Origin of the sequence: Gordonia spumicola (assembly GCF_009932475.1) — a bacterium.
Lineage (GTDB): Bacteria > Actinomycetota > Actinomycetes > Mycobacteriales > Mycobacteriaceae > Gordonia > Gordonia spumicola.
Genome location: NZ_BJOV01000005.1, coordinates 1,150,545 through 1,206,899 on the forward strand (window position 1 = coordinate 1,150,545; position 56,355 = coordinate 1,206,899).

General features: G+C 66.8%; 55 protein-coding genes and 2 pseudogenes (1 of these 57 cut by a window edge). 33 read left to right on the plus strand and 24 right to left on the minus strand.

Annotated features, from left to right (window positions below):
- Both GYB83_RS16645 and GYB83_RS16650 read right to left on the minus strand, forming a co-directional pair.
- A protein-coding gene (locus tag GYB83_RS16645) for a Fur family transcriptional regulator (RefSeq protein ID WP_161896521.1) crosses the window boundary here: on the minus strand, positions 1-447 show its 5' portion. Its footprint begins 12 nt before the window's first position; 447 of the gene's 459 nt are visible here — the first part of the coding sequence; it begins with the start codon at positions 445-447; the stop codon falls past the left edge of the window.
- Positions 448-454: 7 nt separating this feature from the next.
- Positions 455-1,480 carry a phosphotriesterase family protein gene (locus GYB83_RS16650; protein WP_161896522.1) on the minus strand — a complete coding sequence of 342 codons (1,026 nt, stop codon included), beginning with the start codon at positions 1,478-1,480 and terminating at the stop codon, positions 455-457.
- Positions 1,481-1,621: 141 nt separating this feature from the next.
- Between GYB83_RS16650 and GYB83_RS16655 the strand changes: the two genes are divergently transcribed.
- From GYB83_RS16655 to GYB83_RS16665, 3 genes are all read left to right on the plus strand, one after another.
- Entirely contained in the window at positions 1,622-2,314 is a 693-nt protein-coding gene (locus GYB83_RS16655; RefSeq protein WP_161896523.1) for a phosphatase PAP2 family protein, read from the plus strand.
- Positions 2,315-2,348: 34 nt separating this feature from the next.
- The gene (locus GYB83_RS16660) at positions 2,349-4,202 is read left to right on the plus strand and encodes a protein kinase domain-containing protein (RefSeq protein ID WP_161896524.1); all 1,854 of its coding nucleotides are present in this window, start codon (positions 2,349-2,351) and stop codon (positions 4,200-4,202) included.
- A gap of 62 nt (positions 4,203-4,264) precedes the next feature.
- Positions 4,265-6,625, plus strand: a complete 2,361-nt coding sequence (locus GYB83_RS16665) for an ATP-binding cassette domain-containing protein (RefSeq protein ID WP_161896525.1) — start codon at positions 4,265-4,267, stop codon at positions 6,623-6,625.
- A 54-nt stretch (positions 6,626-6,679) separates the two neighbouring features.
- On the opposite strand, the gene GYB83_RS16670 is transcribed toward GYB83_RS16665, so the two are convergent.
- The 3 genes from GYB83_RS16670 to GYB83_RS16680 all read right to left on the minus strand — a co-directional run bounded on the left by GYB83_RS16670 (position 6,680) and on the right by GYB83_RS16680 (position 10,230).
- Positions 6,680-8,452 carry an MFS transporter gene (locus GYB83_RS16670; protein WP_161896526.1) on the minus strand — a complete coding sequence of 591 codons (1,773 nt, stop codon included), beginning with the start codon at positions 8,450-8,452 and terminating at the stop codon, positions 6,680-6,682.
- Positions 8,449-8,901 (minus strand): MarR family winged helix-turn-helix transcriptional regulator, encoded by a 453-nt coding sequence (locus GYB83_RS16675; protein ID WP_228461546.1) that lies wholly within the window; start codon positions 8,899-8,901, stop codon positions 8,449-8,451. Before GYB83_RS16675 ends, GYB83_RS16670 begins: the two co-directional genes overlap by 4 nt.
- Before the next feature lie 108 nt (positions 8,902-9,009).
- Positions 9,010-10,230, minus strand: a complete 1,221-nt coding sequence (locus tag GYB83_RS16680) for an oxygenase MpaB family protein (protein ID WP_161896527.1) — start codon at positions 10,228-10,230, stop codon at positions 9,010-9,012.
- Positions 10,231-10,327: 97 nt separating this feature from the next.
- Between GYB83_RS16680 and GYB83_RS16685 the strand changes: the two genes are divergently transcribed.
- On the plus strand, positions 10,328-10,957 hold the full coding sequence (locus GYB83_RS16685) for a TetR/AcrR family transcriptional regulator (RefSeq protein ID WP_161896528.1): 630 nt from the start codon (positions 10,328-10,330) through the stop codon (positions 10,955-10,957).
- Between the two features lie 5 nt (positions 10,958-10,962).
- Here the strand turns inward: GYB83_RS16685 and GYB83_RS16690 are convergent, their stop codons facing one another.
- Positions 10,963-11,745, minus strand: a complete 783-nt coding sequence (locus tag GYB83_RS16690; protein WP_161896529.1) for an ABC transporter ATP-binding protein — start codon at positions 11,743-11,745, stop codon at positions 10,963-10,965.
- Between the two features lie 8 nt (positions 11,746-11,753).
- Positions 11,754-12,692, minus strand: a complete 939-nt coding sequence (locus tag GYB83_RS16695) for an ABC transporter substrate-binding protein (RefSeq protein ID WP_161896530.1) — start codon at positions 12,690-12,692, stop codon at positions 11,754-11,756.
- Between the two features lie 51 nt (positions 12,693-12,743).
- On the opposite strand from GYB83_RS16695, the gene GYB83_RS16700 reads away from it, so the two are divergent.
- The 7 genes from GYB83_RS16700 (at position 12,744) to GYB83_RS16730 (ending at position 19,411) form a co-directional block, all read left to right on the plus strand.
- Positions 12,744-13,769 carry a FecCD family ABC transporter permease gene (locus GYB83_RS16700; RefSeq protein ID WP_228461548.1) on the plus strand — a complete coding sequence of 342 codons (1,026 nt, stop codon included), beginning with the start codon at positions 12,744-12,746 and terminating at the stop codon, positions 13,767-13,769.
- Positions 13,766-14,836, plus strand: a complete 1,071-nt coding sequence (locus GYB83_RS16705) for a FecCD family ABC transporter permease (RefSeq protein ID WP_161896531.1) — start codon at positions 13,766-13,768, stop codon at positions 14,834-14,836. Before GYB83_RS16700 ends, GYB83_RS16705 begins: the two co-directional genes overlap by 4 nt.
- Positions 14,829-15,578, plus strand: coding sequence for a siderophore-interacting protein (locus GYB83_RS16710; protein WP_161896532.1), 750 nt, complete (start codon positions 14,829-14,831; stop codon positions 15,576-15,578). Before GYB83_RS16705 ends, GYB83_RS16710 begins: the two co-directional genes overlap by 8 nt.
- A 263-nt stretch (positions 15,579-15,841) precedes the next feature.
- Entirely contained in the window at positions 15,842-16,444 is a 603-nt protein-coding gene (locus GYB83_RS16715) for an ABC transporter permease (protein WP_161897557.1), read from the plus strand.
- A complete protein-coding gene (locus GYB83_RS16720; protein WP_161896533.1) occupies positions 16,441-17,670 on the plus strand; it encodes an ABC transporter ATP-binding protein in 1,230 nt (409 codons plus the stop codon). Before GYB83_RS16715 ends, GYB83_RS16720 begins: the two co-directional genes overlap by 4 nt.
- The gene (locus tag GYB83_RS16725) at positions 17,667-18,431 is read left to right on the plus strand and encodes an ABC transporter permease (protein ID WP_161896534.1); all 765 of its coding nucleotides are present in this window, start codon (positions 17,667-17,669) and stop codon (positions 18,429-18,431) included. The genes GYB83_RS16720 and GYB83_RS16725 overlap by 4 nt, the downstream gene beginning before the upstream one ends.
- Complete coding sequence (locus tag GYB83_RS16730; RefSeq protein ID WP_161896535.1) at positions 18,428-19,411, plus strand: glycine betaine ABC transporter substrate-binding protein; 984 nt, start codon at positions 18,428-18,430, stop codon at positions 19,409-19,411. Before GYB83_RS16725 ends, GYB83_RS16730 begins: the two co-directional genes overlap by 4 nt.
- On the opposite strand, the gene GYB83_RS16735 is transcribed toward GYB83_RS16730, so the two are convergent.
- The 4 genes from GYB83_RS16735 to GYB83_RS16750 all read right to left on the minus strand — a co-directional run bounded on the left by GYB83_RS16735 (position 19,401) and on the right by GYB83_RS16750 (position 23,795).
- Positions 19,401-20,708 (minus strand): flavin monoamine oxidase family protein, encoded by a 1,308-nt coding sequence (locus tag GYB83_RS16735; RefSeq protein WP_161896536.1) that lies wholly within the window; start codon positions 20,706-20,708, stop codon positions 19,401-19,403. The genes GYB83_RS16730 and GYB83_RS16735 overlap by 11 nt on opposite strands.
- Entirely contained in the window at positions 20,705-22,054 is a 1,350-nt protein-coding gene (locus tag GYB83_RS16740) for a flavin monoamine oxidase family protein (protein ID WP_161896537.1), read from the minus strand. Before GYB83_RS16740 ends, GYB83_RS16735 begins: the two co-directional genes overlap by 4 nt.
- A 99-nt stretch (positions 22,055-22,153) precedes the next feature.
- On the minus strand, positions 22,154-22,756 hold the full coding sequence (locus tag GYB83_RS16745; protein ID WP_161896538.1) for a TetR/AcrR family transcriptional regulator: 603 nt from the start codon (positions 22,754-22,756) through the stop codon (positions 22,154-22,156).
- Positions 22,757-22,799: 43 nt separating this feature from the next.
- Complete coding sequence (locus GYB83_RS16750) at positions 22,800-23,795, minus strand: AraC family transcriptional regulator (protein ID WP_161896539.1); 996 nt, start codon at positions 23,793-23,795, stop codon at positions 22,800-22,802.
- A 156-nt stretch (positions 23,796-23,951) separates the two neighbouring features.
- Here GYB83_RS16750 and GYB83_RS16755 point away from each other — a divergent pair, with 156 nt between their 5' ends.
- The 5 genes from GYB83_RS16755 to GYB83_RS16775 are packed head-to-tail and all read left to right on the plus strand — an operon-like array spanning position 23,952 to position 28,899.
- Complete coding sequence (locus tag GYB83_RS16755) at positions 23,952-24,932, plus strand: quinone oxidoreductase family protein (protein ID WP_161896540.1); 981 nt, start codon at positions 23,952-23,954, stop codon at positions 24,930-24,932.
- Between the two features lie 31 nt (positions 24,933-24,963).
- A complete protein-coding gene (locus tag GYB83_RS16760; RefSeq protein ID WP_161896541.1) occupies positions 24,964-25,845 on the plus strand; it encodes a TauD/TfdA dioxygenase family protein in 882 nt (293 codons plus the stop codon).
- 50 nt (positions 25,846-25,895) lie between these two features.
- Positions 25,896-26,948, plus strand: coding sequence for a beta-keto acid cleavage family enzyme (locus tag GYB83_RS16765; protein ID WP_161896542.1), 1,053 nt, complete (start codon positions 25,896-25,898; stop codon positions 26,946-26,948).
- Between the two features lie 14 nt (positions 26,949-26,962).
- Positions 26,963-28,324: an MFS transporter gene (locus GYB83_RS16770; RefSeq protein WP_161896543.1), complete on the plus strand. Its 1,362-nt coding sequence runs from the start codon at positions 26,963-26,965 to the stop codon at positions 28,322-28,324.
- Positions 28,321-28,899 (plus strand): RBBP9/YdeN family alpha/beta hydrolase, encoded by a 579-nt coding sequence (locus GYB83_RS16775; protein WP_161896544.1) that lies wholly within the window; start codon positions 28,321-28,323, stop codon positions 28,897-28,899. Before GYB83_RS16770 ends, GYB83_RS16775 begins: the two co-directional genes overlap by 4 nt.
- Here the strand turns inward: GYB83_RS16775 and bluB are convergent.
- The 3 genes from bluB to GYB83_RS16790 are packed head-to-tail and all read right to left on the minus strand — an operon-like array spanning position 28,884 to position 30,853.
- Positions 28,884-29,531 (minus strand): 5,6-dimethylbenzimidazole synthase, encoded by a 648-nt coding sequence (bluB, locus tag GYB83_RS16780; RefSeq protein ID WP_161896545.1) that lies wholly within the window; start codon positions 29,529-29,531, stop codon positions 28,884-28,886. The two genes, GYB83_RS16775 and bluB, sit on opposite strands and share 16 nt — an antisense overlap.
- Before the next feature lie 26 nt (positions 29,532-29,557).
- A complete protein-coding gene (locus GYB83_RS16785; RefSeq protein ID WP_161896546.1) occupies positions 29,558-30,025 on the minus strand; it encodes a nuclear transport factor 2 family protein in 468 nt (155 codons plus the stop codon).
- 42 nt (positions 30,026-30,067) lie between these two features.
- Entirely contained in the window at positions 30,068-30,853 is a 786-nt protein-coding gene (locus GYB83_RS16790) for an SDR family oxidoreductase (protein ID WP_161896547.1), read from the minus strand.
- Between the two features lie 129 nt (positions 30,854-30,982).
- On the opposite strand from GYB83_RS16790, the gene GYB83_RS16795 reads away from it, so the two are divergent.
- From GYB83_RS16795 to GYB83_RS16810, 4 genes are read left to right on the plus strand one after another with little or no spacing between them, the layout of a single operon-like run.
- Positions 30,983-31,825, plus strand: a complete 843-nt coding sequence (locus GYB83_RS16795) for a MarR family transcriptional regulator (protein ID WP_267130332.1) — start codon at positions 30,983-30,985, stop codon at positions 31,823-31,825.
- The gene (locus GYB83_RS16800; protein ID WP_161896549.1) at positions 31,822-31,983 is read left to right on the plus strand and encodes a hypothetical protein; all 162 of its coding nucleotides are present in this window, start codon (positions 31,822-31,824) and stop codon (positions 31,981-31,983) included. The genes GYB83_RS16795 and GYB83_RS16800 overlap by 4 nt, the downstream gene beginning before the upstream one ends.
- A gap of 49 nt (positions 31,984-32,032) precedes the next feature.
- Positions 32,033-33,241: a lipid-transfer protein gene (locus GYB83_RS16805; protein ID WP_161896550.1), complete on the plus strand. Its 1,209-nt coding sequence runs from the start codon at positions 32,033-32,035 to the stop codon at positions 33,239-33,241.
- A 50-nt stretch (positions 33,242-33,291) separates the two neighbouring features.
- A complete protein-coding gene (locus GYB83_RS16810) occupies positions 33,292-34,077 on the plus strand; it encodes an acyl-CoA thioesterase domain-containing protein (protein WP_161896551.1) in 786 nt (261 codons plus the stop codon).
- A gap of 100 nt (positions 34,078-34,177) precedes the next feature.
- On the opposite strand, the gene GYB83_RS16815 is transcribed toward GYB83_RS16810, so the two are convergent.
- Positions 34,178-35,959: an acyl-CoA dehydrogenase gene (locus GYB83_RS16815; RefSeq protein ID WP_161896552.1), complete on the minus strand. Its 1,782-nt coding sequence runs from the start codon at positions 35,957-35,959 to the stop codon at positions 34,178-34,180.
- 115 nt (positions 35,960-36,074) lie between these two features.
- Between GYB83_RS16815 and GYB83_RS16820 the strand changes: the two genes are divergently transcribed.
- Positions 36,075-36,692 carry a TetR/AcrR family transcriptional regulator gene (locus GYB83_RS16820; protein ID WP_228461550.1) on the plus strand — a complete coding sequence of 206 codons (618 nt, stop codon included), beginning with the start codon at positions 36,075-36,077 and terminating at the stop codon, positions 36,690-36,692.
- Between the two features lie 56 nt (positions 36,693-36,748).
- On the opposite strand, the gene GYB83_RS16825 is transcribed toward GYB83_RS16820, so the two are convergent.
- Both GYB83_RS16825 and GYB83_RS16830 read right to left on the minus strand, forming a co-directional pair.
- On the minus strand, positions 36,749-37,432 hold the full coding sequence (locus tag GYB83_RS16825) for a type 1 glutamine amidotransferase domain-containing protein (protein ID WP_161896554.1): 684 nt from the start codon (positions 37,430-37,432) through the stop codon (positions 36,749-36,751).
- Positions 37,433-37,451: 19 nt separating this feature from the next.
- Positions 37,452-38,024, minus strand: coding sequence for a TetR/AcrR family transcriptional regulator (locus tag GYB83_RS16830; protein ID WP_161896555.1), 573 nt, complete (start codon positions 38,022-38,024; stop codon positions 37,452-37,454).
- 60 nt (positions 38,025-38,084) lie between these two features.
- On the opposite strand from GYB83_RS16830, the gene GYB83_RS16835 reads away from it, so the two are divergent.
- Together GYB83_RS16835 and GYB83_RS16840 are read left to right on the plus strand one after the other, a co-directional pair.
- Positions 38,085-39,326, plus strand: coding sequence for an NADH:flavin oxidoreductase/NADH oxidase family protein (locus tag GYB83_RS16835; RefSeq protein WP_161896556.1), 1,242 nt, complete (start codon positions 38,085-38,087; stop codon positions 39,324-39,326).
- A gap of 9 nt (positions 39,327-39,335) precedes the next feature.
- Positions 39,336-39,857 carry a hypothetical protein gene (locus GYB83_RS16840; protein WP_161896557.1) on the plus strand — a complete coding sequence of 174 codons (522 nt, stop codon included), beginning with the start codon at positions 39,336-39,338 and terminating at the stop codon, positions 39,855-39,857.
- A 119-nt stretch (positions 39,858-39,976) separates the two neighbouring features.
- On the opposite strand, the gene GYB83_RS16845 is transcribed toward GYB83_RS16840, so the two are convergent.
- Positions 39,977-40,816 (minus strand): alpha/beta hydrolase, encoded by an 840-nt coding sequence (locus GYB83_RS16845; protein ID WP_228461552.1) that lies wholly within the window; start codon positions 40,814-40,816, stop codon positions 39,977-39,979.
- A gap of 63 nt (positions 40,817-40,879) precedes the next feature.
- Between GYB83_RS16845 and GYB83_RS16850 the strand changes: the two genes are divergently transcribed.
- The 4 genes from GYB83_RS16850 (at position 40,880) to GYB83_RS16865 (ending at position 44,180) form a co-directional block, all read left to right on the plus strand.
- A complete protein-coding gene (locus tag GYB83_RS16850) occupies positions 40,880-41,077 on the plus strand; it encodes a hypothetical protein (RefSeq protein ID WP_161896559.1) in 198 nt (65 codons plus the stop codon).
- 479 nt (positions 41,078-41,556) lie between these two features.
- Complete coding sequence (locus GYB83_RS16855) at positions 41,557-42,018, plus strand: Het-E N-terminal domain-containing protein (protein WP_161896560.1); 462 nt, start codon at positions 41,557-41,559, stop codon at positions 42,016-42,018.
- Between the two features lie 100 nt (positions 42,019-42,118).
- The gene (locus GYB83_RS16860; protein ID WP_161894958.1) at positions 42,119-43,417 is read left to right on the plus strand and encodes an IS256 family transposase; all 1,299 of its coding nucleotides are present in this window, start codon (positions 42,119-42,121) and stop codon (positions 43,415-43,417) included.
- 280 nt (positions 43,418-43,697) lie between these two features.
- Positions 43,698-44,180, plus strand: coding sequence for a hypothetical protein (locus GYB83_RS16865; protein ID WP_228461554.1), 483 nt, complete (start codon positions 43,698-43,700; stop codon positions 44,178-44,180).
- A 517-nt stretch (positions 44,181-44,697) separates the two neighbouring features.
- Here GYB83_RS16865 and GYB83_RS16875 read toward each other — a convergent pair.
- Positions 44,698-45,123: pseudogene (locus tag GYB83_RS16875) on the minus strand (PaaI family thioesterase); the annotation flags it as partial.
- Positions 45,120-46,721, minus strand: coding sequence for an MFS transporter (locus GYB83_RS16880; RefSeq protein WP_007323082.1), 1,602 nt, complete (start codon positions 46,719-46,721; stop codon positions 45,120-45,122). The gene GYB83_RS16880 and the pseudogene GYB83_RS16875, both read right to left, overlap by 4 nt.
- Positions 46,722-46,842: 121 nt before the next feature.
- Here GYB83_RS16880 and GYB83_RS16885 point away from each other — a divergent pair.
- The 3 genes and pseudogenes from GYB83_RS16885 to GYB83_RS16895 form a co-directional block, all read left to right on the plus strand.
- Positions 46,843-47,499: pseudogene (locus tag GYB83_RS16885) on the plus strand (TetR/AcrR family transcriptional regulator); the annotation flags it as partial.
- A 121-nt stretch (positions 47,500-47,620) separates the two neighbouring features.
- Positions 47,621-47,860: a transposase gene (locus tag GYB83_RS16890; RefSeq protein WP_267130333.1), complete on the plus strand. Its 240-nt coding sequence runs from the start codon at positions 47,621-47,623 to the stop codon at positions 47,858-47,860.
- Between the two features lie 2 nt (positions 47,861-47,862).
- Complete coding sequence (locus GYB83_RS16895) at positions 47,863-48,750, plus strand: IS3 family transposase (protein ID WP_161895215.1); 888 nt, start codon at positions 47,863-47,865, stop codon at positions 48,748-48,750.
- Between the two features lie 415 nt (positions 48,751-49,165).
- Here GYB83_RS16895 and GYB83_RS16900 read toward each other — a convergent pair whose 3' ends face one another.
- The 4 genes from GYB83_RS16900 to GYB83_RS16915 all read right to left on the minus strand — a co-directional run bounded on the left by GYB83_RS16900 (position 49,166) and on the right by GYB83_RS16915 (position 52,908).
- Entirely contained in the window at positions 49,166-49,909 is a 744-nt protein-coding gene (locus GYB83_RS16900; RefSeq protein WP_161896561.1) for a hypothetical protein, read from the minus strand.
- Between the two features lie 56 nt (positions 49,910-49,965).
- Positions 49,966-51,111 carry a Fis family transcriptional regulator gene (locus GYB83_RS16905; protein ID WP_228461556.1) on the minus strand — a complete coding sequence of 382 codons (1,146 nt, stop codon included), beginning with the start codon at positions 51,109-51,111 and terminating at the stop codon, positions 49,966-49,968.
- A gap of 301 nt (positions 51,112-51,412) precedes the next feature.
- Positions 51,413-51,778, minus strand: a complete 366-nt coding sequence (locus tag GYB83_RS16910; RefSeq protein ID WP_007323086.1) for a helix-turn-helix domain-containing protein — start codon at positions 51,776-51,778, stop codon at positions 51,413-51,415.
- Positions 51,775-52,908 (minus strand): tyrosine-type recombinase/integrase, encoded by a 1,134-nt coding sequence (locus GYB83_RS16915; RefSeq protein ID WP_040523478.1) that lies wholly within the window; start codon positions 52,906-52,908, stop codon positions 51,775-51,777. Before GYB83_RS16915 ends, GYB83_RS16910 begins: the two co-directional genes overlap by 4 nt.
- 457 nt (positions 52,909-53,365) lie before the next feature.
- Here GYB83_RS16915 and GYB83_RS16920 point away from each other — a divergent pair, with 457 nt between their 5' ends.
- From GYB83_RS16920 to GYB83_RS16930, 3 genes are all read left to right on the plus strand, one after another.
- Positions 53,366-54,472: a tyrosine-type recombinase/integrase gene (locus GYB83_RS16920; RefSeq protein WP_161897558.1), complete on the plus strand. Its 1,107-nt coding sequence runs from the start codon at positions 53,366-53,368 to the stop codon at positions 54,470-54,472.
- Complete coding sequence (locus GYB83_RS16925; protein ID WP_005203177.1) at positions 54,469-54,801, plus strand: helix-turn-helix domain-containing protein; 333 nt, start codon at positions 54,469-54,471, stop codon at positions 54,799-54,801. The genes GYB83_RS16920 and GYB83_RS16925 overlap by 4 nt, the downstream gene beginning before the upstream one ends.
- 382 nt (positions 54,802-55,183) lie before the next feature.
- The gene (locus tag GYB83_RS16930) at positions 55,184-56,311 is read left to right on the plus strand and encodes a site-specific integrase (protein ID WP_040517705.1); all 1,128 of its coding nucleotides are present in this window, start codon (positions 55,184-55,186) and stop codon (positions 56,309-56,311) included.
- Positions 56,312-56,355 lie beyond the last annotated feature (44 nt).

Here is a 56,355-nt window from a genome sequence, read left to right on the forward strand (position 1 = left end):
AGCGGGATCCGCCTTCGCGGGCGGATCGGAGGCGTCCGCGCACGCTGCGCAGACGCCCCAGTAGATGACCTCGGCTTCGTCGATGTGGAAGCCGTGTTCGTCCGACGCGGCGAGGCACGGAGCCTCCCCGACTGCGCAGTCGACGTCGTGCACGCTGCCGCAGACGCGGCAGACGAGGTGATGGTGATTGTCGGCGATCCGGGTCTCATACAGGGACACGTGACCGGACGGTTGGATGCGGCGGAGGAGACCCGCGTCGGTGAGCGCACGCAGGACGTCGTAGACGGCTTGGCGCGAGACCCCGTCGAGCGTTCGACGGACGCCGGACAGGATGCCTTCGGTGTCCGAGTGGGGATGCGCGTCGACGACCGACATGACGGCCAGCCGCGGTTTGGTCACACGGAGACCGGCAGCCCGGATGGCTGCTGCGTGCTCGTCTGTGACCATGATCTCATCATGCCCCAGTTTTTGGACTGAGTCCAGTCTTATCTGGATGAAGATCGACCAGATCCGCGTGAACACCCGGTGACAAGAGCCTCGCCGGAACGCTGACCAGCATCGACTCGATCGCCGACTCCGCGACGCCGTTCGCTCGGAGATCGGGCACCACCCGGCCGGTCACCTGGAAGTAGTCCCAGTCGCCGAGGTGCGGGTCCGCGGTGCGGTCGAACCAGTCGCTGAAGCAGAACGCGTCCTGGGACAGCACCATCCGATCCGCGTAGCCGTGCTCGATCATCGTCAGCAGCGTCGTCAGGCGGTCGGCGTAGGGGAGGAGCAGGTCGAGGCCGAACCGGTCCATGCCGATGATCGAGCCCGCATCGGCTATGCGCATCAGGTAGTCGACGTCGGTCGAGTCGCCGCTGTGGGCCAGCATCACCCTGGTCAGGTCGACGCCCTCCTCGGCGAGCACCCGCTGCGCGACGAGGCCCGACTGCGTGTGGGGATTGGTGTGGACCACCACTCCGATCCCGGTCGCGGCGGCGACGCGCCCGACCGAGCGCATGACGCGCTCGACGCCGTCGGTCAGTCCCTCCGACTCGAGCACGCACACGAGGAAACCGGCCTTGACGTCCGTCGAGCCGATGCCGACGGTGATGTCGCGCAGAAACATCTCGTCCAACGGGTCGTCGACGTCGAAGCCGAGGCCCGGACCCGTGTAGTGGAACTGGAAGGGCAGGTCGTTGTAGGTGAACAGGCCGGTGGCCGCGACGATGTTGAGATCGACCTGGGCGGCGACCTTCGCGACCCGCTCGATGTTCCGACCGATGCCGAGCACCGACACGTCCATGATCGTGTCGATGCCCGACGCCTTCACCTTCGTCAACGTCTGCACCGCACGGTCGATCTCGGCGTCCTCGTCCCACTCGCGCAGATAGTTCAGCCGGAAATCCTCCTGTACGACGAAGACGTGCTCATGGGCGAGCACCCTCCCCAGCTGATCGACGCCGACCGAGCCGGCGACGGTGTTGATGCGGTCCATGTGACCTCTCGTCGGGCGGACCCCGACGGCCCGTAGTAGTACCGACCACGCTAACGGCTGAGGTGATCGCGTGAGGGCGGTTCGCACCGACCGGCGACGGACCACAGGAGTCTCTAAGGCTCGATGGTGAAAGGTGGTCTCATGCGTTCGACTGACACAGCCGGTACCCCGTCCCTGACCCGGTGGGCCGTCGCCGCCGTCGCGGCGCTCGCGGTGCTGTTGGCCGCGGTCGCGACGATCGGCGGACCCCTGCACAACGACCGCCTCGTCACCCGGGCAGTCGTCGGTCATCGATCGGAGTGGATGACCTCGTTCGCCAAGGCGTACTCGACGGTGTTCAGCCCGGCGACGACGGTCGTCCTCGCCGCGCTCGTCGCCGGACTCTTCGTGTTCCGCGATCGTTCGGTCCGTCGCGGCGCGGCTCTCATCATCGGCGTCGGAGGCGCGGCGGCCGCGGCCGAAGTCCTGAAACTGCTGGTGGACAGGCGTCGTCCGCCGTTCGCGGTCCAACTCGAGGCGCACGAGGCAGCGCACTCGTTCCCCTCCGGACACGTCACCGGAACCACCGCGCTCGTCGCCGGGATCGCGCTGCTCGCCGTGCCCGCGGCGTCCCGGGCCGAACGCGCCGTGTTCGGTGTCGTGGCGTCCCTTCTCGTGCTCGTGTCGGCCGGCTCGCGCGTGTATCTGGGCATGCACTGGACGTCCGACACTGTCGCGGGCATGCTCGTCGGGGCCGTCGGCGCCTGGGCGGGCGTGCTCGTCGTCGCCCGTTTCGCCGATGTCGTGGACGGCCTCGACGGCAGGCTGTTCGGTCGACGCGCGGCCGTGCACTGAGAGATTCCGGACGCGGCGCACTACGCTTGACCGCATGTTGAGTCCTGGTCAGCTGTTCGCCGGATACCGCGTGGTCCGCGCGCTCGGAGCCGGAGGCATGGGCGAGGTGTACCTCGTCCAGCATCCGCGCCTACCGAGGCAGGACGCCCTCAAGCTCCTGCCGAGCGAGTTGACGTCAGACGGCACGTATCGGGCGCGGTTCATCCGAGAGGCCGATCTCGCATCCGGACTCGACCATCCCAGCATCGTCAGCGTGTACGACCGCGGGGAGGACCGCGGCCAGCTGTGGATCACCATGAAGTACGTCCCCGGCGCGGACGCGAACGAGATCCTCAAGGAGTCCGGGCCGTTCAGTCCAGCCGACACCGTCGACGTCGTGACGGCGGTCGCCGATGCGCTCGACTACGCGCACGGCAAGGGCCTCCTGCATCGGGACGTCAAACCGGCCAACATCCTGATCGACCCGACCACGGCGACGCGGCGGAAGGTGTACCTGACCGACTTCGGCATCGCGCGCACCGTCGGCAACGACACCGCGTTGACCGCCGCGAACCTGACCGTAGGGTCGATTCAGTACACGTCGCCGGAACAGCTCCGCGGCGCCGACCTCAACGGCCGGTCGGACCAGTACTCGCTGGCGTGCACCGCCTTCCGCCTGCTCACCGGGCGCGCGCCGTATCCAGAACGGCTGCCGGCCGAGATCATCAACGCTCACCTGAACAACCCGATCCCGCACACGCGATCGCTTCGTCCGGAACTTCCCGCGACGGTCGACGCGGTCCTCGCTCGGGCGATGGACAAGCAGGCCGTCAACAGGTACCCGACGTGCATGGACTTCGCGCGAGACCTGAAGGCCGCCCTCAATTCGGCCGGGCCGTCCGCCGCGAGCGGCTACCAGCCGACCATGATCAACCCGGGGTCGGTCGGCGTCCCCGCCCAGCCGCCCGCCGCCCCGATCCCGATGGCGAAGCAGCCCGATCCGGCCCCGTACACGAAGCCGTACACCCAGCACGGCGCCCCGGCCGCGCCCGGATACCCGCAGCCGACCCCGCAGGCGTACGGGCAGCAGCAGCCCTACGGTCAGGCGCAGTATCCGCAGCAGTTCGGTCAGCCGCCGCAGTACCCCGGCGGGCGCCCCGGCCAGACGTCGGGCGGAGGCGGCAAGCCGACGGCGGTGATCGTCGGCGCCATCGTGGTGGTCGTCGCACTCGTCGCGGGCCTCGTCATCTGGCTCGTGACGCGCGGGGGAGACGATTCGTCGACCACTGCGGCGTCGTCGTCGGCGAGCAGTTCGACGACCAGCAGCACGACTTCCAGCACGGCGGTCGACCCGGCCGTCGTCGCGGGCGTGCCGACGCAGTGCTCGACGGGTCAGACGACCCACAACACCGTCACGACTCGCCTGACGTCCGGCAAGATCGAGATCCCGACCACCGCCATGCCGTCCGGATGGTCGAGCGACCGCGGATCGCAGTTCCCGTTCGTCACCGATGCCGACGGCGTCTACAAGTCGGTGGACGCCAATTGGGTCGCGCAGATCGCGGTCGGCACCCTCCCGAGCGCGTTCGCCACCGACACCGAGGCCATCGCGCGCAAGTTCCTCGAATGCCTCACCGTCAGCTCCGGATATCGCTCGGTCACCGTCTCGACCCCGACCGGCACCGTCGTCGAGCCCCATGAGCTGGAGAAGAGCAACACCAAGGTCAGCCTGCTGACCAGCGACATCCCGGTCACGGGCGCACCGGCCGGGATCCGCGGCGACTCCATAATCCTCGCCGTCGTCAACAGCTCGCCGATGACGATCGCCATCGGCATCAGCCCGATCGGGGACACCGCGACCCAGACCACCGTCCGCGACGCCGTGCAGGGACTGCTCGCCAGCCGATAGGAGACACGCCCCGGGGACGGCAACCGACCCGCGGCGGCGCGGCGTCGGTCACAATGGTCGGCATGGCTGACACCTCCCATCCCGCAGACTCGCACGACCGGATCCGGGTACGCGGTTCCCGCGTCAACAACCTCAAAGACGTGTCGGTGGACCTGCCGAAGCGTCGCCTCACGGTGTTCACCGGCGTGTCCGGTTCCGGGAAGAGCTCGCTGGTGTTCGGCACCGTAGCCGCGGAGTCGCAACGGCTGATCAACGAGACGTACAGCGCGTTCGTCCAGGGCTTCATGCCGAGCCTCGCGCGGCCCGACGTCGACCTGCTCGACGGCATCACCACGGCGATCATCGTCGACCAGGAGCGGATCGGCGGCAACCCCCGCTCCACCGTGGGCACCATCACCGACGCGAACGCCATGCTCCGGATCCTGTTCAGCAGGCTGGGGGAGCCGCGCGTCGGCTCGGCGAACGCGTTCTCGTTCAACACGCCGACGGTCAGCGGCAGCGGTGCGATCAAGGTCGGTGACAAGAAGGCGTCGAAGGCGACGTTCGAGCGCCTCGGCGGCATGTGCCCGCGGTGCGAGGGCATGGGCACGGTGTCCGACATCGATCTGACACAGATCTACGACGCCGAGCGGTCGCTCAACGAGGGCGCGATCACGATTCCGGGCTTCAGCGCGGACGGCTGGTACGGCCGCGTGTACGGCGGGTCGGGATTCTTCGACGCCGACAAGCCGATCAAGGACTTCAGCACACGCGAGCTCGACGACCTCCTGTACAAGGAGGCGGTCAAGATCAAGGTCGACGGCATCAACATCACCTACGAGGGACTGATCCCGCGCATCACCAAGTCGATGCTGTCGAAGGACATCGACTCGGTGCAGCCGCACGTCAGGGCCTTCATCGAGCGTGCGGTGACGGCCGACACCTGTCCCGACTGCGACGGCACGCGGCTGGCCGAGCACGCCCGGAACTCGCGGATCGACGGTGTGAGCATCGCCGATGCGTGCCGCATGCAGATCTCCGATCTCGCCGCATGGGTCGGAGCCCTCGACGAACCGTCCGTCGCGCCCCTGCTCGAGAAACTGCGTGGGACGCTCGACTCGTTCGTGGAGATCGGGCTCGGGTACCTGGCGCTGGAACGCCCGACGGGCACGTTGTCCGGCGGCGAGGCGCAGCGCACCAAGATGATCCGACACCTCGGATCGGCGCTCACCGACGTCACCTACGTGTTCGACGAGCCGACGATCGGGCTGCACCCGCACGACATCGCGCGGATGAACGACCTGTTGGTGCGACTGCGGGACAAGGGGAACACCGTCCTCGTCGTCGAGCACAAGCCGGAGACCATCGCGATCGCCGACCATGTCGTCGACATCGGCCCTCGCGCCGGATCGCACGGCGGCGAGATCTGCTTCGAGGGGACCGTGGAGGCTCTCACCGCCAGCGACACGCTCACCGGCAGGCACCTCGGGTACCGCAGCTCGCTGAAGTCGGAGTTCCGACGACCGACCGGGCGGATCGAGATCCGGGGAGCGTCGACGAACAACCTCAGGGACGTCGACGTCGATGTCCCACTCGGCGTGCTGGTGGTGGTGACCGGTGTCGCAGGCTCGGGCAAGAGCTCCCTGATCCACGGGTCGATGCCGTCGGACGCCGGTGTCGTCACCATCGATCAGACCGCGATCAAGGGGTCGCGCCGCAGCAATCCCGCCACCTACACCGGGCTGCTCGAGCCGGTGCGCAAGGCGTTCGCGAAGGCGAACGGAGTGAAGCCGGCCCTTTTCAGCGCCAATTCCGAGGGTGCGTGTCCGGCGTGCAAGGGCGCGGGCGTCATCTACACCGATCTCGCGACGATGGCTGGTGTCGCGACCCCGTGCGACGAGTGCGAGGGCCGCCGATTCAGCTCCGACGTCCTCGAGTACCGTCTCGGCGGTCGCGACATCAGCGAGGTCCTCGCGATGTCCGTGGACGAGGCGCTCGACTACTTCGCCGACGGCGAGGCCCGGACTCCGGCGGCGCACAAGATCCTGCTGCGCCTGGCGGACGTCGGCCTCGGGTATCTCACGCTCGGACAGCCGTTGACGACCCTCTCCGGAGGAGAGCGTCAGCGGATCAAGCTCGCGACCGCGATAGCCGAGAAGGCCACCACGTACGTGCTCGACGAGCCGACGACGGGCCTGCACCTCGCCGACGTCGACCAGTTGCTCGGACTCCTCGACCGGCTGGTGGACGCGGGCAAGTCGGTGGTGGTGATCGAGCATCACCAGGCCGTCATGGCGCACGCCGACTGGATCATCGACATCGGGCCGGGAGCCGGACAGGACGGCGGCTCCGTCGTCTTCGAGGGGACGCCTGCCGATCTCGTCGCCGGTGCATCGACCCTGACAGGCGAACACCTCGCCGCCTACGTCTCCCAGGGCGCCTGACCCGACTCAACCCTGCGCAACCACCATCATGGTTGCGCAGGGTAAGTCGGGTGGTCAGTCGACGAGTTCGGACGGAGCCTCACCGGAGGCCGCCGCGGCGGTCGCGGCGAGCTCGTCGCCGACGGATTCGCGGTGCGGTTCGGAGTCGACGGCGTTCTCCGTCAGAGCCGCGGGCTTCGAGTCCGTGAACAGGGAGAACACCGCGCCGAGGACGCAGCACACCAGCGCGAACGTGAACGCGGCGCTCAGACCGTCGGCGAACGGGTCGGAGATCAGATGCGGGAAGAAGTCCAGGCCGGTCAGGTGATTCACGTCGACGCCCGGCCCGCCGCCGGTGCCCGCGAGCAGTTCCTTGATCGGGTTGTAGCCGAGGAAGGCAGCGAAGAGCACGCCGACCGTCGGCAGGTTCGAGATGTGCGACGCCTGGTCCGCGGGCAGACCGTTCGCGGTGAGTCCGGAGTACATCGCGTCGGGAAGATGCTCGCTCAGACCCGCGATCATCAGCGAGAAGAACACGCCGATCGACAGGACCATCGCCGCGTTCTGGAAGGTCGTCATCATGCCTGCACCGGACCCGCGGGCGTGGGCGGGGAGCGAGTTCATCACCTCGGCGCGGTTGGGCGATGCGAACAGTCCCATGCCGACACCGTTGATCAGGAGGATGACCGCGAACCACGGGTAGGAGAAGTCGACGGGCAGTGCGATGAGCGCGACGAAGGTGCCCGCGGTGATCAGCATGCCGAGCGTGGTGAACCACTTGGTGCCGAGGCGATCGGACAGGGCGCCGGAGACGGGGGCCGTGAGGAGGAACCCGACGGTCATCGGGACCATGTAGATGCCCGCCCAGAGAGGAGTCTGCGAGTAGTCGTAGCCGTGTTGCGGCAACCAGATGCCCTGCAGCCAGATGATCAGGATGAACTGGAGGCCGCCGCGTCCGATGGACGCCATCAGGTTGGCGGCGTTGCCCGCGCTGAACGAGCGGCTCTTGAACAGGCTCAGGTCGAAGAGCGGGCTGTCGATGCGGGTCTCGATGACCATGAAGACAGCGAGGACGGCGACGCCGCCGATCAGGCCCGCGAGGACCCACGGGTTGGCCCAGCCCATGTCGGAGTCGCCGTACGGCTGGATTCCGTAGGTGAGCGCGATGAGGATCGCGATGAGGCCGACGGCGAACGTCAGATTGCCCCACCAGTCCATCTTCGCCTTCGTGCGGACGCCGGTGTCACGCAGCTTGAGGTACGCCCACACCGTCCCGATGACGCCGAACGGCACGGAGACGAGGAAGATGAAGTGCCACTGGATCGGTGCGAGGACGCCGCCGATGAGCAGGCCGAGGAACGAGCCCGCGATAGCCGCCACGCCGTTGATGCCCATGGCGAGGCCGCGCTGGCGGGCCGGGAAGGCGTCGGTGAGGATCGCCGACGAGTTCGCCATCAGGAAGGCTCCGCCGACGCCCTGGATGACGCGCCACACGATGAGCCAGATGGCGGCCGCGGGGCCGTCGAACCAGGTGATCGCCAGGAAGATCGATGACACGGTGAACACGGCGAAGCCCATGTTGTACATCCGGGCGCGGCCGTACATGTCCCCGAGTCGACCGAAGCTCACGACGAGGACCGCGGTGACGACAAGGAAGCCCATCATCATCCACAGCAGGTAGCTGGTGTTGGACGGGGTGAGCGGGTTCAGGTTGATGCCCTTGAAGATGTCGGGCAGCGCGATCAGCACGATCGAGCTGTTGATCGTGGCGATCAACATGCCGAGCGTGGTGTTGGAGAGCGCGATCCACTTGTAGTGCGGATCGTCCTCGACGGCGGCAGCGGTCATTCGCTCACGTCCTTCGATTCGGGATGGGTGGTGATCGCATCGGAGAGCAGGCGCAGGCCCGACTCGACGGTGGCTCGGTCGTCGTCCGACAAGAGGGCGAGCGCATCGGCGAGCGCCCGGGTGCGGACGAAGCGCATCCCGGTGATCACCTCACGTCCGGTGTCGGTCGGTTCCAGCAGGATGACGCGGGCGTCGTCGGGGTCGCGCACCTTGGCGACGTATCCGCGGTCGACGAGCGACGCGACGATCTTCGACATCGTCGGGACCGCGACGGATTCGTGGTCGGCGAGGTCGGTGACGCGGATCGGCGCGTTGCTGTAGACGGTCCACAGACTGCTCGCGGTGCCCGCGGACAGTCCCGCACTGGCTCCGTGCGCGCGGAGCGCCCGGCTGATGCGCACGAAGTGCTGGTACATCGCCGCGACGTCGTGACTGGTGAGGTCGGCCAACTGCGAGTCTCCTGACGTGATCGGAACACGTCGACTCTATTAGTTTCCAACAGCTAACTAAAATACAGGCGGTGTGATCTGGCCCGCAGTGCCGTGTGACCAGCGGAGTCAGGCTGTGTGCGACGCCAAGTGCGTGGTGTCGCCGATCGTGACAGGCCGCGATTCCATCACGCGCATGATGCGCAGCTGCGATCGACGACCCCGTGTCGATGCTCTGGCGCGGCCGCCGGGCAGCAGCGCGAGTGCCGATCGAGCCGCGTTGATCGGAAAGCGCAGTGGCGGATACCAGGGGAGCGTGTCGGTCGGCAGGCCGAGTCGGGACATGGCGCTCCGGCCGAGGAAGTACGTGCTGATCGACAGGTGCTGCGATCGGGCGATGCGCCTGCGGATCGCGGGAAGCCGCGAATAGCTCCAGGTCAGCGGATCGTTGATCATCGGCCGCGCAAGGATCGGCGAGGTCTCGTCCGGGGTCGACAGGGCCGCGGACGTGTGGTGGAGGAGTCGCACGGCGTCGACGAAACCGGTCGGCAGGAACTCGTCGTCCACGCCCATCAGCCAGCCGACGTACCGCGTCAGCTGCCCGATCGCGCCGTATTCGGCGGGCGTGTGGACGATCCCGATCCCGATTCCGCCCAGCGACGGTGCGACGAGAGAGCCGACGAGGGTCGCGGCCATGTCGGTCTGGTTGATCGGCAGGCCCAGTTCGGCCACGTCCCAGTCGTCGGCGGCGAGCAGGTGCCTGCGGACCAGGGAGTGGATGAACCGCACGCGCAGGGTGGATCGATAGCCGACGCCGAACAGTTCCAGCCCGCCGTCGCTGATGACGTCGAGCGCCCATTGCGACGTCTCCGCGAAGCGGGTGTTCGACCCCTTTTCGAGCGCGCCGGTCCGCAGGAGGGTCTGATTGAACCCGCTGAACGCGTAGCCGCCGATCAGCGAGACGTCTCGCGCGACGAAGAGGCCGTCCGCGCCGCTGGCGTTCATCGCCTGCGCCGCGTGCGCGATCCGTGCGTGATCGACCCACTCCGGCGTGGCCTCGACGACCTCGAAGAACGAGACGAGGTAGTCCGGTGCGTCCGGTGTGTTCGCGATCCCGTGAGCGAGCGCGTGCTCGAACACCGGCCTCATCGTCGCGATCCCGTCCGCCGACATCGCCTCGACGACCTCGTCCATCGGCGGATCGCCCTCGCACAGCGCCTCGCCGAGACGGTCGAACTCGGCCGAGGTCGGCGGCTCGATCCGGAGCAGGCGCGCGAAGGTCGCGACGCCGGCGGGCACTCGCCTGGGCGTGTCGGGATGCCTGCGGGGGATGAGGGCAGTCGTCGTCATGTGTCGGCACGCCTTCCGTCGTCTCGGACCGGACCCGATCGATCCATAACTGCGAACGGGTGTGTGCCAAATCTAAGACGGTTAGACTGCGGAGTCAATGACCAGGCAGGCTGCGGTACGCGACTACGGCGGCGTCAGCGCCGAAGAGAGGCGCGGCGACCGTCGACGTCGGCTGCTCGCAGCGGGCAGGCACACATGGGGATCGTCCGGCGTCGCGGACATCGGCGTGCGCGGCGTCTGCCGCGACGCGGAACTAGCACACCGGTACTTCTACGAGAGCTTCGACAACCGCGATGCGTTCATCGTCGCCATCGCCGATCAGGTGCGATCCGAGCTGATGACGACGCTTGTCGACGCCAGCACCGCGGACGGCGGCACGATCGAGGAACGACTCCGCGCCGCGCTGACAGCGTTCCTCCTCGCGGTCTCCGACGACCCGTCCATGTTGTCGATTATGACCGCCGACGTGTCGAGCGTCGCCGGACTCGAGAACCGGCGACGGGAGACGCTGGACCTCGTCGCCGAGGTCGTCCTGGCCCACCTAGCGGCATTGCCGGGGTCGACGATCACCGGCGACGCGGTGCCCGAGCTGCACAAGGCCGCGCAGTTCGTCGTCGGCGGCGTCAACCGGCTCGTCGAGAACTGGCTGATCGACCGCGACGTCACCGTCGAGCGCCTCGCGGACACCTGCACCCGCCTGTGCATGGCCGCCGCGGCCGGTGTCTGAGGTCGTCAGCGACGGACGACCATCGGGGTGCCGGTCACCGGATCGTCGATCACCACCGAGTCGAGGCCGAACACCTGGCGGACGCGCTCCGCGGTGATCATCTCCGCGGGGGTCCCCGTGCCGACCACCTCGCCGTCCTTCATCAGGATCAGGTTGTCGGCGTACCTCGCGGCCTGGTTGAGATCGTGCAGCACCGCGACGACGGTCTTGCCTCCGGCGTTGAGCTCGCCGAGCAGGTCGAGGACGTCGTACTGGAACGCGATGTCCAAGAACGTCGTCGGCTCGTCGAGCAGCATCACGTCGGTCTGCTGTGCCAGCAGCAGCGCCACCCAGACGCGTTGGCGCTGGCCGCCGGAGAGTTGATCGACGAACCGCTGCGCGAGGTCGAGGGTGCCCGTCGCCTCCATCGCGGCGCGGGTCGCGTCGTCGTCCGCGGTGGTCCACCGCGCGAACGCGGAATGGTACGGATGCCTGCCACGGGAGACGAGATCGGCCACCCGCATGCCCTCCGGAGCCACCGCGTCCTGGGGGAGCAGACCGAGTCGTCGGGCGAGTTCCTTCGATCCGTAGTCGGCCAGGTCGCGACCGTCGAAGACGATCCGGCCCGATTCGCGAGGAAGGACGCGCGCCATGCCCTTGAGGACCGTCGACTTGCCGGACGCGTTCGGCCCGAGGATCACGGTGAACGCTCCCTCGGGGATGTCGACGTCGACGCCGTGCACGACGCGCCGCCCGTCGTAGGAGATGGACAGGTCGGTCGCGGCGAGCACGGCGTCGGGGTTGGTCATCTCGCGGTTCAGGCGAGCAGCTTCTCGGTCTGGTCGATCACCAGTCCGGCGCCGATGACGCCGATCCCCACCATCCAGGTGTCGTCGTCGACGCTGAACGCCTTGTTCGCCTTGACCGCGGGCAGCTGCGTCCACAGCTTGGTGATCTGGTTCTGGGTTGTCGCGCTGGGGTCGCCGCCGGGACTCGTGTAGAAGACGACGTCACCGTTGATCTGCTCGTACAGCTCGGGGCTCAGCTCGTCCATCGAGTACTCGTTCCACGTGCGGTCGCCGAAGCCGAATCCCATCGCCGAGAGCAGCGAGCCGGAGAACGTCCCCGGCCCGTAGAGGCGGAAGTTGTCCGTGCGGAAGCGCACGATCGAGACCGTCTTGCCGTGCGCTCCGACCTTGGTCCCGACCTCGGCGGCGCGTGCGTCGACGCCTGCGAGGAGTTCCTTCATCTTCGCGGACTGGTTCACCGCCGCCGCGGTCAGCTCCGCCTGCTCGTGCCAGTTGGTGCCGGTGTCGGCCGAGAACACGGTGGGGGCGATCGCCGAGAGCTCCTTGTACAGGGCCTCGTGACGCACCTTCGAGCCGATGATCAGGTCGGGGGCGAGATTGGCGATCGCGTCGACGTTCGGCTCGGCGATGTAGCCGACGGGTGCGACGTCGTGCATCTTGTCCGCCAGGTACGACGGGAATCCGCGGCCCTTGCCGATCTCGGGAGCTCCGACCGGGGTGATGCCGAGCGCGATGAGCGCATCGAGATGCGGGGAGTCGAGGACGACGATCCGCTTCGGCACGCCCGAGAGCTCCGTCGTGCCCATCGCGTGCGTGACCGTGTACGGGTCGTCGCCGCCCGCTTCGTCCGAATCGGACGCGCCGCAGGCCGTGGCCGCGAACGCGAAGACCATGACGAGGAATGCGACGAGGGGACCGCGCAGTGCGCGACGCGAATGTGGTTGCATGAACAAGTACCGTAGTTGGAAAGGTAAGACTAACCAAACATGCTGGAACCCGTGACGACCGAGAACGCCCCCGCGAAGGTCCGCGCGCGACGGTGGATCGCCGTGCCCGTGTGCCTGGCGATCCTCGCTGCGGCCGTCGTGCTCAGTCTCGCGATCGGCGCACGGTTCACGCCGATCGGCGACGTGATCGCCGCGCTCATCGGATCGGGGGATCAGGACGTCATCAACATCGTCGGCACCCTGCGGGTCGACCGGACGATCAACGCGCTGATCTGCGGTGTCGCACTCGGCCTTTCGGGGGTGCTCATGCAGGCGGTCACCCGGAACCCGCTCGCCGACCCCGGCGTTCTCGGAGTCAACGCGGGTGCCGCGTTCGGCGTCGTCGCGGGTATGAGCGTGTTCGGCGTCGTCGGTTCCGTCGGGACGGTGTGGCTCGCGTTGGCGGGCGCCGCGGCCGCGTCGGCGGTGATCCTCGCGTTCTCCTCCAGCCGGGTCGTCGCTGGCTCGCCGGTCCGATTCACCCTCGCGGGAGTGGCGTTCGCGGCGATCCTCAGCGGCGTCACCCAGACGCTCGTGATCACCGACGAGTCGGTTCTCGACACGTACCGGTTCTGGCGTGTCGGGTCGCTCACCGCGCGTCCGGTGGCCGACGTGGCGCCCGTCGTCGCGATCGTGGCGGTCGGTGCGGTGCTGGCCTTGTCCCTCTCGTCGTCGCTGAACGCACTCGCCCTCGGGGACGACAGCGCCCGGTCGCTCGGCGCCCGGCCCGTCCGGGTCAGGGTCCTGTCGCTTGTCGCCGTGGCCCTCCTGGCCGGGTCGGCGACAGCGCTCGCCGGGCCGATCGCGTTCGTCGGCCTGGTCGTTCCGCATCTGCTGCGTCCCGTCGTCGGCCCGGACCATCGACTCCTGCTGCCGTTGTCGCTGATCTGTTCGCCCGCACTGCTCTTGGTCGCCGACATCATCGGACGCGTCATCGGCCGAGGCGGCGAGGTGCAGGCGGGCGTCGTGACCGCCTTGATCGGCGGGCCACTGCTGATCTTCTTCGTCAACGGCCGTCAGACGGTCGGGCTGTCATGACCGACAGGCGTGTCTCGTTCGCCGACCACGTCCTCACCGACGACGATCGGGTGCTCCGGTCCCGAACGGGTCGGTTGTCGGTCCGATTCAGCAAGCGGGCGGCGCTCACGGCCGTAGCCCTGACCGTTCTGGTGATCGCACTGCTCGTCGCATCCTTGTTGATGGGGGAGTATCGGGTGTCGCCCGGCGCCCTCGTCCACACTCTGCTCGGGGATCCACCGAACCGGCTGACGGACTTCTTCGTGATGACCCGACGGCTTCCCCGCGCGCTCGTCGCCGTCTCCGTCGGCGCCGCGCTGGCGGTGGCGGGCGGCGTCTTCCAGTCGTCGACCCGCAATCCGCTCGCCAGTCCCGACATGCTCGGCATCAGCCACGGCGCGTCGGTCGGGGCGGTCGTCGTGATCCTTCTGCTCGACGGATCGCTGGGGCAGGCTGCGATCGGAGCGGTCGTCGGCTCCATCGTCGCCGCGGCCGTGATCCTGCTGATCAGCGCGCGGTCCGGGCTGCAGGGCGTGCAATTGGTCCTCTCCGGCGTGGCGCTCGCGGCGATAGCGTCGGCCATCGTCGACTACCTGCTCACGCAGGTGTTCGTGGCGAGTGCCACGACGGCGCAGACCTGGCTGATCGGATCCCTGCAGGGGCGCAGCTGGGAGCACCTGTGGCCGATGCTCATCGCCCTCGTCGCGGCCGGGGCGGTGCTCACCGCAACCGCCCCCGCGGCCCGCCTGTCCGCCCTCGGGGACAGTCTGCCCGTGACGCTCGGCGTCCGCGCCGTCCGCCTGCGATGGATCCAGATCACCGTCGCGACGCTTCTGGTGGCGATCGCCGTCGCGACGGCAGGCCCGATCGCGTTCATCGCGCTCGTCGCGCCGCACATCGCGTTCTCGCTCGCCGGATCGCGATCGCTGATCGTCACGGCGTTGACCGGCGCGTTCCTCCTCGGAGCGTCCGATCTGATCGCCCAGTACGCGCTGTCGGGTCCGATCCCGGTCGGCGCGGTCACCGTCGTCCTCGGCGGTGTGTTCTTCCTGTGGCTCGTCTTCCGACAGGGGCGTCGCCGTGCCTGAGCATCGCGTGTTCCCCGCGGTCGTGACATCGGTCGCCGACCTCGGCGCATCGCTGCGGCGGATCACGGTGGCCGCGCCCGAACTCGCATCGCATCGGCCCATCGGACCGGACGAGTACATCGGCCTGCTGATGCCGCGTGACGGGCGGCCGCTCGTCGTCCCGCCTCCCGGCGAGCCGAACATCCGGGCCGCGATCTCGACGATGTCCGACGATGATCGACCGGACCTGCGGTGGTACACGATCCGCCGCGCCCGTCCCGAGGCGTGCGAGATCGACATCGACATCGTCGTCCACGGGGACCACGGGCCCGGTACACGTTTCGCGAGACGCGCCCGGATCGGGTCGACCGTCGGCGTGCGGGAGAGCTCGGCGCTCTACACCTACGACTCATGCGTCTCGTCGCGCCTGCTCGTCGGTGACGAGACGGCGATCCCGGCGATCGCCCGGATTCTCGAGAGCACCACCTGCTCCGGACCGACGACGGCGATCATCGAGACCGCCGACCCGGCGGACCGACTCGTCGACGGCGTCCAGTGGGTCGACCGCACCGACGTGCCCGGTGAGGGCCTCGAACGCGCCGTCCGGGCGACGCCTCTGGGACCGGCGCTCGACCTGGCCTGGGTGTGCGGCGAGCGCGACGCGGTCAAGCGGATTCGCCGTCATCTGGTCGACGAACGCTCCGTGGACCGCACGGCCGTCACGTTCTCCGGATACTGGCGGCTCGGGCAGGCGCGCGGCTGAATCGGGCCGGCGATCCCCGCCCGAGACACGGGCGTCCGATCGGTCGTCGCATCGGCGGTGACACCCGCCGACCCGCTCGACACGCCACGAATCTCCGAATCGGTGTCACTGCAGGCCAGCCCGTGAAAATGCGGCCTATACGCGTCTCCTGTGCGTTCAAACCCGCGATTGTCCCGAATTTTTCCGCTACCGTCGATGACGATTAGAGGAGAAATCCACTGAACGATATCTGGAGTTTCATAAGTCATCGCCGGTCGCAGTTGCTGGTCGATTCCTACTTGCACGTCAGCGCCGTCATCCAATGCCTTCTGCTGGCGACGGTCATCGGCGTTCTCGTGGGCATCGCGGTCTACCGGAGTCCCGCGGGATCGGCCATTGCCACCGCATTGTCCAGCACCATTCTCACCATTCCGTCCTTCGCACTGCTCGGTCTGCTGATACCCGTCCTCGGGCTCGGCGTTCCGCCGACGGTCATCGCTCTGACGATGTATTCGCTGCTCCCGATCGTGCGGAACACGATCGTCGGACTCGGAGCCGTCGACCCCGCCGTCACCGACGCGGCGCGCGGCATCGGCATGAGCCGACTGCGCGTCCTCACTCGCGTGGAGCTGGTCCTCGCCTGGCCGTCGATCCTCACCGGGATGCGGGTCAGCACGCAGATGGCGATGGGCATCCTGGCGATCGCCGCGTACGCGAAAGGCCCGGGCCTGGGCAATCTCATCTTCTCCGGCCTGTCGCGAGTCGGAAGTCCGACGGCGATCCCACAAGCACTCACCGGCACGGTTCTGATCGTCATCCTCGCGTTGATCCTCGACGGGATCTACGTGCTGATCGGCCGGTACACCACGTCGAAGGGAATCCGATGACCGAGAATGCACAATCGAGCGCGGGAGCGGTCTCCGGTGTGGAAATCGTTCTCGACCACGTGTCCAAGACATATCCGGGTCAGAAGACGCCCGCGGTCGCAGACGTATCGATGACAATTCCGGCGGGCGAGATCGTGGTGTTCGTCGGCCCGTCCGGCAGCGGTAAGACGACGACCATGCGCATGATCAACCGTCTCATCGAACCGACGACGGGAAAGATCACCATCGGCGGCAAGGACGCGTTGTCACTCGACGCCAACAAGCTGCGCCAGAGCATCGGCTACGCGATCCAGCAGGGCGGCCTGTTCCCGCACATGACCGTCGCGCAGAACATCGCCGTGGTGCCGAAACTGCTGAAATGGGATAGGTCGAGGATCACCGCCCGAGTGACCGAACTGCTCGATCTCGTCGGCCTCGACCCCGACCAGTTCGCCGACCGCTATCCGCGTCAACTCTCGGGTGGACAGCAGCAGCGCGTCGGCGTGGCGCGCGCTCTCGCCGCCGATCCGCCGGTCCTGCTGATGGACGAGCCGTTCGGCGCCGTCGACCCGATCACTCGAGGCCTGCTGCAGGACGAGCTGATGCAGTTGCAGGCCGAGATGCGCAAGACGATCGTGTTCGTGACCCACGATTTCGGCGAAGCGGTCAAGCTCGGCGACCGCATCGCCGTGCTCGGCGAGCAGTCCCGGATCCTCCAGTACGACACCCCGGAGGCGATTCTCGCGAACCCCGCGAACGACACGGTCGCAGGGTTCGTCGGGCAGGGCGCGTCGCTCCAGCAGCTCAACCTGATGCGGGTGCGCGACGTCGACATCGAAGATCGTCCCACCGCGCACGAGGGCGACTCGCCCGCCGAGTTCGCGGCACGCATCGACGACTGGGGCGTGATCCTCGACGCGCGCGACCGACCGATCCGCTGGACCGACCGCGCACACCTCGACGGCGCCGCGTCGTTGAAGAACGTTGGCCTTCCACTCGGCGAACTGGTGACCACCGCGTCGACGCTGCAGGACGCGCTCGAGGCCATCCTGGCCGAACGGAACGCATCGACCGTCGTGACCGGACCCCGCGGCCGCTACGCGGGCGTGGTGACGATCGAGACGCTGATCGACGCCATCCGGGCCATGCGCGACCAGCATCGAGGTGATCCGCCGATCGCCGAAGCCGGCCTCGTCGTGAACTCCACCGTCGAACCGGTCGCCGACGTCGACAGCCCGAGCCGATGAGTTCGACCGACGCCGCCGCCGCGAAGGCCACACGGTCGACGTCCATCCAGCTGTGGACGCAGCCAATCGTCGTGCTCATCGTCGCCGCGGGCGTGTTGACGTGGGCGTTGAACCGCGACCTGACCGACACGCAGAAGGCGACCGTCAACACCGAGTACATCGCCCAGCTCATCGGCGAACATCTGTGGCTGACCGTCGCGATCACGTCGATCGTCCTGCTCGTCTCGGTTCCGCTCGCGGTGCTCGTGACGAGACCCCGATTCCGCTGGCTCGCCCCCGTCTTCATCGGCATCGCGAACATCGGGCAGGCCGCGCCCGCGATCGGTCTGCTGGTCCTGTTCTTCCTCTGGACCGCGACCACCGGCTTCTGGATCGGGGTGCTGCCCGTCGCGTTCTACTCGCTGCTGCCGGTCCTGCGGAACAGCATCCTCGGACTCAACGAGGTCGACCGTGCGCTGATCGACGCGGCCCGCGGGCAGGGCATGTCCGAGATCCGCATCCTCCTGCAGGTCGAACTGCCGCTCGCCGTGCCGTTCATCCTCGCCGGACTCCGCACATCGCTCGTGCTCGCCGTCGGCACCGCGACGCTGTGCTTCCTCGTGGACGCGGGCGGACTCGGCATCCTCATCGACACCGGCTACAAGCTGCGGGACAACGTGACACTGGTCCTCGGCGCGGTCCTCGCCGTGTGCCTGGCACTGCTCGTCGACTGGTGCGGCGCGCTCGCCGAGCGCTACCTCGGACCGAAGGGACTCCGATGAGAAAGCACATTCTGCGCGCCGCGATCACCGCGGTCGTCGCCTCCGTCGTCGTCGCCGCGAGTGGAGCCTGCGGGCTCGAATCCGGCGGGGCCCTGCCGCTGCCCGTCAAACCGGGGTCGATCACCGAGCAGGCCGACCTCAAGGGCGCCAAGATCACCGTCGGCTCGAAGGACTTCACCGAACAGGTGACCCTCGGCTACATCCTCGAGTTCGCGCTCGCCGCTGCCGGAGCCGATGTGCGCGACCTGACCAACATCCAGGGGTCGAACTCGGCGCGCGACGCGCTGCTCGGCGGACAGATCGACGTGACGATCGAATACACCGGCACCGGCTGGATCAACTACCTGGGCAACGAGAAGCCGATCCCCGACCCGGCCGAGCAGTTCGCCGCGGTCCGCGACGAGGACCTCGAACGCAACGATGTGGTGTGGGTGAACCCGGCGCCGTTGAACAACACCTACGCGCTCGTCGTCAATCGGCCGAACCAGGCGAAGCTTGGCGTCCACAACCTGTCGCAGTACGCCGAGCTGGTGAAACGCGACCCCGGTGCGGCGACCACGTGCATGGAGACAGAGTTCCGGAGCCGTCAGGACGGCTTTCCCGGCATGGCGAAGGCGTACGGCTTCTCGCCGGGCGCGGCCAAGACCCAGATCCTGCAGACGGGGATCATCTATCAGGCGACGGCCAACGGGAACTGCGCGTTCGGTGAGGCGTTCACCACCGACGGTCGTATCAAGGCCCTCGACCTCGCGGTCCTCGACGACGACCGGCGTTTCTTCCCGAACTACAACGCCGCCGTCACGATGCTCAGTTCCACGGCCAAGGACCATCCGTCGATCGCGAAGGTCACCAAACCCGTCATGGACGTACTGACGTCGGAGGAGATGACCGAGCTCAACCGTCAGGTCGACGTCGACGGACGCGAGCCCGCCGACGTCGCCCGCGACTGGATGGTCAAGAAGGGGTTCGTCACCGTCTGAGGTCGATGATCTCCGACGCCGCGCGTCGGCCCGCGCAGATCGCGCCCTCGAGATAGCCGGGGTGATCGTCGGACGTCTCGGTGCCCGCCCAGTGCACGCGACCGCACGGCGTGCTGTCCGCGGGGAGAGCGGCACCCGCCGCGCCGGGCAGGGGGAGTGCGAGGTAGCCGCCGCCGACGTGCTCGTCGTTCTGCCACACCTTGTCGTGGAAGTCGGCGGGTGCGCGGGCCTCGTCGCCGAACAGGCCGCCGAGTGCGTCGAGCACCCGTGCACGCCGCTGATCGACGGTCAGATCGTCGAACACGCGGGCGTCGGTTCCGCCGACGAGGACGGTCAGATGGCCGGGTCCGGCGGGCGATGTCGAGTCGAACACGCCGATGCCCGTCTCGCCGAGGACCACGGTCTCGGCCGGGCCGCCGGAACGCCAGAACGGCGTCGGGTACACCACGACGGCCTTGTACACCGACCCCATACGCATGCCGTCCTGGCAGTCGACGCGGGCGTGCGGCAATCCCGGCTGATGTTCGATCCGGGCCGCGACGGGAGGCGGCACGGCGATCACCGCGTGGCCTGCCCGGACCACCGCTCCGGAGCGCGTGCGTACGGTGACGCCGTCGTCGTCGCGCGACACGTGTACCGCCGGGTCGCCGAGGCGCACACCGTCGCCGAGGTCCGCGGCGATGAGCTCCGCGAGCCGTCCAGCACCCTCGACGATCAGCGACTCCTGTGCTCCGCCTTTCGACGACAGCATGCCGGCCGCGCCGCCCATCCGGCGGACCGTCGACGCCATCGCGCCGACCGTGAACTTGTCGAGCTCGGCCGTCGACGACACGCCCGCGAGCGTCGTGAGGAGCCGTCGCGTCCTGGCGCCCGGGATCCCGGCGATCGCCTCGCCGAGCGTGCGATCACGCCACCGCGCGGGCACCCCGGTCCTGGACATGACCTCCACGGCCGCCACCGCGGCGAGTGCGCCCAGTACGCTCACCGACCACGGTCGGACGCGGACTGTCCGGTCGACGATCGCCGGCATCGACGGCGACTCCATCGGGTACACGGTGCAGCCGAGTTCGGCCGCGAGGGCCAGCAGGCGGTCGTGTCCCGCGCCCACCCACTGTCCACCGAGGTCGAGCCGCGAGCCGAGGTTCGAGGTGACCGCGTACGCCCGTCCGCCGACGCGATCCGCGGCCTCGATCACGTGGACGTCGAGTCCGGCCCTGTGCAGGTCGCGGGCGGCGACGAGACCGGACAGACCCGCGCCGATCACGACGACGTCGGCGCGGTCGGGGAGTCCGGTCACGCGTCGCCGCCGAGGATCTCGGCCGCCGCCCGCCTGCCCGAGCGGATCGCGCCGTCCATGTAGCCGTTCCACACGTCCGACGTCTCCGCTCCGGCCCAGTGGATCCGGCCGACCGGCGCGGCGAGCGCCCGGCCGTACTGCGTCCAGACGCCCGCGCCGAGGCGACCGCCGTAGCAGCCTCGGGTGAACTCCTCGGCCATCCAGTCCTGTTCGACGACGTCGAACGGTTCGGCGGCCTTCGGCCCGAAGTACTCGACGAGCTGTGCGATCACGAGCGCCCGGCGTTCCGCCGCGGTCTGCTCGGCCGCGGTACGCGCATGAGCGCCCTCGATGAACCCGACGAGCACGCCGCACGACGCGTCGGCGGGCGAGTTGTCCAGGACGACGCCGAACGCGCTGTCGAGACCGAGGACGAAGCCGTTGAGCCCGTCCTCGCGCCAGAACGGCGTGTCGTAGGCGACGTGGTACTTGATCACCGAGCCCGCGGGCATCTGCTGGGTGAGGGCGTCGCGGGCCGACGGCAGCGGCGGCGAGTACCGCAAGCGCACGGCCAGCGTCGTCGGAACCGCGACGACGACGTGCGACGCCGAGATCTGTCCGCCTTCGAAGGTGACCACTGCACCGTCGTCGTTCTGGGCGATGTCGCGGACCACGGTGTTCAACCGTACGCGGTCGCCGAGAGCGTCGGCCATCCGCTCGGAGATCAGATGCGTCCCGCCGACGACGCGACGCTCCTGCGCGCCGCCGGTCGTCGCCGCGAGGACTTCCAGACTCGTCCCCGACTTCACATAGAAGAGGAAGTGGAGCAGCGAGAGTTCCGGAGTCTCGGCGGAGAAGATCGCGGGCACGAGCGTGCGGAACATCCGGATGGCGACGGTGTCGTCCGACACGCCGACGAGCCACTGTTCGAGTGTCTGGCGGTCCAGGTCGGCAGCGTCGTCGGTGGCCCACGGCGCGGCCAGGTCGACGGAGGACGCGAGGATCTCGATCTGCTCCCAGATGCGTCCGACCTCGGCGGCGACCTCGTCCGGAAGTCCGAAGGTCTCGTCGCTGTACCGGAGACGTTCGCCGTCCACGAAGGTGATCGCCTCGCCGTCGTCGTACGTCGGGTAGGTCTCGAGTCCGAGTTCGTCGATGAGTTCTCCGATCGCGTCTTGGGTCGCGCCGATCCACTGACCACCGAGTTCCACCGGGACGCCGTTGGACAGATGTCCGCCGTGGTTGCGGCCCGCGACGCGATCGCGCGCCTCCAGCACCGCGACGGTCTTGCCCTCGGCGACGAGCGAGCGCGCCGCGCTCAATCCCGCCAGACCCGCTCCGACCACGATCACATCGACGTTCTCCATGTCGCTCTCCTCAGCGTTCGATCCAGACTCAGTCAGTCGTATGACTGTCGATAGAGTAAGCCGGATCACACCGAAGATCAAGAGCGTCCCCGAGTCAGGTCAGGAGGAGATGCCTGCGACGGCCACGACCATGTCGATGACGCGTTCGAGGTCGGCGGCGGAACGATCGGCGTCGGGCGCGACGACGCTCTGCAGGAGCAGTCCGTCGATCCCGCCGACCAGCAGTCGCGCGAGCTGGTCGTACTCGACGGCGGCGGTCTCGCCGGAGCGCTCCGCGGCAGCGGTGAACCAGCGCGTCACGGTGTCGACGTACAAGTCGTACTGTCGACGCGGAAGATCCTGCAGCCCAGGCGTTCTCAGTGCGTGCGTCACCAGTTCGTACTGCAGCAGCTGCAGATCGGAGTGGTCGACGACGAGCCTCGACCAGAAGGTCCGCACGCCGTCCCTGATCGACGTCTCGAGTCCGCCGTCGACGGTGGCAGACGCACTCAGGACCCGACCGATCTCCGCGACGAGGTCGTCGATGACGGCCTCGAGGAGGCCGAGCTTGGTCGGGAACACGTACTGCAACGTGCCGAGCGGGATGCCGGCCTCCGCGGCGACGACGCGCATCGACACGCGGCCGACGCCCTCACGCATGAGGGCCGTACGGGCGGCGTCGATCGCCTGGCGGCGACGCTCGGCCGATTCGATGTAGACCACGTGGCTCCTCTCGCGTCGGAACGGCTCGAGACGAGTATGTCAGTCAGCGTCCCGCGGACCGCCATTCCCGCGGCGTGCAGTCGAACCGCCCCCGGAACCAGCGAGAGAAGTTCGACGGGCTGGAGAATCCGAGGATCACGGCGATCTCGGTCATCGAGTAGCGGCGCCCCGCCACGAGATGGCGAGCGAGGCCCGCCCTGGTGTCGTCGACGACCCGAGTGAACGTCGTGCCCTCCGCTTCGAGGCGGCGATGCACCGTCCGACGGTCGACGCCGAGACTGCGCGCGACCTGGTCGACCGAGCACCGCCCGGTGGGGAGCAGCATCTCGACGAGTTGACGGGTCCGACGCGCGACGCTCGCCTCGTTCCCCGCGGCGTCGGCCAACATTCGCTGTGTGTAGGCCAGCATCTGCGGGTCGCCCGCGCTCAGCGGAGTATCGAGATCGGTCTCGGCGAACGTGACGCCGTCGAAGTCCCTGTCGTACCGGACGAGCCCGCCGAACATGCGACCCGAGAGTGTCGCGTCCACGTGCGGCGCGTGCGAGAACGACACCGACAGCGGACGCCAGGTCGGGGGAGCGAGTTCGCGCATGAGCGAATGCAGCACGCCGACGCCCAGGTCGACCGCCTGCCTGTCGGGTGCCGCGACGCCGAGATCGATCTCGATGCGGACCGTCGCGACACCGTCGGCCACCTGCAGGCTGGTGTGGAGCGCCTCGTTGTACATGCGCTCGTGCCGGATCAGCTGCGCGAGGGCATTGCGCATGCTCGACTCCTCCCGCAGGACGAGGCTCAGCGGCCCCAGGTGCGAGAGCCTGCGAAGTTCCGCGAGACGGAGCCCGATGTCGTCTCGACCCGACCGCGCGGCCGTCTCCTCCAACAGAGAGACGACCGCCTCGGCGGGAATCCACCTGTCCTGCAACCGAATCCCCCCGGGATCGAGCCCCGCGGATCGCAGCATCCCGATCGGGTCGAGACCGAGTGAACGGGCGAGTTCGACGTAGTTCGCGAGCGACGCGTAGCGCGCGAGTGGCTTCACCGGAACCACCTCCATTCGTGATCGGAATCACTGAGATGTCCCGATATGAACACCAATCCGTCCCGTGAGGAGCAGTTTCGCCGAATCGGCCCTCATAGTGTCGTTCACATCACAACGGACGAGGGCCGCACAGCCCACGAGAGGACGACGATTCACATGGCACAGGCGATCCGCTTCCACAAGGTCGGCGGCCCCGACGTACTGCGGCTCGAGGACGTCGTGGTGCGCGAGCCCGCGGCGGGGGAAGTGCGCGTGCGCCACCACGCGATCGGGCTCAACTTCGCCGACACCTACTACCGCACCGGTCTCTACCCAGTCCCGTTGCCCAACGGCATGGGCGTCGAAGCGTCCGGCGTGATCGAAGCCGTCGGCGAAGGCGTCGCCGACTTCCGCGTCGGCGACCGGGTCACCTACACCTACACCGGCAGCCCACTCGGCGCGTACAGCACCCACTTCGTGCTCCCGGCGCGCCACCTGATCGCCCTGCCCGACGAGATCTCCTTCCAGACGGCGGCAGCCTGCACGATGCGCGGACTCACCGCCGCCTACCTGATGCGCCGCATCACCACCTACCGCGACGGCGACACGATCCTCCTCCACGCGGCCGCGGGCGGCGTCGGATCGATCGTCGCCCAGTGGGCGAAACTCCTCGGACTCACGGTCATCGGCACCGTGTCGACCCCGGAGAAGGCGGCCGTCGCCGTCGGGGCCGGTGTCGACCACATCGTCTACTACCGCGACGAGGACACCGCCGCGCGAGTCCGGGAGATCACCGGCGGCGAGGGCGTCCCGGTGGTCCTCGACAGCATCGGCAAGGCCACCTACGAGACCTCGCTCGACTGCCTGGCCCGACGTGGGCTGCTCGTCTGCTTCGGCACCTCGTCGGGCCCGATCCCGCCGATCGACCCGATGCAGCTCGCGATCAAAGGGTCCCTGTTCGTCACGCGGCCCGGCCTCGCCGACTACATCGCGGACCCTGCCGAACGCGCCGAACTCGCCGGTGAGCTGTTCGGCCACATCGCGGCGGGACGTATCAACGTACAGGTCAACCAGACCTACCCGCTCGCCGAGGCCGCGCGGGCTCACACCCAACTCGAGTCCGGCGCCCTGACCGGCTCGTCCATCCTCACCGTCTGACCGACACCGACCGCAAGGAGGAGACACCGCCATGACACTCATGCACGACGCAGCGCGTACCGCGATCCGGGCCGAGCGGCTCACCGCTCATCTCGGCGCCGAACTCTTCGACGTCGACCTGGCCGCCGTCGCGCACGACGACGAACTGTTCGCTCAACTGGGCAGCCTGCTCATCGAGCACAAGGTGCTCTTCGTTCGCGACCAGCCGATCAGCCGCGCCGACCACGTCGCACTCGCCCGCCGGTTCGGCGAGCTCGAAGACCATCCCGTCGCCTCGTCCGATCCCGAACATCCCGGCCTCGTCCGGATCTACAAGGATCTCGACAGCCCCGCCGAGCACTACGAGAACGCCTTCCACTGCGACGCCACCTGGCGCGAGTGCCCGCCGTTCGGTTCAGTCCTGCGCTGCGTGGAGGGTCCCTCCGTCGGCGGCGACACCATCTGGGTCGACATGGTCGCCGCGTACAACGCTCTGCCCGGGGACGTGAAGCGCCGTATCGACGGACTCACCGCCAGACACTCGATCGAGGCGAGCTTCGGCGCCGCGATGCCCGCGGACAAACGAGCGAATCTGCACGCGATGTACCCCGACGCCGAGCACCCGGTCGTCCGGACCCATCCGGACACCGGCGAGAAGATCCTGTTCGTGAACGCGTTCGCCACCCACCTGACGAATTTCCACACCCCAGAGAACGTCCGCTTCGGCTACGACTACGCGCCCGGCGCGTCCGAACTGCTGCACTACCTGATCCGGCAGGCGTCCGTCCCCGAGTTCCAGGTCCGGTGGCGCTGGACTCCCGACAGCTTCGCCATCTGGGACAACCGCTGCACGCAGCACTACGCCGTTCAGGACTACTGGCCCGCCGTCCGCCGCATGGAACGCGCGGGCATCATCGGCGACCGCCCCTTCTGACCACCCCTCGACTCCGCTCGGGGATCCATCAATCACACAAGGAGATCACCATGCACTTCCACGACGACTCGTTCTTCCCGGAGACCCAAGAGAAGCAGGTCATCACGGTCGCACCGTACGGCCCGGAGTGGGAAGTCGACGACTTCCCGGAGGACCTGCCGCTGAGCATCGAGCAGCATGTCCAACAGGCCGTCGACTGCTACGAGGCGGGGGCGACCGTCCTGCACATCCACGTCCGCGAGCTCGACGGCAAGGGCAGCAAGCGGCTCTCCAAGTTCAACGAGCTCCTTGTCGGCCTGCGCGAGGCCGTGCCGGACATGATCCTGCAGGTCGGCGGTTCGATCTCCTTCGCTCCCGAAGGCGAGGGCGCCGACGCCAAGTGGCTGTCCGACGATACCCGCCACATGCTGGCCGAGCTCGCCCCGAAGCCCGACCAGGTCACCATCGCCATCAACACCAGCCAGATGAACATCATGGAGCTGATGACCGACGACGACATCGCGGGCACCTCGATGCGGCGTCCCGAGCTGTACGACACGTACCGCGAGATGACCGTCCCGGCCGGCCCCGCGTGGGTCGAGGAGCACCTGCGTCGGCTCACCGTCAACGGCATCCAGCCGCACTTCCAGCTCTCGAGCATCCCGCAGCTGGAGACCGTCGAGCGCCTGATCCGGCGCGGCAAGTACATGGGCCCGCTCAATGTCACCTGGGTCGGAATCGGCGGCGGCTTCGACGGCCCGAACCCGTACAACATCGCCAACTTCATGCAGCGCGTCCCGGACGGCGCGATCCTCACCCTGGAGACGCTGATGCGTTCGGTGCTCCCGGTCAACACCCTCGCGATCGCGATGGGTCTGCACACCCGCTGCGGCAACGAGGACACCATCTGGCGCCGCAAGGGCGAGAAGATCAGCTCGGTGGAGCAGGTCCGCCAGCTGGTCCGCATCAGCAACGAGCTGGGCCGCGAGGTCGCCACCGGCAAGGAGGCCCGCGACATCTACCGGATCGGTGAGCAGTACACGTCGGTCGACGAGACGCTCGCCAAGCTCGGCTACGCGCCGAACCGTCAGCCCGGCCAACTCGGTTTCACCCAGCACGCGTGAAGGATCGACCGACAATGGCCCTCATGACGCCCCGCACGGGCACGGAAGCAGCGGCCGCGGTCGCACCGATCACGGTGGATCTGCCGGTGGGACGAGTCTCGTCCCGCCGGCGGTTCTATCCGTGGGTGGTGTTCGGGCTCGCTTTTGCACTGCTCCTGTCGGACTACATGTCCCGCCAGGTGCTCGCCGCGGTCTTCGTGCCGCTCGGCCAGGAACTCGACCTGGACAAGGGACAGCTCGGTTCGCTGATCTCGGTCGTCGCCCTGATGGTCGGACTGCTCACCCTGCCGATCTCCATCCTCGCCGACCGGTGGGGACGTGTCCGCAGCCTTGTCGTGATGGCGATCCTGTGGTCGCTCGCAACGCTCGCCTGCGCGTTCGCGCAGAGCTACGAGCAGTTGCTCATCGCCCGATTCTTCGTCGGCGTCGGTGAAGCAGCCTACGGCAGCGTAGGCATCGCCCTGGTCCTGAGCCTGTTCGCCCCGCGAGTGCACGCCGCGCTGTCGGCGTCGTTCATGGCGGGCGGCTCGTTCGGCACCATGATCGGGACCGCACTCGGCGGCGTCGTCGCCGTCCACTTCGGGTGGCGCTGGTCGATCGGTGCGATGGCGGTCCTCGGACTGCTGCTCGTCGCCGCGTTCAAGATCATCGTCACCGAAGGCCGGGTACGCAGGCATCAGGCCCTGGTCGACACCCCCGACGAGAAGCAGGCGGCGCCCGCGACCGGGTCGGCCCGGGCGCCGCTGTCGAGCCTGTTCACCAATCCGGCCGTGCTCTGCGCTTACATCGGCAGCGGCCTGCAGATGTTCATGGCCGCGGTGATGCTCACCTGGCTGCCGACGTTCTTCAAAGAGGAATACTCGATGACCGTCGACACGGCCGGCGGAGCGGCGGCGTTCTTCGTCCTTCTGGTCGGCAGCGGGATGATCGTGTGCGGCGTCATCGCCGACCGTGTCAGCCGTCGGGACGCGACCCGCAAATGGACGGTCGGCATCGGATTCTGCTCGATCGCATTCGTCTCCCTGATGATCGCGTTCGCGCTTCCGACGGGCGGACTCCAGCTCGCCTTGATGGCCGTCGGCGCGTTCTTCTCCGCGGGCTGCTCGGGGACCACGGCCGCGATGGTCGCCTCGCTGACCCACAAGTCGGTGCAGGCCTCCGCGATGGGCACGTTGACCCTGGCGAACAATCTCCTCGGTCTCGCGGCGGCGCCGTTCATCATCGGCATCCTCGCCGACCACATGTCGCTCGCCGACGCCCTGAAGGTCGCGCCGCTGGTCTACATCCCGGCCGCGCTCGCCATGGTCGTCGGACGTCGGATGCATCCGCGTGGCGTCGCCGCGCTGGCCGCCCTGTCGACAGCCGTCGAGAAATGACCGCGCCGACAGTGGTGGTCGTCCCCGGGCTCCGGGGCGACGCGCCGACCCACTGGCAAGAGGTGTACGCCGCCCGCACGCCCGGGACGGTCACCGTGCCGTTCCCCGCCGTCGACCACTGGCACGACCTGCCTGCACGCACGGACCTGATCGAAGGGACCGTCGCCGCGGTCGACGGTCCGGTGATCCTGCTCGCGCACAGTGCAGGCGTCCTTGCGGCCGTCCACTGGGCGCGGAGCCCGCGATCGTCGGTCGGAGCCGTCGTCGGCGCTGTGTTCGCGACCCCGCCCGATTTCGACGTGGACTGGCCCGAGCCGCATCCGCGGCCCGCCGAATTGGCGGCACAGGGCTGGTCGCCGATCCCGCGGGCCCGGCTGCCGTTCCCGTCGGTCCTGGCCGCGAGCCGCAACGATCCGCTCGCCCGGTACCGCACCACCGCGGGCCTTGCCGAAGTGTGGGGGAGCAGGCTGGTCGACCTCGGCGAGGTCGGTCACCTGAACCCGGCATCGGGTTTCGGCGAGTGGCCGCTCGCCGCCGAGCTAATCGCCGAGATGACCCTTCAGCGCACCTCGTAACGGACGCCCGGAGGCGTGCGGGCCTGCCAGCCGAGCCGTTCCAGCTCGGGTGTGGAGTCCACCGCCTCCGGGTATCCGACGCACAGGTATCCGACGAGGACCCAGTCGCCCGGGACGTCCAACGCCCGGGCGACGTCGTGTGGGTCCACGATCGACACCCACCCGACCCCGACGCCGCGGGCCCGCGCTGCGAGCCACAACGTCGAGATCGCGGTGACGACCGAGTATTCGAGGGTCTGCGGCATCGTCCGTCTGCCGAGTCCCGAACCCTGATCCGGGTCGGGCACGCAGAACACGGCGAGGTGGACGGGCGCATCGTCCAGACCTGCGAGTTTCATCCCGGCGTACGACTTCGCCCGCTCGCCCCGATAACCGCGCAGGGCGTCGTCGTTGCACCTGGTGAACGTGTCGGCCACCGCTCGCCTGCGTTCGGGGGAGACGACGTTCACCCACCGCCACGGCTGACTGTTGCCGACCGACGGAGCGAGTTCGGCCGACGCCAGGATCTCGTCGAGAAGGCCGTCGGCGAGCGGTTCCGTGCGGAATCGGCGCACATCGCGTCGCCACCGCAGCAAGTCGTCGAACTCCTCGACGAAAGCCTCGCTGAACACGCCGTCGCTGCTGGTTCCCATCGGCCGACCGTACCCCGCCGGAACCGTCAGTTGACGGCGGGACCGGGGGTGATGTGCCAGCCTCCCGCAGAGAGCACCCCGACCGCCTCGAAGGTGCGGTCATAGCCGGTGGCGGAGATCTTCCAGCCGTCGTCGGTGAGCCGGTACTCGTCGCGGTAGAACGCGGCGCCGATGATCATCCGGTCGTAGTCGGGGACGATCACCCGGTCCTGCAGGTACCAGCTGCCGGTGGCGGTGTCACCGTCGACGCGGATGATCGGGTGATCGACGCGGTGCTCGGTGAGCATGGTGCCCGTCATCGCGCCGCGGAAGTACTCGATCACCTCGGCTCGGCTGGCGAACGCGAGCTTCTTGCCGCCCATCTGTGTGCCGTAGTCGGTGACGACGTCCTCGGTGAGCGTTGCGGCGAGGCCGTCCCAGTCCCGGGTGTCGACCGCGCGCAGGTAGCGGTACTTGAGTTCTTCGATGTCGCGGATCGTGTCGGCGGTGCTCATGTCAGGCGCCTTTCGGTGGTGGTGGGGTGGCGGATCGGCTTGTCACAGGTCGGGGATGGGAAGCGCGAAGTTCGGTGCGCCGATGCCGCCGTCGACTTCGAGGATCTTGCCGGTCATGTAGCCGCCGGCGGCGCTCGCGAGGTAGACGGCCGTCGCGGCGATCTCCTCGGGTTCGCCGATCCGGCGCATCGGCGTCTTCGCCTCGATCGCGGTCCGCATGTCGTCGTTCTGCGCGACGTAGTCGAGGGCGGGCGTCAGGATCGAACCGGGCGCGATCGCGTTCACGCGGATCCGTGGTGCGAGGTCTTCCGCGGCGAGCCGGGTGTAGTGGGCGACTGCGGCCTTCGCGGTGCCGTAGGCGGCGTACCCGCGGCCGGCGAACCGGCCGATCGACGATGACACGTTGATGACCGAACCGCCGTCGTCGTTCTTCAGCATCTCCGGGACCGCGGCCAGGGTGAGGGCGTGTGTGGTGCCGACGTTGAAGGAGAAGGCGCCGACGAGTTCTTTGACCGACGTCTGCAGGAACGGCTTCGGCATCGCGCCGCCGACGTTGTTGACGACAACGTCGAGCCTGCCGAAGTTCTCGACGGCGGCGGTCACCAGTGCCGCGGGATCGTCGGAGGCGAGATCGAGCGGCACCGCCACGGCACGCCGTCCGAGCGCTGCGACCTTCGCGGCCACCTCGTCGAGGTCGGACGCGGTCCGCGCCGAGATCACCACGTCCGCGCCGGCCTCGGCGAAGCCGACGGCGATCGCCGCGCCGATCCCACGTCCGGCACCGGTCACGATCGCGACGCGATCGGTCAGTTGAAACTTCTCGAGCATCCTGCTCAACCCCTTGCTAATCGAATATTCGATCAATACGGTGTGAATATCCGGCACACCGTAGTCCTCCCGGGACCGTGACACAAGAGGGATTCCCACCGCATGGCAGGTTCGCCTCCCACTCGTCGAGTGATCGACACTCTGGAACTGCTCAGCGACGCGACCGAACCGCGCACAATCGCCCAGATCGCGGACGCTCTCGGCATCTCTCGGCCGACGATGTCGGCGATCCTGGCCGAACTCGACGACGCGGGCTGGATCGTCCGTGACGCCTCCCGCGGATACCGCCTCGGCGCGGCCGCCGCCGGGCTGTCCCGCGGCGGCCCGGCCGATCTGTCGGCCGTCACGTCCGACGTCCTCGCGGTGATCGAAGAGCTCGCCGACGCCACCGGATGCGGGGCCACCCTGAGTCGGTTCAGCACCGGCCGGATGACTGTCGTGGCCAAGGTGCACTCGCGGTCGCGGCCGGTGCCCGGCCTCGGGCTCGGGCAGTCGTTGGCGACCGGGTACCCGGCAGGCGCCGCCGTGATGGCCGGCCGCGACCTCGCCGAGCAGACAGCGTGGACCCAAGCCACCGGGGTCGCGGCCGCCAAGCGACGTCGTGTGCTCGACGTCGTCCACGAGCTCGGGTACGCGGCGTACCGGCCGGCGTCGACGGACGCGTCGCTCATCGAGTCTCTCGCCGACCTGCTCGGCGCCGTCGGGCCGATGCTCATCGACCCCGGCGTGCGCCGGTCGGCGACCCGGCAGCTTGCCGAACTGAGTTCGCGGGCTTACCGACTCGACGACCTGGACACCGACGAGCCGCTCCCGCTCAGCTACCTGGCGGCCCCGGTCGCTCGGAGCGGCGTGGTGGACGTGGAACTGCAGCTGGGGGTGCTGCGGTCGGCGGTCACCGCCGACGATCGGCGCGACCTCGGCATCGCGTTGGTCGAAGCGGCCGCGCGGGTCGGCGCCCTCTGGGGACCGTGACAGGGGCTGCCGCCACGCTCGAGGCGCTGGAGGTGCTGCTCGAACTCGCCGTGTCGCCGGTGTACTTCCGGTCGATGTTCACCGACACCCCGGTGACCGGGGAGTACATCGACGACGTCGCGGGCCGCACCGTCCGGGTCTTCCACCCGCTACGCTGACCGTACAGCGGTAGAACCGGTTGCAGAACCGGGCGGGAAGAGGTGACGCATGGCAGGCGACAGGGTGTTCGTCATCGGTGTCGGGATGACCAAGTTCGAGAAGCCGGGACGACGACGCGACGACGACGGCGTGGCCTGGGACTACCCCGACATGGCGCGGGAAGCGGGAACCAACGCGCTGGCCGATGCGGGTGTGGACTACACCGATATCGAGCAGGCGTACGTCGGCTACGTGTTCGGGGAGTCGACGGCGGGCCAGCGCGCGGCGTACGAGCTCGGCCTGACCGGCATCCCGATCGTCAACGTGAACAACAACTGCTCGACCGGGTCGACCGCGCTGTTCATGGCGGCCCAGATGATCCGCGGCGGGCTCGCCGACTGCACGCTCGCGTTGGGTTTCGAGAAGATGCAGCCGGGATCGTTGGGCGCGATGTACGACGACCGCGAGAACCCGTTGATGCGGCACATGGCCGAACTCGGGAAGATCGCCGACTTCTCGATGCCCGCGGCGCCCTGGATGTTCGGCGTCGCCGGCCGCGAGCACATGAAGCAGTACGGCAGCACACCCGAGCACTTCGCGAAGATCGGGTTCAAGAACCACAAGCATTCGGTGAACAACCCGTACTCGCAGTTCCAAGACGAGTACACCCTCGACGAGATCCTCGAGTCGAAGCCGATCTACCACCCGCTGACAAAGCTGCAGTGCTCGCCGACGTCGGACGGCTCCGCCGCCGCGGTGCTCGCGTCGGAGGCGTTCGTCGACCGGCACGGCCTGGCGTCGCGTGCCGTCGAGATCGTCGGACAGGCGATGACCACCGACTTCGCGAGCACCTTCGACGGTTCGGCGAAGAACCTCATCGGCTACGACATGAACGTGCAGGCCGCGCGCCGGGTGTACGACCAGTCGGGTCTCGGACCCGACGACTTCCAGGTGATCGAACTGCACGACTGCTTCTCGGCCAACGAACTGCTGCTCTACGAGGCACTCGGCCTGTGCGCCGAAGGCGACGCGCCGCGTCTGATCGACGATGCCGCGACAACCTACGGCGGGCGCTGGGTGGTGAACCCGTCCGGCGGGCTCATCTCCAAGGGCCACCCCCTCGGCGCGACGGGGATCGCCCAGTGCTCCGAACTCACGTGGCAGTTGCGCGGTGATGCCGACAAGCGGCAGGTGGACGGCGTGACCGCGGCACTCCAGCACAACATCGGACTGGGCGGGGCCGCCGTGGTCACGGCGTATCAGCGCGCGGATCGATGACGATTCAGGAACTCGAACCGTCTGTTGACGACGGTCTGAGCTGACCGCGCATGGCGTTCTTCACCGTCCGGGACGACATGTCCTTGCACGCCGAGCCCCTTGCGATCAGTCCGTGGTCGGCCACCCAGGTCGGCGGCTACGCGGTCTGCGGCGCCCTCGCTCGGGCTGTCGAGGCCGACATGGCCGACTCCGGACTGTCACCCCTGCGGTTCACCGTCGACCTGGCCAAACCGGTCCGGTCCGGAGGCTTCACGACGCGAACCACGGTTGTCAGACGCGGCCCTCGGATATCGATCGTCGACGCCGCAGTCGTGCAAGACGGAGAGGTGCGAGCCCGCGCCACCTCGGTGTTCGTCGTGCCGAGCGACGAGCCGCCGGGGGAACTGTGGCAGTCCGCCGAGCCTCTCCCGACACCGCCGCGAGAGGCCGACGTCGCCGGACCGCCGCTGATCAGCAGCGGCCACAACGACTGGTCGCGCGACTACCGAACGCACCAGAACGCCGGACGAAAGTCGGCGTGGCAGACGTTTCCGCCGCTTGTCGCCGGAGAGGTCATGACGCCGTTCCAACGGGCGGTGACGATGTCCGAGACGACCAGCCTGGTGTGCCACTGGGGTACCGAGGGCGCCGGGTTCATCAACACCGACGCCACGTTGGCGCTTGTCAGACTTCCGATCGGGGACAGTGTGGGCCTCCGCGCCGATAGTCAGATCAGCGAAGCCGGGCTGTCGGTGGGCACGGCGACGATGTTCGACAGATTCGGCGTCGTCGGACACTGCACGGTCACGGCGATCGCCAATGCACGCCGCCAAGTGGACCTCGGCGAGGTCATCTAGGATCGCCGGCGGCAGACCGTCGCTCTGCTAGGTGATGGTGGCGTCGACCATCGCGGTGCACGCGGCCGGATCCGAGACGTCGGTCTGCAGGGGACGGACGTCAGAACCACGCCGGATTCATGTCGAGAGTCGTCGTGTCCCGCGAAGCCAGCAGGTCGATCCACGGACCGATCTGCGGGAGTTCGTGCGTGAAGAAGTAGCGCGTCGCCATTCGCTTGCCGTCGTAGAAGTCGCCGACCCGACCGTCCGCCGCGAGGTACTGCTCGAGCCAGAGCCATGCGACGACGCCGTGCCCGAACGCCTCGAGGTAGGCGGTGGCGTTCGACAGGGCCGCGACCGGATCGGCGTCGGCCCACAGGGTTCCGGTGACGCCGACCACGCGGGTCCACGCGGCGTCCAACTGGTCGGCGTACGCGGCGGCGTCGCCGCCCGTCGTGCGGGCCGCGGCGACGGTCGCCGCGATGCGGGCGGTGAGCAGCGCCAGACCCTTGCCGCCCTTCATGATCACCTTGCGGCCGAGCAGGTCGAGCGCCTGGACGCCGTGGGTGCCCTCGTGGATCGGGTTCAGGCGGTTGTCGCGGTAGTGCTGTTCGACGTCGTAGTCGCGGGTGTACCCGTAGCCGCCGTGCACCTGGATGGCGAGGTCGTTGGCCTTGAGGCACCACTGCGACGGCCAGCTCTTGGCGATCGGCGTGAGCACGTCGAGGAGCAGGCCGAGATCGGCGGCCTCTGCGGTGTCGTCGGCGACGGCCTGGTCGTCGACGAGCTTGGAGCAGTACAGGCCGAGTGCGAGACCGCCTTCGACGTACGCCTTCTGCGCCAAGAGCATTCGACGCACGTCCGGGTGCTCGATGATGGCGACCGGCGGAGCCGACGGATCCTTCGCGCCGAGCGGCCGCCCCTGAGTGCGGTCGGCCGCGTACTCGACGGCCTTCAGGTAACCGACGTAGCCGAGGGCGGTGGCGAGGAACCCGACGCCGATTCGTGCCTCGTTCATCATGTGGAACATGTACGAGAGTCCCTTGTGCTCCTCGCCGACGAGGTAGCCGACGGCGCCCGCGCGCCCACCCGGAGTGTGCGTGCCGTCGCCGATGGCGAGCGCAGCGTTGGTGGTGCCGCGGTTGCCCATCTTGTGATTGAGGCCGGTGAGGGTGATGTCGTTGCGTTCCCCGTTCGGCAGGAACTTCGGGACGATCATGAGGGAGATGCTCTTGACACCGGGTTCGCCGCCCGGCGTCTTCGCGAGCACGAGGTGGACGATGTTCTCCGAGATGTCCTGGTCTCCACCGGAGATCCACATCTTCGAACCGACCACGCGGTAGGTCCCGTCGTCCTGCTTCTCGGCGCGGGTGGTCACGTCGGCGAGCGACGATCCGGCTTGCGGCTCGGACAGGCACATGGTGCCGAACCAGCGGCCCTCGAGCATCGGCTTCACGAAGGTCTCGATCTGCTCCGGCGTGCCGTACTCGGCGAGAAGGGCGGCGTTCGCACTCGTCAGCAGCGCGTACGACGACGTCCCCGCGTTCGACGCCTGCAGCCACGCCATCGACGCCCGCGCGACGACGGTCGGCAGCTGCATGCCGCCGACCTCCTCGTCGAACGTGCCGGTGATCAGTCCCGACTCGCCGTACGCCGCGAGGGCGGTCTTGACCTCGGGGATCGTCTGCACCGCACCGTCGGGCAGCATGTGCGGTTCTTCCGCGTCGCCCTTCCGGTTGTGCGGGGTGAAGTGCTTGTCGGCGAGATCGGCCGTCAGATCGAGAACCGCGTCGAACGTCTCTCGCGAGTGTTCGGCGAATCGCTCCCGGGAGGTCAACGACTCGACGTCGAGCCATTCGTAGAGGAGGAAGTCCAGGTCGCGTCGAGACAGTGCGTGTGCCATGAGCGGGCTCCGATCGAAAGTATCGCCTACAAAACTATGCGTTGGTATAGTTTCTATACGTACGCATAGTCGCGCACGTTTGCCTGAGTGTCAAGGACCAGGGAAGGATATCCACGTGGCGCACTTGACGGCGGCCGAACTGGCCGAGCACCTCGGAACCTCGAAGGCCGCGGCCCGCATCCGCGCGGCAGCCTGCGAGGTGTTCGCGGCACGCGGATACGGTGTGGCGACCACTCGGGAGATCGCCGCGAGTCTGGATCTGAGCCCCGGCGCCGTCTATCCGCACTACAAGACCAAGGAGTCGCTGCTCTTCGCGATCGCCCTGGAAGGCCATTGGGGAGTTCTCACCGCGGTCACGTCCGCGGACGATCCGGAGCTGCCGCCCGCCGATCGACTGTCGGCGGTGATGGGCGCGTTCGTCCTGTGGCATGCCGAGCGCACCGCGATCTCCAGCGTCATCCAGCATGAACTCCGATCGCTCGAACCCGAGCACCTCGCGATGATCGTCGACATCCGGCGGTCGACGACGGCCGCCTTCGACGCCGTCCTCCGGGCCGGTGTCGACGACGGCACGTTCGGAATCGACGACGTCCCGACGGCGACACTCGCACTCACCTCGCTCGGCATCGACGTGAGCCGCTGGTTTCCGTCGCGCCGGATCTCCGACCCGCACGAACTGTCCCGGCGATACAGCGACATCGCCCTGCGCATCGCCGGGGCGTCGCGGCCCTAACGGCCCCCTCGGGGCGGTTGAGCCGCCCTCACGACCCCGGGGGGTCGTGAGGGGCACTACAGCGTCGCGACGACGAGCTTGGCTGTGGCTTTGGCCGATCCGGGGTTCTGGCCGGTGACGAGGCGACCGTCGGCGATGGCGTACGACTTGAACGGGATCATCCCCTTCTCGTACCGGGCGCCGCGCGCCTTCATCTCGGCTTCGGCGTTGTAGGGAACCAGCTTGTCGACCCGGGCGAGGACTTCTTCCTGCCAGGCGAAACCGGTCACGCGCTTCCCGTCGACGAGGAGGGATCCGTCCGAGAGCCTGATGTTGAGCAATCCGCAGTAGCCGTGGCACACGGACGACACGATGCCGCCGTTCTCGTAGATCTCGCGGCTGATCCGCTGGAGACCTTCACTGTCGGGGAAGTCGTACATGACGGCGTGACCGCCGGTGAAGTAGATGGCGTCGTAGTCGGAGGCGTCGATCTGGTCCGGGCCGGCCGTGTTCTCCAGCAGCGCCGTCTTGGCCGGGTCGGCACGCCAGGCCTTGGCCGTCTTGTCGTAGTTCGGGAACTTCAGCGATCGCGGCTCGAGAGGGGACAGGCCGCCCGCGGGACTGACGATGGTCTGCTCGAAGCCCGCCTCGTCGAACACGTCCCAGGCGTGTGCCAGTTCGGACAGCCACAGTCCGGTCTCGTGGCCGGGGTCGTCGTAGTGGGCGACGTTGGTGACGACGTTGAGGATGCGCTTGGTCATGATGATCCTGCCTTCGGGGTCAGTGGATGGACAGCACCGCGGAGAACGCCGTTCGAACCCGGTCGGCGATCTCCTCGTCGGACTCCGCGGGGAGTTTCCCGTCGAGGAAGAGATAGGCGAGACCGTGGGCGAGTGCCCAGCCGCCGGTCGCGAGGTCGTCGGCGTCGCCGTCCGGATAGACGGTCCCCATGCCGATGCGCAGCAGTTCCCGGATCTCCTCGGCGGCTTGCACGCGGTCGGCGTTGCCCTCGTCGCACGCGTTGTTGAACATGAGTCGGAACAGTTCGGGCCGACGCAGGCCGAACTCGACGTAGGCGACCGCGAAGTCGGCGAGGTCGGAGGGCTGCGTCGGCATCTCGCGACCGGCCAGGAGATCGTCCTTCAGGTCCCGGAGGCCCTGCGCGGCGAGTGCCGACTCGAGCGCGTCGCGGTCGGTGAAATGGCGATAGGGCGCCGTCGCCGAGACGCCAGCCTCTCGTGCGATCGCCCGCAGCGAGAACGGTTCGCCCGCTTCGAGCAGCCCCATGGCGGCCTTCAGAAGTGACGACCGCAGGTCGCCGTGGTGATACGAGGCCTTCGCCGATGTTGACACCGCTAACTTTCCTCTCTAGCGTGATGTGTACACCGTCAACATACAGCAGAAGGGCCGTCCATGCCAGCGCTCACCGATTCTCCCGTCTTCACCTCGTTCACCCTTCCCAACGGCGTCCCACTGCCGAACCGGCTGGCGAAGGCCGCGATGGAGGAGAACATGGCCGTGTACGGGCAGCTGCCCGACGATGCGCTGTTCACCCTGTACCGACGCTGGAGCGCCGGCGGCGCCGGACTGCTGATCACCGGAAACGTGATGGTTCACGCACAGGCGCTGACCGGTCCCGCAGGTGTGGTGCTCGACGCCGACACACCCCTTGAACCCTTCCGCGCGTGGGCGACGGCGGCGAAGTCGGGCGGTTCGCACGTCTGGATGCAGATCAACCATCCGGGCCGCCAAGTGCAGGCGAACATGCCCGGCGTCGCGTGGGCGCCGTCGGCCGTACGCGTCGACATCGGCGCGATGAGCAAGAGGTTCGCCGAGCCCGTCGAGATGACGGCCGAGCAGATCGCCGAGACCGTCGAACGGTTCGCGGTGACCGCCGCACGTGCGGAGGAGGCCGGGTTCGACGGCGTCGAGGTGCACGCCGCGCACGGGTACCTGCTGTCGCAGTTCTTGTCGCCGCTCTCGAACCGACGCTCCGACCAGTGGGGCGGCACCCTCGAAAACCGGGCGCGGCTGCTGCTCGACATCGTTCGCGCCGTCCGCGAGCGGGTCGCCCCGACATTCGCCGTCGCCGTCAAGCTGAACTCGGCCGACTTTCAGCGGGGCGGGTTCGACGCCGACGACGCCGCGGCCGTCATCGCGATGCTCGCGCCGCTCGGCGTCGACGTCGTCGAGTTGTCCGGCGGCAGCTACGAGGCGCCCGCGATGACCGGGCAGGCGGGGGACGAGCGCAGTCGCGCGCGGGAGGCCTACTTTCTGACGCTCGCCGAAGAACTCGCCGCGACGAGCCCGCTCCCGCTCATGCTGACCGGCGGCATCGTTCGGCGGCCGGTCGCCGAAGAGGTGCTCGCCAGTGGCGTCGACCTCGTCGGCATGGGCAGCGCGCTGGCATTCGATCCGGAGCTGCCCAACCGGTGGCGGCACAGCGCCCAGGCCGCTGTCGAGATCGCGCCCGTCGTCATGAAAGACAAGGCGGTGGCGTCCGCCGCGAGCATGGCGCGCGTCCGACGTCAGTTGCGCAGGCTCGGATCGGGCCGTGGACCGCGGCTCGGCACCAACCCGAAGGTCGCGCTCGTCCAGGAGACCGTCGCGCAGACCTTCGCGCTCCGCCGCTACCGGAAGTGGCTCACCACGTAGGCTTCCCCCATGCGCAAGGCGACCATCCCCGAAGGAACCGAACCGCACCAGGTGGTCGGATACTTGAAGGAGAGGGTCTACGTCGCCTTCACGGGACTGGCGATCGTTCTCGCGATGTCGTTCGGCGAGTCGGATCACCGATCCTCGCAGTACGCGTTCACCGCATTGTTGTTGGGCGTCGTCGGTGTCACGTCGGCGGCGTCCGCGTCGGACGTCATCGCTCACCTGGCGGTCCACAAGGAGTTCCCCGATCGTCACGAACTCTTCGTGATCACGAAGACCACTCTCGGAGCCCTCTCATCGGCCGTGGTGCCTGCCGCACTGATCGGCCTCTCGTGGCTCGGCGTGTTCTCGATCGACACCGCGCTGTTGCTCGCGGGCCTCACGTTCGTCGTCGCCCTCGGGGTAGTCGTGTGGCTCGCGGTTCGAAACGCCGACATCACAGGCGAGCAGCAGTTGGCCGCGCTGGCGATCATCCTCGGAATCGGCCTGCTCGTCCTCGCCGCCCAGGTGCTCGCCAAAGCGGGCTGACCGGCGACGATCAGCGACGCGCCCGCTCCGACAGTCACGTCGCCGTATGCTGCCTGACGATGCTCACCAGGCCGTCGAGTATCGGACGGTGGCCGAGGCGATCCCGGACCCGGCCGGCGTCACAGCCGGGCGGACTCGTCGAGGTCGGGGTGGAACGCCCGCTGCAATGCGCGGGCCTGGCTGCGCCAGAACTCGCGCGTGACCGGCCTGGTGCGGAAGAAGATGTCGAATCCGTGGAACGCTCCGGGTACGACGACCGTCTCACACGGCACACCGGCGTCGGTCAGCCTGCGTGCGTAGTCGAGGTCTTCGTCGTGGAAGAGGTCGAGGTCGCCGACGCCGATCCACGCGGGAGGCAGTCCGGTGAGGTCGGCGCGTCGAGCGGGCGCCGCGTATGACGAGACTGCGTCGGTACCGAAAGCCGAGCCGAGGTACGACCGCCACGCGTACTCGTTGCTCGCGGGCATCCAGACGCGCATCCCGCGCGTCTCGACGGCCGACCGGAGGGCGGTCCGGTCGTCGAGCATCGGATACACGAGCAGCTGGAACACCGTGGTGAACTCACCGCGGTCGTGGACCATCAGGGTGACGCCCGCGGCGAGTCCTCCACCCGCGCTCGCGCCGCCGACAGCCACCCGCGACGTGTCGAAGCCCCTCGCGGTCGCTTCGCGGAAGACCCAGGCCAGGCCCGCGTAACAGTCGTCGAGCGAACTCGGCGCCGGGTTCTCCGGGGACAGGCGGTAGTCGACCGAGACCACGGCGACGCCGAGCGTCCGCGCGAAGTCTATGCAGATGTCAGCGGGCTCGTCCTGTTCGAGTCGCCGCTGACCCTCACGACGCTCGGCGATGCCGGACCGCGCGGCGTCGCGCCTCTCGAAGGCCTGCTGTGGTGGCCTGCCGCGTTCACCGGGGACGAACTCGAAGTCGAACGCCACCACGCCGATCTGATCGTCGTCCACGGACTGTCGTCGTACGTCACGAAACAAGCTCCATGGCCCGCGTCCATATGGGACGCGTCGACGTTGACAGACCTCGGGATGTTCCCGCTCCCGCTCGCCGGCGACATCGTGGCACCCGACCCGGCGCACGACGACCTCGCACCGGCGATCGAGACGCTCCTCGGACTCGGCGCCGCGGTCCGGCGACGACGCGCGGCATTCGCGGTCATCGACGATTCCCAACCGCGACGAACCTCGCCGCGGATCGTCGACGTGCGCTGAGCGTGTGAATCCGCCTGCTTCATTGCGAGTCGGCAATCAATGCGAGTGTTCGACGCCGCACTTTGCACCACGTCACGCACAGATCCAGAGAGCGACGTCGTAGCCACCGAATCCGTGGCGAGGCGACGATTGCTGCACGTCCGGAAATGATCAACGATGAAATTCTTCTGGCCGCCTCGTGCTCCGGGCTACGTCCGGGGCGCGCGAGCATCACGGACCGACTGTGCAAAGTGCTGAAAAAAGCGCATCCGGCCAATTCGTCACTGTGGTGACGTACTGACTGACGATTCTCTCGCACCTTCCTAACTGGTAACGAGACGTGTTGAAGTGGGACGAGTAGCTGGCCCCGTCCAGACCGCGGCCGAGGGAGCCCTGCCGACCCTGGACTCTGGACGTACGTCGCCCGTGATTGTCGGCACCGTTCGCTAGATTTGGATGTGGTCCCGCACCGTGCAGGACCACATCCCAGGGAGGTGTCGATGGAACCCGTAACCCTGATTGTCGCGGCGATCGCGCTCGGCGCGACGGACGGTGCGCGTGAGACCACGAAACTGGCAATCGGCGACGCCTACGCGGCCGTGAAGGGCTGGATCACGAACCGGTACAGCTCCGTGACCGCGGAGGTCGAGGGGCTAGAGCAGGAGCCAGAGGAAGAGCTCCGCCGCGCACTTCTCGCGAAGAAGCTCGAACAGGCGGGTGCTGGCGACGACGTCGAGCTGCTGGGGCTTGCTCAGTCGGTGTTGACAGCCGTTGAGGAGCAGGCTCCCGAGTTGCCGGCCACCGTCGGCGTGGTGATCCGCCGCGCGTCGGTTGGGGGTGATATCGAGGTCGTAGATGTGGCTGTCGACGGCGGGAGTGGAGTTGTCGCCGAGGACGTGGCGGCTGGTGGCGATCTGCGGATCGGCAAAGTCGCAGCGGGGCGTGTCAGATGGTCTGTGTAAGCGGTGAGGTTCAACCCTGAAGGGAACCGCTGTAGTGACTATCAATGATGATGTGAGCGTGGATGATTCGCGTGCAGATCGACGACAGAAGCAGACCGAGATGGCCAGTGAGTTGGTGGCATCGGGTGCGTTGGATGAGGTGTTCGCTCGTATCGATGCCGGCGAGCCGGTCGGCGGGCAGGACGGACTACTGAGCTCGCTCCTCAAAGCCACCCTCGAACGCGGCATGAACGCGGAGCTGACCGAGCATCTCGGGTACGAGGCCGGAGACCCCGAAGCAGCATCGTTTCCGAACTCGCGCAACGGATTCAGCGCGAAGACGGTCGCTTCCGAGGTCGGCGATGTGGATCTGGCCATCCCGCGCGATCGGGACGGGACGTTCACCCCGATGCTCGTGCGCAAGGGCCAACGCCGCCTCGATGGTCTGGACGCGATGATCGTCTCGCTATACGCGGGCGGGATGACGGTCCGCGATATCGCCCACCACCTTGCGTCGACGATCGGCACCGAACTCTCGCACGAGACGATCTCGAAGGTGACCGAGGAAGTCGCCGACGAGGTCGCGACCTGGCAACACCGTGATCTCGACGCTCTGTATCCGGTGATGTACCTCGACGCGATCGTGGTCAAGATCCGCGATGGCGCACACGTGCGGAACAAGGCCGCCCACCTCGCCGTCGGCGTGGACATGGACGGGGTCAAACACGTTCTCGGGATTTGGATCCAACAGAGCGAAGGCGCGAAGTTCTGGGCGTCGGTGTGCGCGGAACTGCGTAACCGCGGCGTACAGGACGTGTTGATCGTGTGCTGCGACGGGCTGACCGGGTTCGCTGAAGCCGTCGAGGCCACGTGGCCGCACGCAACAGTCCAAACGTGCGTGGTGCATCTGATCCGGGCCTCGATGCGGTTCGTCTCCTACAGCGACCGTAAAGCCGTGGTGCGCTTGCTCAAGCCGATTTATCAAGCGCCGACCGAGCACGCTGCCGCGGACGCGTTAGACGCGTTCGCGGACTCGGATATGGGCCGAAAGTACGTGTCGGCGGTTAAAACGTTCCGCGATGCGTGGGAACGGTTCATTCCGTTTCTGGCGTTTCCACCGGAGTTGCGGCGGGTCATCTACACCACGAACAGTATTGAGTCACTGAACTATCAACTGCGCAAGGTCACGAAGAACCGGGGGCATTTCCCGAACGACGCGGCCGCGATGAAGCTGTTATGGCTGGCCATCGGCAACATCGAGGACAAACGAGCTCGCGAGCGCATCAAGGAACAAGGACTTCCCTCGCACAAACGCAAAGCCGCGGGGCGGCTCGTGGAAGGCGCGGTCACCACGAACTGGAAACGAGCGCTCGAGCAACTCTCACTGACCTACCCCGAACGTATCGACCATCACCTCTAAACCGAACACCTGACCGACTTACACAGAAATCTTGACAGGCTCTCGCAGCGCGTGCCCCGCAGGAGCCGCCCCACCCTACCCAGGCGCGGGAGCAGTAGACAGTCCGTCTGCTTCCGCGCACAACTTCACCTCGAACCAGCGCAACGTTATCGCTGGGCGGGATAACAACACGTACTATTCGGTCGGCGCGACGGAGACGGGCAACAGTGGTGGCCGCATCCGGGCAGTAACGGCGTCGGCCAAGCCGGTGCCTATCGGTCGAGGTTTGTGGACCGTCACTGTGAACAACGCGAGTTCGGGTCCGATCACGGACCTCGCAGTCGATGTGTACGCCGTTGATGGGGACGGCAACCGGCTGGAGGGTGTATGTCATCCGGCGAAGGGCAAGATCTCGCTACAGGAACTCTTCCGTGAGGGTTTGGCGGGTGGGATGAGCGGAACGCTTGATGCCATCGGCTCCCGCGCCAACTCGATATACCCGCCGGGGATGTTCGGTGTTCCGGCGAACCTCGGTTCCTACGGGGGGATGTTCTCGGATCACCTCATGGGTGCGCCTGGCCTCTCCTCGCTTCTTCAGAACGCGCAGAAGCAGATGGTCGACAAATACCCTGACGTGATCGCGCGTGATCAGTCAGCTGAGGTGATGTACAGCGCCCCCGGAGCAGCCGACGTACGGGTCGATCTCCAGTTCGCCGACGACATGGGCGACTTGTGGCGTCGACGGCACGGTAAGCAACCTGAACCGGTTATGGAGAACGAGTAGGCCAAGTCTCCGAGTCCGACCCACGCCCGAAATGATAAGAACGCCATAACACCTAATCGCAAGGCGCCAGACCTCGGTCAGTCGCCTCTGAGAACAGAGCCACTCGATGTCGACGACTATGCCCACACAGACGCCCCCGAAGATTGCGCCCTTCACCCCGGATTTCGTCAAGGGCGTGTGCGACGTGCTTGCGCAGACAGACCATCCGGGACTGACCGGTTCCGAGATCGACTCCCTGCTCCAGATGGTGGGAGTCAGGCAGCGTGAACCGGGCGGCAACAAGCGCGACAGCCTGTACGTCACTCTCTACAACGTCCAGGTTCGACAGCAAGCCGGCAACGTCGTTGGCGGATTTATCGCAAAGGCGATGAGTCCTGGCCGGTATGCCGCTCAGCCAGCTCGTTTCGACGAGCTGCGCGACCAGCTCAACGAGTTCCTCGTGTACTACAGCTACGCAGTTAACGAAGCGGGCAAGCTCGCATCCGGAGCGAGGGCATCCACAATCTCCGAGGGTGCCGCCCTGTTGGGCGAAGTGCTCGATCGACACGGCGATGAACACCGCGTGGGCGGTGAACAAGGCGGTGCCGTCATCGGCGGTGGCGGTCGCCTTAAGGTGCAGTTTGCGGCCGTCAATCTCCCGGACGTGGGCGCTGATGCGCAGGGGCCGGTGCAGCGGGACGGGGGCGAGGTAGTCGACGGTGAGGCTCCGGGTCACTGCCGGGGTGCGGGCGATCCAGAGGCCGAAGCCGAACAGGTCGTCGCAGGCGGCGGCCACTGCTCCGCCGTGCGCGAGGCCGGGCGCACCGATGTGGCGTTCGCCGAACGTCACATCGGTGTAGACCTCGTCGCCGGAGCGGAACACCACCAGTTGCAGGCCGGCGGGATTGTCTGGCCCGCACCCCATGCAGGTCGGCGAGTGCGGCGGCAGCGGTAGCTGGGTCACGGGCGTTCCTTCTCGACGGTGCTGGCTAGCGGCGGGCGCGGGATCGACCTGCGCTGGGCCGGTTCAGCCGGGCTCCTCGATGCGCCTGCGTCCGGGGAAGCGCGGCCGGGCGCCCAGACCAGCAGGATCGCGGCACCCGCCGCCGCGATGAGTGCGAGGACGATCGCGGACTGCTCGACGCCGTGCAGGAACGCGGACTTGGCGAAGTCGGCGAGTTGCTGGCCGGCCGGTCCCGCCCGGTCGGCGACCTCGAGGGCACCGGCGAGTGAGTCGGCGACCGGGCCCCGCGCCTCCGGTGGGAGCCGCGTGACCGCGGGGGCGATGTTGTGGCTGTACCCGGCGGCCAGGACACTGCCGGCGACCGCGATGCCGATCGCCGCGCCGACCTCGCGGGTGGCGTCGTTGACCGCCGCAGCGACCCCGTGCTTTTCGACCGCGGTGTCCGCGACGATAGCCGCCGTCGCCGGCGCCGCGGTCAGGCCCAGACCCGAGCTCATGATCAGCGTCGGCCACATCACGTCGAGGTAGGTGGAGTCCAAATCCAGCCGGCTGATGAAGTAGAACCCCGCGGCGATGGCGAGCAGACCGGTCACCGTCATCAACCGCAACCCCAGCCGGGTCGTCATCCACGGTGCGACCGCCGACAAGAGCACCAATGGCACCATCATCGGCGCCAAGGCCAGCGCTGAACCCAACGGGCTGTATCCAAAGATCAACTGCAGGTATTGGACGAGGACCAGGAAGACACCGAACGTCACCAGGAACTGGATGGTGATGGAGAACGATCCGCTCCCGAAGCCACGACGGGCGAAGAACCGCACATCGAGCAGTGGATGATCCGCCCGCAACTCCCACACCACGAACACCCCTGTGGCCACCACCCCCAGCCCGAACCCGGTGACCACCACGGGATCCGACCAGCCGCGTACTGGGGCTTCGATGATGGCGAGCACCACTAGTCCGACCGCGAACACCACCGCGACCGATCCGATCACATCCATCAGTGGCGGATTTTCCTGGCGGGATTCGGGAATGGTGAAGGCACACAACAGCAGAAACACCCCCACCGCGGTCAGGCCGACGAAGATTGACTGCCACGACCAGTAGTTGAGCAGCAGCCCCGACCCGAGAATCCCCAGCAGACCCCCGGACCCGGCGACCCCCGCCCAGATCCCGACCGCACGCCCCCGCTGCTGCTCGGGGAATCCCGCAGTCAGGATCGACAGCGTGGACGGCATCATGAACGCCGCACCCACCCCGGCCGCTGCCCGCGCCGCGATCAACCACCACGGTGTCGATACCAACAGTGGCACCGCCGAGGCCAGCGAAAACAGCGCCAACCCCACGATCAGCACCGCCCGTCGGCCGTAGCGGTCACCCAGGGCCCCGGCGGGCAACACCAGACACGCCAGCACCAGCGTGTACCCGTCGACCACCCAGGTGAGCTGGGTTTGCGTCGCCCCGGTGGCCACCGCAATGTTCGGAAGCGCGGTGTACAGGGCCGCCATTGAGGCGACCACCAGGGCCACCGACAGGCACGAGACCACCAACGTCCACTTCTGCGCCCGCGACAGCAGCACTCGATCATCGGCGGTCATGCAGCCACCTCCACTTAACGCTACAGTTGGTAGCGTTCCACTACTATGAGTACCACAATGCGGGGTGCGGGGATAGTGCCTGCGACTGATCCGAGGGCACAATTACGAGGTGGGCGAAGAGATGATCAACCAGAACTCCGACGACGACGAGGACCGGCTCGTGGATCCCCGGAAGGCACGCTCACGCGCACGACTGCTCGACGCGGCGACGTCCCTGCTCTCGACCGGCGGTATCGAGGCCGTCACGATCGACGCGGTCACCAAGGCGTCCAAGGTCGCGCGGACTACCCTCTACCGGCACTTCACCGACAGCACCCAGCTCCTGGCCGCGGCGTTCGAGCGTCTGCTTCCCCCGGTCACCGCGCCGCCGGCGTCCGGAACGATCCGTGAACAGTTGATCAAACTGCTGGACCGTCAGGCCAAGCTCATCGAGGAAGCCCCCGCCCAATTGACGATGCTCGGGTGGCTCGCCCTCGGGTCCGCCCAATCCGGCACGGCCGAGGCGACATCGCATCCCGAAGAAGACCGCAACCCGGTCAGTTCCCTTCGCGCACGGGTGGTCAACCAATACCGCGAACCGTTCGACCGGATCCTGGGCAGCCCCGAAGCCCAGCAAGAGCTCGGTCGCTTCGACACCAATCTCGCCCTGACCCAACTCGTCGGACCCATCGTCTTCACCCGACTCACTGCACTCCCGCCGATCGGCCCGGCTGAACGACAGCAACTCGTCGACGACTTTCTCGCTGCACGCTCCGCGCAACGCGCGCTGACAGTGACCCGCACTGTGGGTTTCCCCTCGTACCATAGAGACATCGCCTTTGAGGAGATGAGTGGCGATGAGCACGACGAGGAAGTATCGAAAGTTCGACGAGGATTTCAAGCAGGGTGCGGTCCAGTTGGTGACCGAGACCGGTAAGTCGATCGCTGAGGTCGCCCGGGATCTGGGTGTCAACGAGGGCACGCTGGGCAACTGGTGCGCCAAGGCCCGTGCCGAACGAGACGGCGGCAACACCGGCTTGAGCGAGGACGAACGGGCCGAGCTGACCCGTTTGCGCCGGGAGAATGTGGAGCTGCGGATGCAGCGTGATGTCCTCAAGCGCTCCACGGCCCTTTGGGTGGAAGAGGCGATGGGCCGGTAGCTGTGGCTACCTTCATCGCTGCTCAGAGGGCAGAGCAGCGCATCCCGCACGCCGCCTCGTGTCGGGCGCTGGGGGTGTCCCAGCCGTGGTTCTACAAGTGGCGCCACGGCGACCCCTCGGTCCGCCATGCCCGCCGCGAGAAGCTGGCCGTGGACATCAAACGGCTGTTCGCGCAGCATAACGGCACCTACGGGTCGCCGCGGATCACCGCTGACCTGCGCGATGAGGGCTGGAAGGTCAGCGTGAACACCGTGGCGGCGATCATGGGCGAGCTCGACCTGGGCGCCCGGCGCCGCAAACGCCGCAAGTCCACCACCCGGCAAGGGCGGGGCCGGTGGCGGGCACCGGACCGAATCGACCGGGACTTCGCCACCGACCGGATCAATCACAAGTGGTACGGCGACGGCACCGAAGTGCCCACTGACGAGGGCAAACTCTATCTCGACAGTGTGCTGGATATGGGCTCTCGCCGCATCGTCGGGTTCGCCATCGGGGAGCACCACGACGCCCCACTGGCCCGCGCAGCATTGCAGATGGCGATCGCCGTGCGGGGCGGCAAAGACGCCGTCAGATCGGTCATTATGCATACCGATCAAGGAAGCGAATACACCGCCGACCTCTTCCGCCAAGCGTGCGGCCGGATGGGCGTGCACCAGTCGATGGGCCGGGTCGGCTCGGCCCTGGACAACGCGGTCATCGAGAGCTGGCACTCCACCCTGGAGTTCGAGCTGCGCGAGCTCGAGCACTTCGCCACCAAAGTCCAGGCTCGTCGCGCAATCGCCGCCTGGATCGAGCAGTACAACCACGAGCGGCGCCATTCATCGATCGGAATGATCAGCCCCATCGACTACGAGCAGGCGCTGGCCACCGAGCAGAAGGAGGCGGCGTAGATGTCCGCCCCGACAGCCCCTCGACCAGCCCAGTCGCCGGCGCCAAGTTCATCAGGAAGGAGATTCTCCGCGGTCCCTCTCGGTCCCCAATCACCGACAAAGCAGGGGCCTGTCAGACAAAATCTCGTCTCTACGGTTCCAGGGGATTGACACTGATCTCTGATTCAGCACCCGCCCGAGGCGGCGGGTCGTCAAGGACCCCAATCTCTTGCCCGGCTCCAGAGCGGTGTCCTCGGCGGCTTTTCTCAGACGCTCGCTCAAAATCGTTGCACCAAAGCTCAGCTCCAGCGAATAATTCATGTACCGAATGTCGGTGGCACGGAACAACGCGGCCTTCCCGTTCGTGTACAGGTCGTTGTTGTTCTGATATCGAAAACGTTTGTCCTGATTAGGGAAATCAATCTTGATCGGGCCATCACCGGGCCCAAGGATGCCTTGCAAACCGGCCCATCGAAGCCCACATGGTTCGAGGGAGCGCCGACTGGAGCATCACATTTGTTTCTCGGTCGAGGCGCTTGGTAACCGCGAGCACAGCGACCATTTCTCCATGCCCAAACTCGATCCTGTCGCCAACAGATAGCGTCGTCGGGTCTCGATGAGCGAGGGCGATCCAGCCATCTGTTAGCGGCCGAGTCCAACCTCGCACTGCATCAATCAACTGTTGACGCACGATTCCACCATTATGGATCACATCATTGCGCATCCAACGCAACGCGTCGATGTAGGCGATCATATCGGTTGTGTACTCACCACCGGAGGCATCCGCAATATTCTGATGCAGCTCATTAAGATTGGCCTTCGCCTTTGCGGCGGAACAGCACCCGGCGTTGTGTAGCATCTTGGCGCAGGTTCGCAGGTAGTCCTCGTGAAGTGACAATACGTAGGGAACCGACATCATCCCCAGATGGGAATCTGCCGCAGATAGGATCTCAGCAGCACTTTCAGACCGTAAATTAAATCGCTTGATATGTTCGACGTTCGGAAAGATCTCAGGCAACATGCGCTCTGATCCGAGAGTGAGCTGTAAGAAGTGGGCGGATAATTGAGCACCGGCAAGCAGCCCCATCACAGCATTGTTTGCTGCATCTTTTCGGGCTTCATACTGCCGGTGAATCTTGAAGCGTGCAACAGCACTCTTAGGTGGACCTGATCTAGACATGGTTACACCCCGACTGCGCCGATACATTTGCTGAATGCGTGGCGGCCCATCCTTCCTTAGACATTGATATCTCCATCGATCGCTGATATGTACTGGGCATATGTCGCTGCTGACGCCACAGCGTGTCGCTCGATGGTGGCAGGGGAGTAGCCGAGTGTGTCGGCAAGGATCGCGGCGGGCGCGAGTTTGGTGAGTTCGTGCAGGGTGCCGAGCCGGGCGGCGCGCGTGCCGAACGTCGACTTCAGCCGGTTCCGTAGGTGGCCTGGGTTGATGTGTTGGCCGGGGACGTAGCCGCGGAATACCCAGTTTGTGGCCGGGTGGGCGGCGGTGTTCGCCCGTTCCCCGGCGAGGTAACGGAACGGTTCGTCGAGCGGTGCGGGTAGAGCGACGGCGATGTCGCCAAGAGTGACGGTCACGAGTTCATCGGAAACGATGACGCAGTCCCAGGTGAGTTTGACGACCCGGTCGATCTGCTGGCCGAAGACGAGCACCAAGATCGCTGCAGCTCGGTCCCGTGGATTCAGTGCCGGTTGGTTTGACGTAATGCTGTCGACGGCGTCTTGCTGGGCCTCGGCACTCATCTTCGGGCTGGTTCCGCGACGATGAGGTGTCATCGTTAGGTCTACGGCGACCAGCTTGGTCGTGATCGCCCACGCAAGGAACCGGATGGCGAACTCTCGTGTGCTCGGGCCTTCGGATTGCCATGCGTCCAGATCGGGTTGGGATAGGTCGCCGATCAAGACGTCCCGGTCGGTGAGCCAATTGAGGAATTCGATTGTGACGGTGACAGTTTGCTTAGATCGTAGGAACGTGCCGTGCGACACCGACTTCATCGAGTGCATCTGCCGCAGGTGGTGCCAACGAATGTAGCGGTTAGCGATGTCGCGATGTTCCGCCGATTTCAGGCGGTCGAGGGCGTCGTTGGACCAGTCGATGTAACGGTGGAGCAATCCATCCCTGGGCGGCAGGATCTGGTGTGTGACAAGGAGTTCTCGGACGTATTCTCGGGTGCGCGATCGGGGGAGTCCGTCGACCGCATCGTGGGTAACGAGCGGGGTGCGGGCCAGCTCGGCTAGGAACGCCGTGACATGTTCTTGGTTGATCCAGGTCAGGCCGCTGTTGGCTCGTTTCATCGACTTCAGGGCAGTTGCAAAGGGGTTCAGCTCCTCGTTGATGACACCGGTCTCTGGATTTGTCAGCAATCGGTCGACGGTCGACCCCAGGACGCATCGCCAGCAGCGTCCCTGTGCGTAGAGTTCATCCTCGGCGCCGCACACAACGCAGTCGACGTTGAGTTTGATCCCCGCGCATTTGCGGCACGCCGGTTGGCCATTGATAATTCCTGGTAGTACTCCATCGTGACCGCACGGGCACACACCCCGGGTACGTTTGGCTGCTTGGTAGCAGTAGCCGCACACCCCGAGACCCTGCCAAGTGACGACACATTCTCGGTGCTCACCGCATCGGTCGCACGGGACCTCCCATCGCTGTGAGTCTTGGGGTTTACGTGGTCTTGCCATCGCCATCATCGCTACGGACGACGCGGATTCGGCGGGCAACGGAGCGCTTCTCACCAATGCCGAGATCCGCTGGGCTGGCTGGTGCGTCCGCCGTAGCTGCAGCACGCATCTCCACGTACGGCTCGAACAGATCGTTAGGCGTGCATTCAAGGATGTCGCATAACGCGGCGAACGTGCGGGCAGGGATCCGCTCGGGTGTGCCGGTCACCAGTCGGTGGACCTGAGCATTCGACAGGTTGATACCGCGAGACTTCAGCAACGGGATGAGTTCCGTTGTCTTCCAGAGGTTGTGATCAGCCATCCGCTGGCGCAGATTCCAGTGATAGCCAACCCGACGTTGCTCGCTCACATGCCCTTCCCTGCATCTTTTTCGTCACGTGTGACGATTCGTTGCTGGATCATCCGTTGGATGGTCTTCTGTTTAAAGTCTGCCGAGACCGAGGTGTAGAGCGCAGTGGTCGATGAGTAGGCGTGGCCAACCTGTTGCTGGACAAACATCGGGTCGTACCCGGCCTCGAGGAGATGAGTGACATAGGAGTGACGCAGACAGTGCATCTTCAACTCTGTCGGCAGCCCAGCCAGTTCGCGGACCGTAGTGAAAGTGCGATTGAAGTTGCGGATGCCCGTGGCGCCGGCGCGTTCCGACGGCCACAGCGAAGCCGAGCGGTCCGCTGTGGCGAACTGTTCGCGCCCCTGCGGCGAGAGCCAATGACCAAGAAGATCGACCACCCAGTCAAACTCAGGCACCGTGAGAACAGTGCGACGGCGCGGTCCCGACCCCGACATACCTTTGGCGTAGCGAACCTGAACAGCGCCATAGCGGCCGTACTTGCCTACGTGCGGATTTGGGCCGAAGTCGTGGTAGTCGAGCATGGAAAGTTCCCGACGGCGCAAACCGTAGGCGTAGCACACCTTGAACGCAGTGGAGTCTCGCATCAGTGGGAGCCAGCGCTTCGAGCCTTTGGCGAACTCTCGATCGACGAGATCATCGCAGGCATCGAAGAATGTCTGCAACTCAGTCTGAGTGAAGCTGCGCCGGTCCGCCGGAATGGCGTCATCGGTCTTGTGACGCGGCGTGTTCCACTCGAACACGACTTGGGCGGGAACGTCGTCAAATGCTTTGCTGCAGAACGCAGCCCAACCATACCTTTCGTCAGTGACGTAATAGCAGAAGGCCCTGATCGTGCCGGCGTTCGCGCGCAGCGTCGACACCGAAACCGCCTTGGGGCCGGTGCGTCGATCTGCCAGAAACTCATCGACATGGATAGGCTGCCACGCCCACGGGTACTCGTTCGAGTGCTCCTGAAAACGAGACACCAGGCTGCACGATGACTGGATGAACGGCACGCCGAGTCCACGGGCCAGCATTTGCGCTCGCCAGCCATCCAGCATCGCCTCGAAGACGCGGTCCTCGGGCCGCAGTAGACCGACGACACCGTTCGACAGAAACTCTGGTAGTCGACCCGGAACACTCTGCATGAACACAAGTGTAGCGCGAGAATCTCTCATCTGTTTGCATAAACAGATGCTGATCTGCGCACTCGATCAACACGGCAGCCCTCGATGCGATGCCGCCATGCCATGCGGCCTGCGATTTCATTCAAGATCCGGTGGGACGGGTCTTCTCATCTGTTTGAACTCGTCTCCTTTAAGCGCCGATAACATACATTATGTCAACTAGAACCCTGCGTATTGCATCAGATGAATCACCCCGAATCCCCCACGCCGGGTGGATCGTGTTTCATCTTATCGCGTCGTGACCTGCGTATACATGCCCGTTCAGCCATGCCGGGTGTCGACAGTCGGACGAGCTGCAGTCACGCCTGCCGCCGGCTTGCTTGATTGCGGCGCTCGATTGACCTGCGGGTATTGACCTACCGTCTCATTGGATGCATCATTGAATCATCAGATGAATCCGATTCTGGTGGAGGTTCCGATGCAGATCGATGAGGTCGGCCGAGTGCATCTGGTCGAATCTGTGCCGCTTCTGCGGCCCGAGGAACGTGTCGTCGAGTTGATGCTCGACGGATGGCGGAACCAGCAGTTGTCCAGGAATCTGCAGTTCTCCACGATCGATCGGCGTGTGCGCTGTGTGCAGAGGTTCATTGAGCACTCGAATGAGGAGCCGTGGAACTGGTCGCCGGTGATGGTTGAGGAGTTCTCTGCGGACCTTCGGTCGGTTCGTCACGTGACGCACGCGACGTTGCGTGGCTACCACAGTTCACTGCGGGCATTCTGTTCGTACATCTGCAACCCCGACTACGGGTGGGACCGCGTCTGCGAGCAACTGTTCGACGCGTACCCGGCGCAGGTCTTTTCTGCTTGGAACACAGCGAGCCATGTCCAGGAGTACGACGGCCGGGCGAGCAAGCGCCCGTACACCAAGGACGAGCTTCAGGCCTTGTTCGAGTACGCGGACGACGAGGTCGCTCGGATCGGCGCGACTAGCAAGAAGGGCTGGCAGGCGGCCTACCGGGACGCCACGATGATGAAGGTCGCGTATGCCTACGGTTTGCGGTTCAACGAGCTTACTCACCTACAACTGGTGGACTTCGCCCGCAATCCCCACGCTCGCGAGTTCGGGAAGTTCGGCGTGTGCAAGGTCCGGTACGGGAAGGCGTTCCGCGGGTCACCTCCGAAACCCCGTTCGGTGTTGACGGTGTGGCGGTGGACGCCTCCGATCATCGAGGACTGGATCGCCAACGGCCGAGGTGATCCCGACAGTCTTGATCTGTTCTCCAGCGAACGAGGTGGGCTGGTGGTGGGGTCGACTCTTCTTCGTCGTGTACGCCGCTACTGTGTTGATCTGGGTATCCCCGACGGCGTCGATCTGCATTCGTTTCGGCGGTCGTACGCCACACATCTACTCGAGGATGGATGGGATCCCAGGTTCGTGCAGGACCAGATGGGGCACGAACACGCCTCGACGACGGGAATCTATCAGTTCACATCTGACGAATTTCGTCGGTCGACATTGAGATCGGTGTTGGACCGGACCGTGAGAGAAGCGTTGGACAGCACGACGAAGGGAACTGCCGAATGAAACGCAAGGTCGATTACACGTGGCGGCTGGCGGAGTTGATGGCTGCGCGCGGAATGAACACGACCACGGACTTGATCCCCTTGCTCGCAGAACGGGACATCTCGTTGTCCCGTCCCCAGGTGTATCGGCTGGTCAACCAGCGACCTGAGCGGGTGTCGCTGCAGTTGATGTCGGCGTTGTGTGACATCTTCGGGTGCGGCCCCGACGCGCTTCTCACAGTCACCGCCGTCAATGCTCGCGAGCACCACCGAGCAGCCAATGCCGGCCCGAACGTCATGCGGCTGGACCGCGCTGTGCGTCCGCGGCGCGCGAACATCCTCGACGAGTAGCACCACGCAATGAGGTGAAGACAGGATGGAACCTGACGGCCTAGTCCCCTATCGGCCAGTACGCGGCCGACCGCGACAGGCGAGTGGAGCGTGGGTCTGCGACCGGTGCGGCAGATCGACCACCCGGACGCAGGCACACTGGCCCGAAGGCCGAATCTGCTTCACCTGCTGGTTCACCGCGATCCACACTCACGGAACATGCCCGGTATGCGGCGTCGAACGACTTCTACCTGGACCACCCCTGCCCGACGGCACCCCGGTGTGCGGGCCGTGCGCAGGTATCGTCGACGACTTTCGATGCAGCCGCTGCGGCGAGGAGTCCGGTCACCACCGCGGGACGATATGCGCTCGCTGCGCCGTCCGGGACGACCTACACGAGATCATGGGCGGGCCGCCGTCCGACCCAATCCTCAGCGGCCTCGTCGACGCGCTATGCGTCGCTAAGCGACCCGAGTCGACGATGATCTGGAAGCGGTCACCGAAAGTCCAGGAACTGCTCAAGGGGCTAGGAACCGGCGCCATCGCCGCCACGCACGAAGGCTTAGACACCCTACCCAGTCGGGCAGCAGAACATCTGCGGACATTGATGGAATACCACGGCCTACTGCCTCCCCGAGACCGGTGGCTGCCACGCTTCGAACAATGGATCGATGACAAGCTGATCGACCTGCCGACCGAGGTCGCCCGGCCCGCTCGCCACTTCGCGACGTGGCACCATCTGCGGCGGATTCGCGCAATCGCCGATGCCGGCGGCGATACCCAGCCATCGGTGCGATCGGCCAAACAAGAGATCACCGAGACCGTCAAGTTCCTGAGCTGGCTGAGGTCCACCTACGGACGCACGATCGAGACCTGCACGCAACACGACGTCGACCAGTGGATCGCAACAGGTCCGACAACGCGATACACGATCCGAACGTTCCTGGTCATCTGCAAACAAGACAGACTCAATACCGCCGTGCAGCTCGGCCACCGGGCTCCGAAGACGACACCATCCTTGACTCAAGCCCAGCGGATCGCCTGGATCAGCGAACTGCTCACTGGTGACAGTGAGACTCTCCCTTACAGAGTCGCTGGGGTCCTGATTCTGCTGTATGCGCAGCCGCTGAAAAGCATTGTCCGACTGCAGACATCATCGATCATCGACGGCAATCCGATGGCGATCACTTTCGGCAAGCACCCCGTCGACGTGCCCAAACCGTTCGCTCAACTCGTCCGCGACGTGCTCGCCCATCGCACGAATCTACGCACCAGTGGACACGGCAATCCCTGGTTGTTTCCCGGCACGCATGCCGGAGATCATCTCCATCCCGACACGATCATGCATCGCCTGCGCCTGATCGGCATGAGCAACCTCGGTGCCCGCAACAGCGCACTCGACGACCTCGTGCTCGAGTGCCCTCCGTCCGTCGTCGCCGACGCATTGGGCTACAGCCATCAGGTTGCGTTCCTTCACGCTGAACGCTCCGGCGAAACGTGGGCTCGGTATGCCGGTCGACGACTGCGGTGACGTCGGCCGGACCATCACGGTCCGGAGACAGCACAACATCGCAC

What these genes read in the sequence shown, in the direction of transcription:
- GYB83_RS16650 (WP_161896522.1), bottom strand. Translation starts at nt 1,480, where the DNA reads ATGGACCGCATCAACACCGTCGCCGGCTCGGTCGGCGTCGATCAGCTG.
- GYB83_RS16655 (WP_161896523.1), top strand. Translation starts at nt 1,622, where the DNA reads ATGCGTTCGACTGACACAGCCGGTACCCCGTCCCTGACCCGGTGGGCC.
- GYB83_RS16660 (WP_161896524.1), top strand. Translation starts at nt 2,349, where the DNA reads ATGTTGAGTCCTGGTCAGCTGTTCGCCGGATACCGCGTGGTCCGCGCG.
- GYB83_RS16665 (WP_161896525.1), top strand. Translation starts at nt 4,265, where the DNA reads ATGGCTGACACCTCCCATCCCGCAGACTCGCACGACCGGATCCGGGTA.
- GYB83_RS16670 (WP_161896526.1), bottom strand. Translation starts at nt 8,452, where the DNA reads ATGACCGCTGCCGCCGTCGAGGACGATCCGCACTACAAGTGGATCGCG.
- GYB83_RS16680 (WP_161896527.1), bottom strand. Translation starts at nt 10,230, where the DNA reads ATGACGACGACTGCCCTCATCCCCCGCAGGCATCCCGACACGCCCAGG.
- GYB83_RS16685 (WP_161896528.1), top strand. Translation starts at nt 10,328, where the DNA reads ATGACCAGGCAGGCTGCGGTACGCGACTACGGCGGCGTCAGCGCCGAA.
- GYB83_RS16690 (WP_161896529.1), bottom strand. Translation starts at nt 11,745, where the DNA reads ATGACCAACCCCGACGCCGTGCTCGCCGCGACCGACCTGTCCATCTCC.
- GYB83_RS16695 (WP_161896530.1), bottom strand. Translation starts at nt 12,692, where the DNA reads ATGCAACCACATTCGCGTCGCGCACTGCGCGGTCCCCTCGTCGCATTC.
- GYB83_RS16705 (WP_161896531.1), top strand. Translation starts at nt 13,766, where the DNA reads ATGACCGACAGGCGTGTCTCGTTCGCCGACCACGTCCTCACCGACGAC.
- GYB83_RS16720 (WP_161896533.1), top strand. Translation starts at nt 16,441, where the DNA reads ATGACCGAGAATGCACAATCGAGCGCGGGAGCGGTCTCCGGTGTGGAA.
- GYB83_RS16725 (WP_161896534.1), top strand. Translation starts at nt 17,667, where the DNA reads ATGAGTTCGACCGACGCCGCCGCCGCGAAGGCCACACGGTCGACGTCC.
- GYB83_RS16730 (WP_161896535.1), top strand. Translation starts at nt 18,428, where the DNA reads ATGAGAAAGCACATTCTGCGCGCCGCGATCACCGCGGTCGTCGCCTCC.
- GYB83_RS16740 (WP_161896537.1), bottom strand. Translation starts at nt 22,054, where the DNA reads ATGGAGAACGTCGATGTGATCGTGGTCGGAGCGGGTCTGGCGGGATTG.
- GYB83_RS16755 (WP_161896540.1), top strand. Translation starts at nt 23,952, where the DNA reads ATGGCACAGGCGATCCGCTTCCACAAGGTCGGCGGCCCCGACGTACTG.
- GYB83_RS16760 (WP_161896541.1), top strand. Translation starts at nt 24,964, where the DNA reads ATGACACTCATGCACGACGCAGCGCGTACCGCGATCCGGGCCGAGCGG.
- GYB83_RS16765 (WP_161896542.1), top strand. Translation starts at nt 25,896, where the DNA reads ATGCACTTCCACGACGACTCGTTCTTCCCGGAGACCCAAGAGAAGCAG.
- GYB83_RS16770 (WP_161896543.1), top strand. Translation starts at nt 26,963, where the DNA reads ATGGCCCTCATGACGCCCCGCACGGGCACGGAAGCAGCGGCCGCGGTC.
- GYB83_RS16775 (WP_161896544.1), top strand. Translation starts at nt 28,321, where the DNA reads ATGACCGCGCCGACAGTGGTGGTCGTCCCCGGGCTCCGGGGCGACGCG.
- bluB (WP_161896545.1), bottom strand. Translation starts at nt 29,531, where the DNA reads ATGGGAACCAGCAGCGACGGCGTGTTCAGCGAGGCTTTCGTCGAGGAG.
- GYB83_RS16785 (WP_161896546.1), bottom strand. Translation starts at nt 30,025, where the DNA reads ATGAGCACCGCCGACACGATCCGCGACATCGAAGAACTCAAGTACCGC.
- GYB83_RS16790 (WP_161896547.1), bottom strand. Translation starts at nt 30,853, where the DNA reads ATGCTCGAGAAGTTTCAACTGACCGATCGCGTCGCGATCGTGACCGGT.
- GYB83_RS16805 (WP_161896550.1), top strand. Translation starts at nt 32,033, where the DNA reads ATGGCAGGCGACAGGGTGTTCGTCATCGGTGTCGGGATGACCAAGTTC.
- GYB83_RS16810 (WP_161896551.1), top strand. Translation starts at nt 33,292, where the DNA reads ATGGCGTTCTTCACCGTCCGGGACGACATGTCCTTGCACGCCGAGCCC.
- GYB83_RS16815 (WP_161896552.1), bottom strand. Translation starts at nt 35,959, where the DNA reads ATGGCACACGCACTGTCTCGACGCGACCTGGACTTCCTCCTCTACGAA.
- GYB83_RS16825 (WP_161896554.1), bottom strand. Translation starts at nt 37,432, where the DNA reads ATGACCAAGCGCATCCTCAACGTCGTCACCAACGTCGCCCACTACGAC.
- GYB83_RS16835 (WP_161896556.1), top strand. Translation starts at nt 38,085, where the DNA reads ATGCCAGCGCTCACCGATTCTCCCGTCTTCACCTCGTTCACCCTTCCC.
- GYB83_RS16840 (WP_161896557.1), top strand. Translation starts at nt 39,336, where the DNA reads ATGCGCAAGGCGACCATCCCCGAAGGAACCGAACCGCACCAGGTGGTC.
- GYB83_RS16855 (WP_161896560.1), top strand. Translation starts at nt 41,557, where the DNA reads ATGGAACCCGTAACCCTGATTGTCGCGGCGATCGCGCTCGGCGCGACG.
- GYB83_RS16860 (WP_161894958.1), top strand. Translation starts at nt 42,119, where the DNA reads ATGGCCAGTGAGTTGGTGGCATCGGGTGCGTTGGATGAGGTGTTCGCT.
- GYB83_RS16880 (WP_007323082.1), bottom strand. Translation starts at nt 46,721, where the DNA reads ATGACCGCCGATGATCGAGTGCTGCTGTCGCGGGCGCAGAAGTGGACG.
- GYB83_RS16900 (WP_161896561.1), bottom strand. Translation starts at nt 49,909, where the DNA reads ATGTCTAGATCAGGTCCACCTAAGAGTGCTGTTGCACGCTTCAAGATT.
- GYB83_RS16915 (WP_040523478.1), bottom strand. Translation starts at nt 52,908, where the DNA reads ATGCAGAGTGTTCCGGGTCGACTACCAGAGTTTCTGTCGAACGGTGTC.
- GYB83_RS16920 (WP_161897558.1), top strand. Translation starts at nt 53,366, where the DNA reads ATGCAGATCGATGAGGTCGGCCGAGTGCATCTGGTCGAATCTGTGCCG.
- GYB83_RS16925 (WP_005203177.1), top strand. Translation starts at nt 54,469, where the DNA reads ATGAAACGCAAGGTCGATTACACGTGGCGGCTGGCGGAGTTGATGGCT.
- GYB83_RS16930 (WP_040517705.1), top strand. Translation starts at nt 55,184, where the DNA reads ATGGGCGGGCCGCCGTCCGACCCAATCCTCAGCGGCCTCGTCGACGCG.